The 53,016-nt window shown below is 72.5% G+C and carries 55 protein-coding genes (1 of these 55 cut by a window edge); 26 read left to right on the top strand and 29 right to left on the bottom strand.

Annotation, left to right across the window (positions count from 1 at the left end; genetic code table 11):
* Together ABZX11_RS26310 and ABZX11_RS26305 are read left to right on the top strand one after the other, a co-directional pair.
* A partial coding sequence (locus ABZX11_RS26310) for a fasciclin domain-containing protein (RefSeq protein WP_354917149.1) occupies positions 1 to 144 on the top strand: 144 nt, incomplete at its 5' end.
* 291 nt (positions 145 to 435) lie between these two features.
* Complete coding sequence (locus ABZX11_RS26305) at positions 436 to 1,227, top strand: IclR family transcriptional regulator (protein WP_176176968.1); 792 nt, start codon at positions 436 to 438, stop codon at positions 1,225 to 1,227.
* 27 nt (positions 1,228 to 1,254) lie between these two features.
* Here the strand turns inward: ABZX11_RS26305 and ABZX11_RS26300 are convergent, their stop codons facing one another.
* Positions 1,255 to 2,616, bottom strand: a complete 1,362-nt coding sequence (locus ABZX11_RS26300) for an MFS transporter (protein WP_354917508.1) — start codon at positions 2,614 to 2,616, stop codon at positions 1,255 to 1,257.
* Between the two features lie 149 nt (positions 2,617 to 2,765).
* On the opposite strand from ABZX11_RS26300, the gene ABZX11_RS26295 reads away from it, so the two are divergent.
* The 6 genes from ABZX11_RS26295 to ABZX11_RS26270 are packed head-to-tail and all read left to right on the top strand — an operon-like array spanning position 2,766 to position 7,815.
* A complete protein-coding gene (locus ABZX11_RS26295) occupies positions 2,766 to 3,656 on the top strand; it encodes a DUF6282 family protein (RefSeq protein WP_354917505.1) in 891 nt (296 codons plus the stop codon).
* Positions 3,657 to 3,667: 11 nt separating this feature from the next.
* Positions 3,668 to 4,546, top strand: a complete 879-nt coding sequence (locus ABZX11_RS26290) for a hypothetical protein (RefSeq protein ID WP_354917502.1) — start codon at positions 3,668 to 3,670, stop codon at positions 4,544 to 4,546.
* A 44-nt stretch (positions 4,547 to 4,590) separates the two neighbouring features.
* Positions 4,591 to 5,313 (top strand): aldolase/citrate lyase family protein, encoded by a 723-nt coding sequence (locus tag ABZX11_RS26285; protein ID WP_354917499.1) that lies wholly within the window; start codon positions 4,591 to 4,593, stop codon positions 5,311 to 5,313.
* Positions 5,310 to 6,152 carry an LLM class flavin-dependent oxidoreductase gene (locus ABZX11_RS26280; RefSeq protein ID WP_354917496.1) on the top strand — a complete coding sequence of 281 codons (843 nt, stop codon included), beginning with the start codon at positions 5,310 to 5,312 and terminating at the stop codon, positions 6,150 to 6,152. Before ABZX11_RS26285 ends, ABZX11_RS26280 begins: the two co-directional genes overlap by 4 nt.
* Positions 6,152 to 7,072 (top strand): 3-keto-5-aminohexanoate cleavage protein, encoded by a 921-nt coding sequence (locus ABZX11_RS26275; protein WP_354917493.1) that lies wholly within the window; start codon positions 6,152 to 6,154, stop codon positions 7,070 to 7,072. The genes ABZX11_RS26280 and ABZX11_RS26275 overlap by 1 nt, the downstream gene beginning before the upstream one ends.
* The gene (locus ABZX11_RS26270) at positions 7,069 to 7,815 is read left to right on the top strand and encodes a glucose 1-dehydrogenase (protein WP_354917490.1); all 747 of its coding nucleotides are present in this window, start codon (positions 7,069 to 7,071) and stop codon (positions 7,813 to 7,815) included. The genes ABZX11_RS26275 and ABZX11_RS26270 overlap by 4 nt, the downstream gene beginning before the upstream one ends.
* 61 nt (positions 7,816 to 7,876) lie before the next feature.
* Here ABZX11_RS26270 and ABZX11_RS26265 read toward each other — a convergent pair whose 3' ends face one another.
* From ABZX11_RS26265 to ABZX11_RS26250, 4 genes are read right to left on the bottom strand one after another with little or no spacing between them, the layout of a single operon-like run.
* On the bottom strand, positions 7,877 to 11,137 hold the full coding sequence (locus ABZX11_RS26265; RefSeq protein WP_354917487.1) for a S8 family peptidase: 3,261 nt from the start codon (positions 11,135 to 11,137) through the stop codon (positions 7,877 to 7,879).
* Positions 11,134 to 12,255: a CU044_5270 family protein gene (locus ABZX11_RS26260; protein ID WP_354917484.1), complete on the bottom strand. Its 1,122-nt coding sequence runs from the start codon at positions 12,253 to 12,255 to the stop codon at positions 11,134 to 11,136. The genes ABZX11_RS26265 and ABZX11_RS26260 overlap by 4 nt, the downstream gene beginning before the upstream one ends.
* The gene (locus ABZX11_RS26255; RefSeq protein ID WP_354917482.1) at positions 12,252 to 12,854 is read right to left on the bottom strand and encodes an RNA polymerase sigma factor; all 603 of its coding nucleotides are present in this window, start codon (positions 12,852 to 12,854) and stop codon (positions 12,252 to 12,254) included. The genes ABZX11_RS26260 and ABZX11_RS26255 overlap by 4 nt, the downstream gene beginning before the upstream one ends.
* Positions 12,855 to 12,900: 46 nt before the next feature.
* On the bottom strand, positions 12,901 to 13,899 hold the full coding sequence (locus tag ABZX11_RS26250; RefSeq protein ID WP_354917480.1) for a helix-turn-helix domain-containing protein: 999 nt from the start codon (positions 13,897 to 13,899) through the stop codon (positions 12,901 to 12,903).
* 155 nt (positions 13,900 to 14,054) lie between these two features.
* On the opposite strand from ABZX11_RS26250, the gene ABZX11_RS26245 reads away from it, so the two are divergent.
* Positions 14,055 to 14,333, top strand: a complete 279-nt coding sequence (locus ABZX11_RS26245) for a hypothetical protein (protein ID WP_354917478.1) — start codon at positions 14,055 to 14,057, stop codon at positions 14,331 to 14,333.
* A 24-nt stretch (positions 14,334 to 14,357) separates the two neighbouring features.
* Positions 14,358 to 14,705: a hypothetical protein gene (locus tag ABZX11_RS26240; RefSeq protein WP_354917475.1), complete on the top strand. Its 348-nt coding sequence runs from the start codon at positions 14,358 to 14,360 to the stop codon at positions 14,703 to 14,705.
* Between the two features lie 92 nt (positions 14,706 to 14,797).
* Here ABZX11_RS26240 and ABZX11_RS26235 read toward each other — a convergent pair whose 3' ends face one another.
* The 4 genes from ABZX11_RS26235 to ABZX11_RS26220 all read right to left on the bottom strand — a co-directional run bounded on the left by ABZX11_RS26235 (position 14,798) and on the right by ABZX11_RS26220 (position 17,796).
* On the bottom strand, positions 14,798 to 15,046 hold the full coding sequence (locus tag ABZX11_RS26235; RefSeq protein ID WP_354917472.1) for an Atu4866 domain-containing protein: 249 nt from the start codon (positions 15,044 to 15,046) through the stop codon (positions 14,798 to 14,800).
* 67 nt (positions 15,047 to 15,113) lie between these two features.
* Positions 15,114 to 15,452 (bottom strand): hypothetical protein, encoded by a 339-nt coding sequence (locus tag ABZX11_RS26230; RefSeq protein WP_176176953.1) that lies wholly within the window; start codon positions 15,450 to 15,452, stop codon positions 15,114 to 15,116.
* Positions 15,434 to 16,459, bottom strand: a complete 1,026-nt coding sequence (locus tag ABZX11_RS26225; protein ID WP_354917469.1) for a cytochrome d ubiquinol oxidase subunit II — start codon at positions 16,457 to 16,459, stop codon at positions 15,434 to 15,436. Before ABZX11_RS26225 ends, ABZX11_RS26230 begins: the two co-directional genes overlap by 19 nt.
* Positions 16,456 to 17,796, bottom strand: coding sequence for a cytochrome ubiquinol oxidase subunit I (locus tag ABZX11_RS26220; protein ID WP_354917466.1), 1,341 nt, complete (start codon positions 17,794 to 17,796; stop codon positions 16,456 to 16,458). Before ABZX11_RS26220 ends, ABZX11_RS26225 begins: the two co-directional genes overlap by 4 nt.
* 146 nt (positions 17,797 to 17,942) lie before the next feature.
* Between ABZX11_RS26220 and ABZX11_RS26215 the strand changes: the two genes are divergently transcribed.
* Positions 17,943 to 20,441, top strand: a complete 2,499-nt coding sequence (locus tag ABZX11_RS26215) for an ATP-dependent Clp protease ATP-binding subunit (protein ID WP_354917463.1) — start codon at positions 17,943 to 17,945, stop codon at positions 20,439 to 20,441.
* A 3-nt stretch (positions 20,442 to 20,444) separates the two neighbouring features.
* Positions 20,445 to 22,055, top strand: a complete 1,611-nt coding sequence (locus ABZX11_RS26210) for an MFS transporter (protein WP_354917460.1) — start codon at positions 20,445 to 20,447, stop codon at positions 22,053 to 22,055.
* Positions 22,056 to 23,130: 1,075 nt separating this feature from the next.
* Here the strand turns inward: ABZX11_RS26210 and ABZX11_RS26205 are convergent.
* The 5 genes from ABZX11_RS26205 to ABZX11_RS26185 form a co-directional block, all read right to left on the bottom strand.
* Positions 23,131 to 24,525: an FAD-dependent oxidoreductase gene (locus ABZX11_RS26205; protein ID WP_354917457.1), complete on the bottom strand. Its 1,395-nt coding sequence runs from the start codon at positions 24,523 to 24,525 to the stop codon at positions 23,131 to 23,133.
* 105 nt (positions 24,526 to 24,630) lie between these two features.
* On the bottom strand, positions 24,631 to 25,269 hold the full coding sequence (locus ABZX11_RS26200; protein WP_354917454.1) for a histone deacetylase: 639 nt from the start codon (positions 25,267 to 25,269) through the stop codon (positions 24,631 to 24,633).
* Positions 25,270 to 25,331: 62 nt separating this feature from the next.
* A complete protein-coding gene (locus tag ABZX11_RS26195) occupies positions 25,332 to 25,940 on the bottom strand; it encodes a helix-turn-helix domain-containing protein (RefSeq protein WP_354917451.1) in 609 nt (202 codons plus the stop codon).
* Entirely contained in the window at positions 25,933 to 26,796 is an 864-nt protein-coding gene (locus ABZX11_RS26190; protein WP_176176948.1) for an oxidoreductase, read from the bottom strand. Before ABZX11_RS26190 ends, ABZX11_RS26195 begins: the two co-directional genes overlap by 8 nt.
* A 45-nt stretch (positions 26,797 to 26,841) precedes the next feature.
* Complete coding sequence (locus ABZX11_RS26185; protein ID WP_354917447.1) at positions 26,842 to 27,855, bottom strand: alcohol dehydrogenase catalytic domain-containing protein; 1,014 nt, start codon at positions 27,853 to 27,855, stop codon at positions 26,842 to 26,844.
* Positions 27,856 to 27,920: 65 nt separating this feature from the next.
* Between ABZX11_RS26185 and ABZX11_RS26180 the strand changes: the two genes are divergently transcribed.
* A complete protein-coding gene (locus tag ABZX11_RS26180) occupies positions 27,921 to 28,520 on the top strand; it encodes a TetR/AcrR family transcriptional regulator (protein WP_354917444.1) in 600 nt (199 codons plus the stop codon).
* Here ABZX11_RS26180 and ABZX11_RS26175 read toward each other — a convergent pair.
* From ABZX11_RS26175 to ABZX11_RS26165, 3 genes are all read right to left on the bottom strand, one after another.
* Positions 28,508 to 29,914, bottom strand: a complete 1,407-nt coding sequence (locus ABZX11_RS26175) for an NAD(P)/FAD-dependent oxidoreductase (protein ID WP_354917441.1) — start codon at positions 29,912 to 29,914, stop codon at positions 28,508 to 28,510. The two genes, ABZX11_RS26180 and ABZX11_RS26175, sit on opposite strands and share 13 nt — an antisense overlap.
* A 1-nt stretch (position 29,915) precedes the next feature.
* Positions 29,916 to 30,479, bottom strand: a complete 564-nt coding sequence (locus ABZX11_RS26170; RefSeq protein WP_354917438.1) for a hypothetical protein — start codon at positions 30,477 to 30,479, stop codon at positions 29,916 to 29,918.
* A 186-nt stretch (positions 30,480 to 30,665) separates the two neighbouring features.
* Positions 30,666 to 31,259 carry a TetR/AcrR family transcriptional regulator gene (locus ABZX11_RS26165; protein ID WP_354917435.1) on the bottom strand — a complete coding sequence of 198 codons (594 nt, stop codon included), beginning with the start codon at positions 31,257 to 31,259 and terminating at the stop codon, positions 30,666 to 30,668.
* 106 nt (positions 31,260 to 31,365) lie between these two features.
* On the opposite strand from ABZX11_RS26165, the gene ABZX11_RS26160 reads away from it, so the two are divergent.
* Positions 31,366 to 32,064: a DJ-1/PfpI family protein gene (locus tag ABZX11_RS26160; protein ID WP_354917432.1), complete on the top strand. Its 699-nt coding sequence runs from the start codon at positions 31,366 to 31,368 to the stop codon at positions 32,062 to 32,064.
* A gap of 86 nt (positions 32,065 to 32,150) precedes the next feature.
* Here ABZX11_RS26160 and ABZX11_RS26155 read toward each other — a convergent pair whose 3' ends face one another.
* Both ABZX11_RS26155 and ABZX11_RS26150 read right to left on the bottom strand, forming a co-directional pair.
* The gene (locus ABZX11_RS26155; RefSeq protein WP_354917429.1) at positions 32,151 to 33,707 is read right to left on the bottom strand and encodes an alpha-L-arabinofuranosidase B; all 1,557 of its coding nucleotides are present in this window, start codon (positions 33,705 to 33,707) and stop codon (positions 32,151 to 32,153) included.
* Between the two features lie 51 nt (positions 33,708 to 33,758).
* Positions 33,759 to 34,145 carry a hypothetical protein gene (locus ABZX11_RS26150; RefSeq protein WP_354917426.1) on the bottom strand — a complete coding sequence of 129 codons (387 nt, stop codon included), beginning with the start codon at positions 34,143 to 34,145 and terminating at the stop codon, positions 33,759 to 33,761.
* A 372-nt stretch (positions 34,146 to 34,517) separates the two neighbouring features.
* Here ABZX11_RS26150 and ABZX11_RS26145 point away from each other — a divergent pair, with 372 nt between their 5' ends.
* Entirely contained in the window at positions 34,518 to 36,002 is a 1,485-nt protein-coding gene (locus tag ABZX11_RS26145; RefSeq protein ID WP_354917423.1) for a non-reducing end alpha-L-arabinofuranosidase family hydrolase, read from the top strand.
* A gap of 144 nt (positions 36,003 to 36,146) precedes the next feature.
* Positions 36,147 to 37,115, top strand: a complete 969-nt coding sequence (locus ABZX11_RS26140; protein ID WP_354917420.1) for a helix-turn-helix domain-containing protein — start codon at positions 36,147 to 36,149, stop codon at positions 37,113 to 37,115.
* 50 nt (positions 37,116 to 37,165) lie between these two features.
* Here the strand turns inward: ABZX11_RS26140 and ABZX11_RS26135 are convergent, their stop codons facing one another.
* The 5 genes from ABZX11_RS26135 to ABZX11_RS26115 form a co-directional block, all read right to left on the bottom strand.
* Positions 37,166 to 37,906, bottom strand: coding sequence for a D-Ala-D-Ala carboxypeptidase family metallohydrolase (locus ABZX11_RS26135; RefSeq protein ID WP_354917417.1), 741 nt, complete (start codon positions 37,904 to 37,906; stop codon positions 37,166 to 37,168).
* A 22-nt stretch (positions 37,907 to 37,928) separates the two neighbouring features.
* A complete protein-coding gene (locus tag ABZX11_RS26130; protein WP_354917414.1) occupies positions 37,929 to 39,248 on the bottom strand; it encodes a GH25 family lysozyme in 1,320 nt (439 codons plus the stop codon).
* 162 nt (positions 39,249 to 39,410) lie between these two features.
* Positions 39,411 to 39,968, bottom strand: a complete 558-nt coding sequence (locus tag ABZX11_RS26125; protein WP_176176938.1) for a hypothetical protein — start codon at positions 39,966 to 39,968, stop codon at positions 39,411 to 39,413.
* Between the two features lie 92 nt (positions 39,969 to 40,060).
* A complete protein-coding gene (locus ABZX11_RS26120; RefSeq protein WP_176176937.1) occupies positions 40,061 to 40,783 on the bottom strand; it encodes an anti-sigma factor in 723 nt (240 codons plus the stop codon).
* Positions 40,740 to 41,351 (bottom strand): sigma-70 family RNA polymerase sigma factor, encoded by a 612-nt coding sequence (locus ABZX11_RS26115; protein WP_217709701.1) that lies wholly within the window; start codon positions 41,349 to 41,351, stop codon positions 40,740 to 40,742. Before ABZX11_RS26115 ends, ABZX11_RS26120 begins: the two co-directional genes overlap by 44 nt.
* A gap of 225 nt (positions 41,352 to 41,576) precedes the next feature.
* On the opposite strand from ABZX11_RS26115, the gene ABZX11_RS26110 reads away from it, so the two are divergent.
* Both ABZX11_RS26110 and ABZX11_RS26105 read left to right on the top strand, forming a co-directional pair.
* Positions 41,577 to 42,401 carry a DUF4397 domain-containing protein gene (locus ABZX11_RS26110; RefSeq protein WP_354917410.1) on the top strand — a complete coding sequence of 275 codons (825 nt, stop codon included), beginning with the start codon at positions 41,577 to 41,579 and terminating at the stop codon, positions 42,399 to 42,401.
* The gene (locus ABZX11_RS26105; protein WP_354917407.1) at positions 42,398 to 43,069 is read left to right on the top strand and encodes a class F sortase; all 672 of its coding nucleotides are present in this window, start codon (positions 42,398 to 42,400) and stop codon (positions 43,067 to 43,069) included. Before ABZX11_RS26110 ends, ABZX11_RS26105 begins: the two co-directional genes overlap by 4 nt.
* Before the next feature lies 1 nt (position 43,070).
* Here the strand turns inward: ABZX11_RS26105 and ABZX11_RS26100 are convergent, their stop codons facing one another.
* Entirely contained in the window at positions 43,071 to 43,766 is a 696-nt protein-coding gene (locus ABZX11_RS26100) for a hypothetical protein (protein WP_354917404.1), read from the bottom strand.
* Positions 43,767 to 43,955: 189 nt separating this feature from the next.
* Positions 43,956 to 44,165, bottom strand: a complete 210-nt coding sequence (locus ABZX11_RS26095) for a CsbD family protein (RefSeq protein ID WP_176176932.1) — start codon at positions 44,163 to 44,165, stop codon at positions 43,956 to 43,958.
* Between the two features lie 180 nt (positions 44,166 to 44,345).
* Here ABZX11_RS26095 and ABZX11_RS26090 point away from each other — a divergent pair, with 180 nt between their 5' ends.
* From ABZX11_RS26090 to ABZX11_RS26060, 7 genes are read left to right on the top strand one after another with little or no spacing between them, the layout of a single operon-like run.
* Complete coding sequence (locus tag ABZX11_RS26090; RefSeq protein WP_354917401.1) at positions 44,346 to 44,786, top strand: Asp23/Gls24 family envelope stress response protein; 441 nt, start codon at positions 44,346 to 44,348, stop codon at positions 44,784 to 44,786.
* 46 nt (positions 44,787 to 44,832) lie between these two features.
* Positions 44,833 to 45,009: a hypothetical protein gene (locus ABZX11_RS26085; RefSeq protein ID WP_354917398.1), complete on the top strand. Its 177-nt coding sequence runs from the start codon at positions 44,833 to 44,835 to the stop codon at positions 45,007 to 45,009.
* A 3-nt stretch (positions 45,010 to 45,012) separates the two neighbouring features.
* Positions 45,013 to 45,387, top strand: a complete 375-nt coding sequence (locus ABZX11_RS26080; protein WP_354917395.1) for an Asp23/Gls24 family envelope stress response protein — start codon at positions 45,013 to 45,015, stop codon at positions 45,385 to 45,387.
* Entirely contained in the window at positions 45,384 to 45,911 is a 528-nt protein-coding gene (locus tag ABZX11_RS26075; protein ID WP_354917392.1) for a DUF6286 domain-containing protein, read from the top strand. The genes ABZX11_RS26080 and ABZX11_RS26075 overlap by 4 nt, the downstream gene beginning before the upstream one ends.
* The gene (locus ABZX11_RS26070) at positions 45,908 to 46,471 is read left to right on the top strand and encodes an alkaline shock response membrane anchor protein AmaP (RefSeq protein WP_354917389.1); all 564 of its coding nucleotides are present in this window, start codon (positions 45,908 to 45,910) and stop codon (positions 46,469 to 46,471) included. The genes ABZX11_RS26075 and ABZX11_RS26070 overlap by 4 nt, the downstream gene beginning before the upstream one ends.
* A 43-nt stretch (positions 46,472 to 46,514) precedes the next feature.
* Positions 46,515 to 46,799: a hypothetical protein gene (locus tag ABZX11_RS26065; RefSeq protein ID WP_354917386.1), complete on the top strand. Its 285-nt coding sequence runs from the start codon at positions 46,515 to 46,517 to the stop codon at positions 46,797 to 46,799.
* 35 nt (positions 46,800 to 46,834) lie between these two features.
* Positions 46,835 to 48,448 (top strand): alpha-amylase family protein, encoded by a 1,614-nt coding sequence (locus ABZX11_RS26060; protein WP_354917383.1) that lies wholly within the window; start codon positions 46,835 to 46,837, stop codon positions 48,446 to 48,448.
* On the opposite strand, the gene ABZX11_RS26055 is transcribed toward ABZX11_RS26060, so the two are convergent.
* The 3 genes from ABZX11_RS26055 to ABZX11_RS26045 all read right to left on the bottom strand — a co-directional run bounded on the left by ABZX11_RS26055 (position 48,438) and on the right by ABZX11_RS26045 (position 52,583).
* A complete protein-coding gene (locus ABZX11_RS26055; protein ID WP_354917380.1) occupies positions 48,438 to 50,063 on the bottom strand; it encodes a glycoside hydrolase family 13 protein in 1,626 nt (541 codons plus the stop codon). The genes ABZX11_RS26060 and ABZX11_RS26055 overlap by 11 nt on opposite strands.
* 29 nt (positions 50,064 to 50,092) lie before the next feature.
* The gene (locus ABZX11_RS26050) at positions 50,093 to 50,812 is read right to left on the bottom strand and encodes a DUF2267 domain-containing protein (protein WP_354917377.1); all 720 of its coding nucleotides are present in this window, start codon (positions 50,810 to 50,812) and stop codon (positions 50,093 to 50,095) included.
* Positions 50,813 to 50,891: 79 nt separating this feature from the next.
* A complete protein-coding gene (locus ABZX11_RS26045) occupies positions 50,892 to 52,583 on the bottom strand; it encodes a helix-turn-helix domain-containing protein (protein WP_354917375.1) in 1,692 nt (563 codons plus the stop codon).
* A 299-nt stretch (positions 52,584 to 52,882) separates the two neighbouring features.
* Between ABZX11_RS26045 and ABZX11_RS26040 the strand changes: the two genes are divergently transcribed.
* Positions 52,883 to 53,016: the 5' portion of a general stress protein gene (locus ABZX11_RS26040; protein WP_354917372.1), read on the top strand. It continues 376 nt past the right edge of the window; only the first 134 of its 510 coding nucleotides appear in the window; the start codon lies at positions 52,883 to 52,885; its stop codon lies off the right edge, out of view.

Raw genomic sequence — 53,016 nt, 5'->3', positions numbered from 1 at the left:
ACCGCCGGCGGCCCGGTGAAGATCGAGGGCTCGGGCGAGAACATGACGATCAACGGCGCGAAGATCCTGTGCGGCAACATCCCCACCAAGAACGCCACCGTCTTCGTGATCGACAAGGTGCTGACCCCGGGCACCAACAAGTAACACCAGCGCGCCACCGACGGGTGGCCGGCACCGGACGGTCGCCTCGGACTCCCGCACCTCCTGGAGTCCGGGGTGACCGTCCTTCGCTGTCCGCGCAGCGAACGCAGTCTGGCGGCGGGTCCACCGGATCCGCCGCCGGGGACGCCGAAAGCGGCGGCGTCCGCCGGTCGTCGCCACCGCCGGATCACTCCATGGTCGTGGCGGCGACCGGCAAACCGGCGCGGTCCGTGTAGCCTGAGATCCGTGTTCACGAAGTGAACAGTGATTCCAGACTTCCGGCGGAGGCACCCCGTGACCAAACCGACGCGGTCCCCGGAGGCCCGCGCGGACCAGGCGGACATCCAGGCGGTGAGCCGGGTCAGCCAGATCCTCTCGCTGTTCGACCCGGCGACCCCCGAGCTGACCGCCGGGGAGGTCGCCGAGCGGCTCGGCCTCAACCGCACCACGGCGTACCGGTACTGCACCTCGCTCGTCGCGGCCGGGCTGCTGGAGCGCAGCGCCGACGGCGGTTACGTGCCCGGCGGGCTGCTGCTGCAGCTGGGCGCGTTCGCGATCGGGCACCGCCGGGTCGTCAACCTCGCGCCGCGGCACATGCAGGCGCTCTCGCGCGCCACGCAGACCAGCGTCGTGCTCAGCCTCTGGGGGCTCACCGGCCCGGTGGTCTCGCGGGTCGAGGAGAACGCCTCGACCATCGTCATCGTGTCCGTGCGGGTCGGCAGCCACCTGCCGCTGGACACCGCGCAGAGCAAGGTGTTCCTCGCCTACCACGCCGACCAGCTGTCGATGGAGCGGCTGATCGGCACCCTGTCCGGCCCGGCGCGCGACGAGCTGCGCGCCGACGTCGAACGCGTGCGCGCGGCCGGTCACTGCTCCGCGATGAGCACGCCCGGCATCGTCGCGGTGGCCGCGCCGGTCTTCGACGAGTACGGCATCTGCGCCACGATCGCGATCGTGGGCCCGGACAACACCCTGTCGATGGGCGACGACTCGCCGGAGCTGCGGGTCGTGGTCGACACCGCCCGCGAGCTCACCCACGAGCTGGGCGGCCACTACCGGCCCGACGACATCGAGCGGGCCGGGTAGGGACGCTCCATTCAGGACAGTGCTCGTTCAGGACAGTGCCGGGATCGTGCTGTCGTCGGACATGTCGACGTCCTTGGTCTCCGGGCCGAGGAAACCGCCGAGGCTGATCAGCAGACCGGCGAGCACGATCAGCACTCCCGGGGCCAGGTGCGCCGGCACGAGCCCGTCGAACCGCTGCAGATAGAACTGGTAGAACGCCGGGGCGATCAGCGCGAGGCTGTAACCGACGCCGTAGCCGGTCGAGCGGATGCTCGCCGGGAACCGCTCGGTCAGGTACGCCGCGATCGGGCCGAACGTGCCGACCGTGAACACCCCGATGAGCACGCCGAAACCGAGCGCCGCGCCGAAACCGCCGTCCGAGGCCATCAGCAGCGTGTACGAACCCGCGCCGAGCACGACCATCGCCAGGCCGTAGCCGATGTAGAACCGGCGGCGGCCGATGCGCTGGGACAGCACCCCGAACACCGGGTAGGACAGCGCGGCGGCCGCGTTGATCACGAGCATGGTCGCGGTGACCTCCTTGCTCGACAGGTCCAGGTGGGCCTTCAGCTGCGCGGGCGTCACGGCGGCCTCCATGTTGGTCGCCAGCCACGTACCCGTCATCAGGACGAACACCTGGCCCAGCGCCCGCGGGTACTTCTTCACCAGCCGGAGGAACGGCAGCTTGTGCTTCTCGCCGGTCAGCCGGGCCGGCGGCTCGTGGACCTGCTTGCGGTAGTAGCGGAACAGCACCGCCGCCAGCGCCGCCCCGACGAAGAACGGGATCCGCCAGCCCCACTGGACGTACGCGCTGTGCAGGCCGGCCGACGGCAGCAGCTGCAGCATCAGCAGCGTGATCGCGGCGATCACCGCGTACGCCGCAGGTGAGGTCGAGGTGATGATCGAGGCGTAGAGGCCGCGCTTGTGCTTCGGGCTCCACTCCATCGCCAGTGGCACCGCCGTCGTGTACTCGCCGCCGAGGAAGATGCCGTCGACGAACCGCAGGGCGATGAGGATGCCGACCGACCACATCCCGATCGTCTCGTGCCCGGGCAGGCACGCGGTCAGCAGCGTGATGAGGCCGAACCCGCCGACGGCGACCAGCGTCGTCCGCTTGCGCCCGACCGTGTCGGCGAAGTGGCCGAAGACGATCGCGCCGAGCGGACGGCCGATCAGCGTCGAGGCGAACACCAGGGACGCCAGCAGCGCGGTCGTGCTCGCGCTGAGGTTGGCCGCCTGGAAGTACGCCGCGGCCGGGGCCAGCACGACGATCGGCAGGTAGATGTCGAACTGGTCGACGAAGTAGGCGAGCGTCCCGCCGCGGATCGCGGCACGCACCTTGGCCGCGTCCGGGCCGTGCGGGGTACCGGGACGGGCGGCCGTCCCTGCGGCGCTGGGCGGTGTGGACATCGTCGTCCTCCGTTGCTCCGAACTGGATGTTCACAAAGTGAACGTCAGCCACTCTAAATACGCACCCGTCGCGACACAAGAGCGGTCACAGGGTTGACAGGCGGTCTTATAGTGAACTTCGACTTCATAATGCGAACGGAAGGCCGCTCATGAGCCCGCGCCCCGCCATCGCCTCCGTCCTGGACGGCCTGGCCGACATGCACGTCCACTCCGGCCCCAGCCCGTTCCCCCGGCGGTTCGACCACGTCGAGGCCGCGCGGGACGGCGTCCGGATCGGGATGCGCGCCATGGTCGCCAAGTCCCACCACCACAACACCCAGATGGACGTCCTCGCGATGGCGGGCAGGCTCGCCGAGGTCGAGGCGCAGGTCTTCGGCGGCATCGCGCTCAACAGCACCGTCGGCGGGCTCAACGTCCACGCCGTGCGCATGACCCTGCGCATGGGCGGCAAGGTCGTCTGGTTCCCGACCATCTCCTCCGGCAGGCACATCGACTGCCACCCGGAGGACGGTGCCTTCCCGACCACCACCGTCCCGCTGACGCTCGAGCGCATCGACATCGTCGACGGCGAAGGCGCGCTCAAGCCCGAAGTGATCGAGATCCTCGACGAGATCAAGGAACAGCAGGCCGTCCTCAACGGCGGGCACATGTACCCCGAGTACATCAAGAAGCTGTTCGAGGAGGCGCACGAACGCGGCCTGAAGCGGATGGTCGTCAGCCACCCGGACTTCGTCATCGGCGCCGACCCGGCCCTGTGCCGCGAGCTGATCGAGCTCGGCGCGTTCGTCGAGCACGAGGTCGGCATGTACGACCCCGAAGGCACCCAGAAGTGGGACCCGAAGAACCTGCTGACCTGGATCGAGACGCTCGGCCCGGAGCACACCGTGCTGGCCTCGGACTTCGGCCAGAAGGCCAACCCGAAGCCGGTCGACGCCTGGCTGCGCGTCGGCGAAGCGCTGCTCGACCTCGGGCTGCCGGAGAAGGACCTGCGGCGGATGGTCCGGGACAACCCGGCGTACCTGCTGAACCTCGACGCCTGAAAGGACTGACCGTGTACGAAAAGGACGATCCCCGCTCCGGCCTGGCCACCGCGGCCCGGCCCGACAGTGCTCGATCCGACACTGGCGACGCGATCGCGCCCGCGCAGTACCTCGACCTGTGGGAGACCCCGGTCGTGCGGGCGCAGAACGTCATCCTCATCCACACCGACGCCCGCGACGGCGACGACCTCGACAACGGCACCCTGGACGGCGAGCTGGCGGTCGTCGTCACCGACGCCTCCCCCGCCTTCACCGTGCTGACCGGCGACGGCGCCACCCGGATCACCGAACCCGGGCTCGTCGTCGTCCCGCCGGGCGCGTCGCGGATCGGCGTCCACGGCGACGGCCCGCTCGTCCGGCTGGTCGAGGCGACCGAACCGGCGTGGCGGGACAAGCCCGCCAACGCCGACGCCTACGCCCAGGACCACCCGCGCGTCACGCTCTTGGAGCGCTGGCCGGCGCCCGCCGAAGAGCGGGTCCGCTTCTACCCGCTGTCGGCGGTGCCGGACGATCCGAAGCGGTTCGGGCGGATCTTCCGGACCCGCTCGTTCATGGTGAACTTCCTGCCCCGGCAGGACGGGCCGCGCGACCCGCACAGGCTCTCCCCGCACCACCACGACGACTTCGAGCAGCTTTCCCTGGCGGTGCAAGGGGAGTACGTGCACCACATCCGCACGCCGTGGCTGCCCGACCGCACCACCTGGCGCGAGGACGAGCACGTGCGGATCGGGAGCCCGTCGGTGACGATCATCCCGCCGCCGACCGTGCACACGTCCGAAGCGAACAGCCCGGGCGTGAACCAGCTGATCGACATCTTCAGCCCGCCGCGCGCGGACTTCTCGGGGAAACCGGGCTGGGTGCTGAACGCCGACGACTACCCGATGCCGTGACCGGGCGGACCGGGGGCGGCTTGTTCACCCGCCCGCACACTCCCGTGGGCACCTGGCTGAAGATCGCTTCGACCGAGCCGGCCGAGATCATGGCGTTCGCCGGGTTCGACTTCGTGGTCGTCGACCTCGAACACGCGCCGCTGGACCTGGTGATGGCGTACCGGCTGCTCAACACCGCCGCCGCGCTCGGCATGACGCCGCTGGTGCGGGTGCCGGACAAGACGCCGTCGACGATCCAGAAGATCCTCGACGCCGGAGCAATGGGCATCCTGGTGCCCCACGTGGACACCGTCGAAGAGGCGGCGGCCGTCGGGCGGGCGTGCCGGTTCCCGCCCCACGGCGGCCGCGGCGCCGGCGGCACCAGCCGGGCCGGGGCGTGGGGGCTGCGGCCGAACGCCGAGTACCTGGCCACCGGCAACGACGACGTGCTGTGCATCCCGCAGCTGGAAAGCGTCGAGGCGATCAAGGCCGCGCCGGAGATGCTCGCGCTGGACACCGTGGACGCGGTGTTCGTCGGGGCCGCCGACCTGTCGATGTCGATGGGGTCGACGCCCGCGTCCCCCGACGTGCTCGACCTGATCGCCTCGGCGATCTCGGCCGCGCACGACGCCGGGAAGAAGTGCGGGCTCGCGTTCGGCGGGGTGCCGGAGAAGGCCGCGCGGGCGGTGCGGGACGGCTGCGACTTCGTCCTGCTCGGCAACGACACGACGATGCTGGCCGAAGCCGCCCGAGGCCTGGTCACGGCGTTCCGGGACGCGACCGCATGACGCTCTCGCTGCCGCGCACGGCGTTGTCGATCGCCGAGCTGGACGGCCTCGACCACGACGGGGTCATCCGGTTCGTGCGGGCGCTCGAGGACTTCGGCCACCGGATGGTGTGGATTCCCGAGGTCACCGGCCGCGAGGCGTTCACGACCGCGGCGCTGGTCCTTTCCGCCACCGAGCGGTTGATCGTCGGCAACGGCGTCGCCCGGGCCCTCGAGCGCGTGCCGAAGTCGGCGGGCTCGGCGGCCCGGGACCTCGCCGCCGGGTACCCCGGGCGGTACGTGCTGGGGCTCGGGGTCAGCGGAGCGGTCCGGGAACGCGGGGTCGGACCGCTGCCGTTCCTGCGGGAGTACCTCGACGGCGTCGACAAGGTGGCACACGGCGTGCCGCGGGTCCTCGGCGCGTACTCGGCCGGGATCACCCGGCTCGCGGCCGAGCGCGCCGACGGGCTGATCACCTTCCTCGTCACGCCGGAGCACACCCGGTGGGCGCGGGAGACGGTCGGCCCGGACCTGTTCCTGTCGGTGGTCCAGTGGGCCGTGGTGGGCCGTACGCGCGCCGCCGCCCGCGAGGTCGCGCGCGACCGGCTCGCCTACTACCTGACGCTCCCCCACCAGCTCGCGAAGCTGACCCGGCTGGGCTTCACCGATGAGGACCTCGCGCCGCCGGGGTCCGACCGGCTGCTCGACGCGCTCGTCGCGCACGGCCCGCCCGACCAGGTGCGCGCGGCGGTGCAGGCGCAGTACGACGCGGGCGCGACGCAAGTGGCCTTGAGCCTGGCCGGCCCGCTCGACGACGCGAAGCTCGACGCCTACCGGGCGCTCGCGCCCCAGGAGGATTGATGCGCACGGCCGAAAAAGTCATCATCACCACCGCGATCACCGGCTCGGTGAACATCCCGTCGCAGAGCCCGTACCTGCCCTTGTCCGCCGACGAAGTCGCCGACGCCGCGCTGGAGGCCGTCGAGGCGGGGTCGGCCGTCGTGCACCTGCACGCCCGGGAGCCGGACGGGCGGCCGACGCCCGATCCCGGTGTGTTCGAGAAGATCGTCGGGCGGATCACCGCGGAGTCCGACGCCGTCATCAACATCACCACCGGCGGCGCGTCCTCGATGACGATGGACGAGCGGCTCGCCGCCGCCTACCGGCTGCGGCCGGAGCTGGCGTCGCTGAACATGGGGTCGATGAACTTCGTCTACTCCGGCATCGCCGGCAAGGTGACCGAGTGGAAGCACGGCTGGGAAAAGCCGTACGTGCTCAACACCTACTCGAAGCCGTTCGTGAACACCTTCGACAAGATCGAGCACACGCTGCGGACGCTCGGCGAGTCCGGGACCCGGTTCGAGTACGAGTGCTACGACATCGGGCACCTGTACTCGCTGGCGTACTTCGCCGAGCTCGGCCTGGCGAAACCGCCGTTGCTGATCCAGGGCGTGTTCGGCGTCCTCGGCGGGATCGGCGCCGACCACGCGAACCTCGAGCACATGGTGCGGATCGCGGACAAGCTCTTCGGCGACGACTACGTGTTCTCGGCGTTCGCCGCCGGCCGCGACCAGATGAGCTTCGGCACGCACAGCGCGTGGCTCGGCGGGCACGTGCGGGTCGGCCTGGAGGACAGCCTGTGGATCGGCAAGGGGAAGCTCGCGGAGAGCAACGCCCAGCAGGTCCGCAAGATCCGGGCGGTGGTGGAAGATCTCGGGAAACCCGTCGCCACCCCCGCCGACGCCCGCGCGATGCTGGCACTTCGTGGAGGAAACGCATGAGCTTGCTGACCGGAAAGGTGGTCCTGGTCGTCGGGGCCGGTTCGGGCATCGGCGCGGACGCGGCGCGCGTGTTCGCTGCGGACGGTGCTTCGGTGATGCTGGTGGCCCGGCACGAAGAGCCGTTGGCCAAACTGGCCGCCGAGCTTTCCGACCACGACGTCGCGTACACGACGGGCGACGTCTCGTCGGCGTCCGATGTGGACGGTTTCGTGGCGGCGACGGTCTCGCGCTTCGGCCGCCTGGACGGCGCGTTCAACAACGCGGCGATGGGCGGCGGCGGACGGCTCGACCGGGTGTCCGAAGCGGACTTCGACCGGATCATGGCGGTGAACGTGAAGGGCACCTGGCTGTGCCTGCGCGCGGAGGTCGCGGCGATGGAGGGCCAGGGCGCCGGCTCGATCGTGAACGTGAGCAGCATCGGCGGCCTGCGGGGAAGCCCGGGCATGGGCGCCTACCAGGCGACGAAGCACGCGGTGATCGGCCTGACCCGCACGGCCGCCCACGACTTCGGGCCACTGGGCATCCGGGTCAACGCGCTCGCCCCCGGCCCGACGGAGACCCCGATGCTGGACGAGCTGCGCCGCACCATCCCGGGTGGGGTGGAAGCCCGCATCGCGGCGACGCCGTTGCGCAAAGCGGGCACGGGCACGGAAGTCGGCTCGACGGCGGCGTTCCTGCTGAGCGACCGGGCGAGCCACCTCAGCGGAGTCATCCTCCCGGTGGACGGCGGCTTCACGGCCTGACCGGTTCGGGGCGGGCAGCCGTTCGCCCGTGGGCGAACGGCTGCCGCGCGCGTCGGGGGTGCTACTTCAGCCGGTACCCCCGGATGATCGTCTGGTCGACGGTGTCGCCCGCACCGTCGGTCGCGGTGGCCCGCAGCGACACGAAGGCGGCCCCGGCGGGGTGCCGCAGGCCGGCGAGCCACTCCCCGCCGCTGCGCAGCACCGGCACGGCCTGCCAGGTGCCGCCGTCGTCGTAGGACACCCGGACCGTCAACGACGTGATGCGGGCGTGCTCGTCGGTGTGCTCCACCCGCACCGGAACGAGGAACGGGACACCGCTTGGCGCGCGGTTGCGGTCGTCCAGCCGCGGCGTGAAGCGCACGGCCATCATCGGGACGGGCTGCACCCGGGTGCCCGGCACGGTGCCCGAGCGGAACGTCCAGTCCGCGACGACCTTCGTGGACAGCTCGGCCGAGCCGCTCCGCTCCGCCTCGCTGTGCAGCCGGTACGGGCTCTCCGCCGGTGGCACGTCGAACTCGTGGTAGCCCACCCACGGCCGGCTGCCGATCCGCTCGTCTCCCCGGTACAGCACGGTTTCGGCGGAGTCCGTCACCGACTGTCCATAGTGGCCGGACGACGGGTCGCTGAACGGCGACAGGTCGAAGTGCACCGTGTCACCGGTCCGGCCCGCCCATTCCGCCGACGAACCGGGATACGGCGGGAAGGCCGGCCCGATCACCCCGGCGTTCCAGTGCTCGGCCACGGACTCGTCCCGCCGGAACGTCCTCGGCACGGTCTGCGTGGACCACTCGTACTGCGGCTTTTCCGCGGGCTTGCCCAAGAAGCGCTCCCAGGGCGTGCCGGGGCTGTAGAACTCCTGGAGCGTGAACGGAAGGGGCGCCCGCACCGTGTAATCGCGTTCGCCGGTTTCCCCGCTGCCGCTCGCGGCGTGCGTCGACCGGACGGTGGCGAGGTCGCGGTCGGCGAAGTGCCGCACGAGCTCGGCCGGCACGCGGCCCCGCTCGGCCCACCGGAGGTGGTACAGGTACGGACTGCCGGTGAAGCCGCCCTGCCCGTCGCGCCGGGCGAACAGCCCCTCCGCGGTGAACGTGAACCCGGGTGCGCTGGTGGCCGAGGGACGCACCCACACCTTGTCGAACGAACCGAAGGTGCGGAAGCCCGTCTCGCCGGAGGAAGTCGTGCGCAGGAACGACTGGATCGTCTCGGAGTCGCCGGCGTCCGGCCGGTCGACCCGCATGCCGACGGGTTGGGCGTCCCGGGCGTCGACGGCCATCCTCGTGTCCCCGGTGACGGTGATCTCCGGTTCGGCGAACAGCGCCCGGATCAGCTCGTTGCCGGCGTTGCGGCCGAGGACGGTGGCGTGGAAGAAGTACCGGCCGGGTGGCAGCCGGACGACGGCGGACCCGGTCGTCACGGTGGCCAGGTACGCCGAGGGCTGGTCGAGGCCGACGAAGCGGTAGTCGGCGAGCTGCGCGGGGTTTCCCTGCCAGTCGCGGAAGCCGAGCTCGACGTCGTGGCGCTCGGCCTCCCGCTGGAGGCCGAGCGGGGTGCGGACCACGTTCCCGCCGCCGGTGGCGACGACCGTGCCGCCGTAGGTGCCGTCCGGGCCGTCGACCGCGGTGTCCGCGGTCAGTGTCGCGGTGGCCTGACCACCCGCGGGGACCTCGATGGTGCGCGGCGCCACGGTGAACATCCCGGCGGGCGCCGGGTTCCCGGCCGCGTCCCGCACGGCCACGGCCAGGTCCAGGGTGACCGGGGTGGTGCCGGTGTTCCGGTAGGTCAGGACCGTCGGGATCGGTGCGTCGTCCTCGTGCGGCCACCGGGCCTCGCCGAGGGACACGCTCGCCGGGGTGGCCAGCACGGGCTGGCCGACCGCCCTGGCGACGTCGACCCGGCCGGCGCCCTGTTCGTACACCGTCAGCCCGTCGCGGGGCGCGGCGCTGCCCATCAGCGCGGCCTTCAGCCGCGCCGCGTCCCAGTCCGGGTGCATCCCGGCGAGGATCGCCGCCGCGCCGGCCACGTGCGGTGCCGACATCGACGTGCCGGACATGGCCGTGTACCCGGCGTCGACCGGCGTCCCGAGGGACCCGTTCTTCGCGCGGGCGGCGACGATGCCCACCCCCGGCGCGGTGAGGTCCGGCTTGATCGCGCCGTCGCTGGCGCGCGGGCCGCGGCCGGAGAACTCGGCCGGCGCGTCGTCGCCGTCGACCGCCCCGACCGTCAGCGCGGCGTCCGCGACGCCGGGGCTGCCGACCGACCCGGCGCGCGGGCCGCGGTTCCCGGCGGAGACCACGAACAGGGCGCCCGACTGCGCGGTGAGCCGGTTCACCGCCTCCGACAGGAGGTCCACGCCCGGGTCCTTGCCGCCGGCCACCGCCCCGCTCAGGCTCATCGCGATGACGTCGGCCCCCTGCGCCACCGCCCACTCCATACCCTCGACGACCGACGATTCGGTGCCGTCGCCGTGGTCGTCGAGCACCTTCCCCACCAGGAGCCGGGTGTCGGGTGCGACGCCCCGGAACCGGCCGTCCGACGCCGCTCCGCTGCCCGTGATGATCGACGCGACGTGCGTACCGTGCCCGGTCCGGTCGTCGCTGCCGCCGGGGCTCCCGGTGAAGTCCCTGGTCCCGGCCACCGCGTCGGCGAGGTCCGGGTGCGTGGCGTCGATGCCGGTGTCGAGGACGGCGACGGTCGTCCCGCGGCCGGTGTACCCGGCCTGCCAGGCCTGCGGCGCCCCGATCTGCGGCACGCTGTGGTCCAGGTCGACGTGCACCGGGCCGTCGAGCGCCACCCGCCGGACCCCGGGCGACAGCGTCGTCCCGCCCCCGGCGTCGAGCGCGGCCCACACCGACGACAGCGCGTCCTTGGCCGGGCGGATGGCGGTGGCTCCGGCGCCGGGCAGCTCGCGGCCGCCGGCGACGGCCGCGAGCCGTCCGGCGCCGGTGCGGGTGACCACCAGCGGCAGGTCCCGCCGGGCTTCGTCGTGGTAGCCGGCCTCGACCAGTGCCGAGACGTCGAACAGCCGCGGGTCGAGCTGTCCGCCCGCGACGAGCGCCGCGACGTCGTGCGGCACCACGACGCTGTGGCCGTTCTCGTCGATCCGCTGCTCGAAACCGACGTGCTCCCGGCCCGGCGCGGGCCGCACCCGGACGTCGTCCCGGCCGGTGAGCGTCACCCGGTCGCCGGTCACGAGGGTGACGGTCTTCCCGGCCGCCCGCGCCGGTGCGGCGACGGCGACGGCGTTCGCGGCCGGTGGCGAGACCACGGCGGCGAGCGCGACGACGGCCAGCACCGCGGAGCGTCGCCTGCCCGGACGCCTCACGAGGTCGCCCCCACCGCGTCGACGACCACCTGGTCGGTGCTGGACCAGGCGATCACCGTCCCCGCCGGCCAGCCGGCCCCGCCCGTCGCGACCATCCTGGTGCCGATCACCCGGGACGTCACCGGGTCGAGGATGAGCTCGGAGCGGAAGCCTTCCCCGTTCCGCCCGATGGCCACGCCGGCGCGGCCGGTCAGGTCGACCTGGCCCGGGACCCGCTCGATGCCCGGCAGCAAGGCGATGGCCCGGTACAACGCCGTGCGGACCGCCGGCGTGAGCAGCGCGTCGGCACGGGCGGCGAAGCCGGCGGCGGTCTTGAAGGTCAGGTAGTCGGCGTCGTGCTTGGTGCTCGTGCCCGCGGCGGCCCGGAACACCGCAAGCAGCCGCTCCGGGTCGGTGGGCAGGCTCGCCACCCAGGACAGCGTGGGGTGGTCGACGCCCGGTTCCTTCGGCTGGGCGACCGGCAGTTGTTCCTTCGGATCGCCGTTCGGGTTCGGGTACACCTGCGTGTGCGGCTTGGGCAGGGACTTGCCGTGGTCGGCGAGTTTGCGCGCGTCCGCGTCCGTCGACGGGTGGGCGTCGAGGCCGGTCGTCAGCTCCATGCGCACCGTCTGCAGCCCGTCCGCGGCGAACCACGCCTTGGTCTCGTTCTCCGAGACCACCTGGGCCTCGCCGTCCGCGCCCACCGGGATCCCGGTCACCACCTGGCCACGCAGGTGCGAGTAGACGAACTGGCCGGGCCGGACCGCCAGCGGGCGGAGGTCGCCGGTGTGCGCGGCGAGCGTGATCAGCGCCTCGCGAGCCGGGGTGTCCGCGCCGACGAGCGGGGCGGGACGGGCCGGATCCCCGCCGGCCGGAAGCGCGGTCGGGCCACCGCCGGTCGGCTGTGCGGTCGGGCCGCCGCCGGTCGGCTGCACGGCGAGGGTGACGCCCAGGCCCGCGACCAGCGTGACCGCCGCGGCGGCGAGCACCAGGCGCCCGCGGTGGCGGGGCGCCGGCTTCGGCCGGAAGGCTTTGGCGCGCATCCTGGCGAGGCTGGCGCTGTCCGGGGCGGGGGTGTCGAGGACGGACCGGAGCAGGGTGATTTCGTGCTGGTCGTCCGGTGCCTGCCGGGTGGTCATGAGGTCATCTCCTGGGAGGTGTCGGCGTGGGCGGGAAGGACGTCACGCAGCCGTTTCCTGGCCCGGTGCAGCGCGGAGCGCACGGTCCCGACCGGGATCGCGAGCGCGGTGGCGATCTCGCCGTAGTCGAGGTCCGCCAACGCGAAGAGCAGGAGCACGTCCCGCTGCCGGCGCGGCATCTGCCCGAGAGCCGAGGTGATCAGCCGGACGTATTCGGCGGCATGGGTCCGCTCGACAGCCCGCAGGGCGGGTTCATCACCCCCGGCGAGGGGCGGCACGGCCTTCGCCATGGCGCGGTACCGGGCCGCCTCCTGCCGCCACCGCCGCCGCAGCAGGTTGGTGGCGATCCCGTACAGCCAGGGCAGGGCGTTCGCCCGGTCGGCGTCATACCGGTCCCGCTGCTTGAAGGCCACGCAGAACACGTCGGCGACAACGTCCTCCGCCACCTCGGCCCCGACCCGGCCGGCGCAGTACCGGTGCAGCGCCCCGGCGTAGCGATCGAACAACAGCCCGAACTGCTCGGCATCCCCGGTCACCAGCTCGGCGTCCGAGCCCACGACGGGCGGATCGCTGTCTCCCACAGAACGCAACGACGTCATGCCCCCTCTTTGCCACGACGCCGCTTCCGGGTTCCCCGACCCGGGGTCAGTCCGTGGCCGGACCGCCCACGGACTGCGCCTCCTCCAGTCTGCCGTTGCGATAGTCGCGGGGCGGGATGCCGGTGTGGCGGTGGAAGGCGCGGCTGAAGTCGGCTGGGCGGGAGAAACCCCAGCGGCGGGCGATGGCCGCGATGGTGACGTGGTCGAGGCACGGGTCGGCCAAATCGCGGCAGGCCCGGTCCAGGCGACGGGTCCGGATGTGGGCGGCGACGCTGACCGGGTGGTGCTGCTGGAAGATGCGGTGCAGGTAGCGCGGGGAGATCCGGTGGGCGGCGGCGATCGTGGCGGGACGCAGCTCCGGGTGGTGCAGGTGCTCTTCGACGAAGGCGATGATGCGCAGGTAGAGGACGTGCGTGTGGGAGCGCAGCGGCGGGTTGTCCCGGTCCAGGTGGTGGGCGAGCACAGCGGTCGTGAGGTCCACCGCGATGGTCTCCAGGCGCTGTGCGTCGCGTGCGGTGCAGCAGGCGTGGCCGTCGGCCACAGCGGTGAGGAAGGCAGCGAGTACGCGGCCGACACCTTCGGTTCCGGGCAGCGGAACGGCGCAGAGATCGGCGACTTGACGGGCGGGCAGGGGAACCAGTTTCCTGGGGAACTGCAGTTGCACCATGTCCACCGCCGAGGTCCCGCTGTCGACCACCGCCTCGAACGGCATGGAGCTGTCGTAGACGACGAGGCCACCGGGACCCAGCAGTGCACTGGCGTTGTTCTGCTCGATGCCCTGGCGGCCGGCCCGGGTCAGCGCGATTTGGACGTACTCGGGGTCGGACCGGCGGATTTCCCTCGGCGATCGCCGCGAAAACAGTGATGTGTAGGTCATGGAAGAGATCTGTGCTTTGCCGAGCGGCATGGCACGGAGGCGGGCGGTGAACACTTCCGGGTCCGGGATGTCGAGCACCGTGGAAATCAGTGAGGCAGCGGTGACATTCCGCCAAGCCTCCAGGCGGTCTCGTGCGGCAATCGTGGCACTGTCGAACACAGTGAGCATGGCTCCCGCTTCCCCCGATGCGCTTCCAGGGTAGCGAGACCTGTCAATGTGCGCTGGGTGCGTACGACTGTGCGCCCGGTGCTGACGACAGGGTGAACCGCGCGGCAGAAACTGGGAAAGGCCCAGCAAGCGCATTCACGAGGGGAGATCTGCAGATGCGCGCCATAGCGAGATCGATTGCGGTTCTGGCGGCGCCCGTCGCCTTGTCCATTGCCGTGGGAGTCGCGCCGGCGTCGGCCGTGCCCGCTGCCGGGACATCACCGGCAGCGGCGAAGACGGCGGCCAAGCAGTGGGTTTTCTGGCAGTCCTACGCGAGCTCGCGAACGTGCAACAACACTGGCGCGCTGGGGGTCCTCGGCGGTGCCTGGTCCGACTACACGTGCTCGTACGTTCCCGTCGACGACCAACCCTACTGGCTGTTCGTCAACCTCTGATCCGCACAGAAAGGGGCCACCGGAATGGGACGCACCATCAGACGAGCCGGGGTCGCAGCAGTCCTGCTTCCCCTGGCCGCCGCCGGATTGGCGGTGAACTCCGCGACGCCGGCCTCCGCCGCGCCGACAGCGTGCACGAACGCCGCCGCGAACATCGACTACGTGCTGCGGAGCTCCTGGACCAGGTGCTGGGGAGGCACCGGTCATTTCAAGGTCCTCATCGGCTGCAAGAGCTCCCCCGGTTCACCGTGGACGGCACTCGTCCAAGGCCCGGTCTGGGTCAGCGTTCAGGAAGGCGCGGCAGGGGTCATCTCGGCTGCGGTCTGCCCGCCGGCGCAGCCGTTGATCGTCGAAGCCACCACGTTGACCTGAAGCCCTTGCGAAGACCAGCAGCGCTTCACCTCGGAGCGGCGCGGCGACACGCTCGTCGCGCCGCTCCCGGTGGTGACCTCACCTCCGGCGGCTCAGCTCTCCTCGCGGTAGAGGACGAGGTGCTCGTGGTACAGCACGCCGTCGCGGAGGTCGCCGGTGGCGGTGAAACCGGTGTCGTCGACGTAGTCGATGTGGTTGCCCGTGACCGTGTAGCTGCCCGTGTACGCGCTCTTCGTGCGTCCTCGAGCCTCGTCGTAACGGCCGTCGGGTCGCAGTTCCTGGCGGATGTGACCGTCGGCGGTCACCCACATCCCGATGACGGGAGTCCGTTCGTCGTCCATGCCTCCAGCGTCCCCGGAGCCGGCCGGGGGCGACCAGGGTGCGCTGCTCCCACCCTCACACGGGCCGTCAGCTGACGTTGAAGTTCTGGTCCACCTCGGCCGCCAGGGCGCGAAGGGCCCCGTCGAGGGTCTCACGGACCTCGGCGGGGTCGGCCGACTCGTCGACCTCCACCTCCAGCTCCGCCTCGCTGGCCCCGGTCCCGCTGCCGATCACCCGCAGCCGGCCGGCGAGGCCGTCGCGACCGGCCGCACGCCACTCCACCCGGCCCTCGGCGGCACGCAACGCGATGTCGCCGACGTGGCCCGGCAGCCACGCCTTCGCGCGGGTGGCGTCGGATGCGGTGTTGAGGACGATGTCGGCGTCGGCCGTCATCGGGCGGCTGGTGGTCACGATGCGCGTCGCCATTCCGGCACGCTCCTTTCGGCGGGACGTTGGAACAGGCTGAACAACCACCACAGGGACGGCACGAGCACGAGCGCCCCGATGCCCAGGACGGTGAGCGTCGCCGACAGCACCGCCGGGGTGGCCGCGCCTTCGGCGATCGTGACGTCCGGTTCCAGCAGGTACGGGTACTGCCCGGCGGCCCAGCCCCAGAGCAGGGTCCCCACCGCGAGCGCCGCCGTGATCCGCACCGCCAGGTACCGGCGGCGCAGCAGCAACACCAGTGACACCGCGCCCGACAGCGCCGAGACGACGATGACCGGGAGGCCGCGGTGGGTCAGGCCGTCGAACAGCCGCGGGGCGTCGGTGGCCAGCACCGGGATCCCGGCCGCCGCGATCACCCCCAGCGCGAGCCCGGTCACCAGGGCCCGGCGGCGGAACGCCTCGGCGAGGCGGGGATTCCCGGCGCGCCGGGCGTCGGCGCAGAGGTAGGTCGCGGCCAGGTACGCCGCCGCGCCGACCGCGAGGACGCCGCCCAGCACGGACGTCGGGTTCAGCCAGCTCGTCAGCAAATCGCCGCCGGCGATCACGATCGGGACCCGGCCCGAGGCGATGCCGCCGGCCACCGTGCCGAGGAAGAACGGGGTCAGCACGGAGGAAACGGCGAACGCGGCCCCGAAGAGCCGCTGCAGGGCCAGGGTGTCGCTGGCCTTGCGGAAGGCGAACGCCGCGCCGCGGATGATGATCCCGAGCGCCACGAGCGTCAGCGGAATGTACAAAGTGGACATCACGGCGGCGAACGCCGGCGGGAACGCGCTCCACAGCGTGACGAGCACGAAGATCAGCCACACGTGGTTCGCTTCCCACACCGGCCCGATCGCGTGCTCCAGCAGCTCCCGCTGGTCCCTCCCCCGCTCCGGGCCACCCGCGAACAGGTCCCAGAACCCGGCGCCGAAGTCCGCCCCGGCGAGGAGCACGTACAGCGTCAGCCCGACCCAGAGGACGGCGACGGACCAGTCGGCCAGGGTCATGACGGCGTCCCCGCTTCCTGCGGTGCCGTGCGCCGGTCGGTGCGGGCCATCCGGCGCAGCACGTACACCGTCCCGATCGTCAGCACGACGTACACCGCGAGCACGACGATCAGCCCGATCAGCAGGCCCGGCGCGGGGTTCACGGCATCGGCCGTCCGCAGGTGGCCCCAGACGATCCAGGGCTGGCGCCCGACCTCGGTGGTCACCCACCCGGCCTCCAGCGCGCAGCAGGCGGCGACGCCGCTGACCGCGACCGCGCGCAGGAACCACCGCGGACGCGGCACGTCCCGGCGACGCCACCACACCAGCGCCAGCCAGGCACCGAGCGCGAGGAGCGCGAACCCGATGCCGACCATCACGTCGAAGGACAGGTGCACGATCGCCACCGGGGGCCGGTCGGCCACCGGCGTCCGGTCGAGCCCGGTGATCACCGTGCCCGGGCTGTCCCCCACCAGCAGCGACAACCCGTTCGGGACTTCCAGGCCGTAGCGCAGTTCGTCGCCCACCGGTACGCCGCCGACGGTCAGCGGGACGTGCGAGCCGGTCCGGTAGACCCCTTCGAGCGCGGCGAGCTTGGCGGGCTGGTTGCCGGCCAGGAACCGCGCGGCGTAGTCGCCCGCGGCGATCTGCAGCGGGGTGAGCACCGCGGCGAACGTCAAGGGGATCAGCAGGCCGAGCCGGTGGTGGCGGTCGCGCCGCCCGCGCAGCATGCCCACCGCGTAGACGCTGCTGATCAGGTAGCCGCTGACCATGAACGCGGCGAGGATCATGTGGATCGTCTCCGGCGGGGTCGCCGGGTTGAACATCGCCGCCCACGGGTCGACGCCGGTGACCCGGCCGGCGTCGAGGTCGAACCCGCGCGGCTGGTTCATCCAGGCGTTCGCGCTCACCACGAAGAACGCCGACGCGACCCCGGCGACGACGATGGGGACGCCGGCGAGCAGGTGCCGCCGCGGCGGGAGGCGGTCCCAGGCGTAAAGGTAAATCCCCAGGAAGATCGCTTCGACGAAGAACGCGATGCCCTCCATGGTGAACGGCAGGCCGATCACCTGGCCGTAGGTGCCCATCAGGCCGGGCCACAGGATGCCCATCTCGAAGCTGAGGATCGTGCCCGACACCGCCCCGACGGCGAACAGCACGCCCATCGCCTTGGCCCACCGCCGGGCCAGGACGAGGTAGGCCTCGTCCCCGGTGCGCAGCCCGCGCCACTCCGCGAACAGCGTCAGCGCGGGCATCCCGACGCCCAGGCAGGCGAGGATGATGTGCCAGCCCAGCGAAATGGCCATCTGGTCCCGCGCCGCCAGCAGGTCCAGCGGCGCGGCGGATGAGGTCAGCACGTCGAGCACCCTCGGCGGCTACCCGCCGAAGGGGCCGGGAAACTCCCCCGGGGAGGGTGCCGTTTGTGCCCCGGCTGCGGGGGTAGCCGCAGCCGATGGGCTCCGGCGCGGGGCCCGTCCCCGATCGCTCAGGACGGTGCATCCGCATGACCGGCTTCCTCCCCCGAGGCCAGGGCGACAGCCCGCTCGACCAGTTCCTCGCCCAGTTCTTCGGCCAGGCTTCGCCGGGACGGCGGGCGTACTCCGTCGACATCACCCGCCTGCTCAGCGAACAGGCCAGGTCGCTGGTCGCCGAGGCGGCCAACCGCGCCGCCGCGTGGGGACAGCCGCACGTCGACACCCAGCACCTGCTGTGGGCGGCCGCCAAGACCCCGGCGACCGCCCAGCTGCTCGAACGGGCCGGCGTCGACCCGCGGCAGCTGGCCGGGCAGCTCGAACGCGACTGCGGCGGCCACGAGGAAGCGGCGCCCCCCACCGGGCTGGCCCCGGCGGCCAAGCGGGCCCTCCTCGACGCGCACCAGCTGGCCCGCGGGCTCGGCTCCTCCTACATCGGGCCGGACCACCTGCTGTTCGCGCTGGCGATGAACCCCGACTCCGAAGCGGGCCGCCGGCTGCGCGAGGCCGGCGCGACCCGCGACCGCCTGCACGAAGGCACCGCCGACGGGCCGCCCCAGCCCGCCCGGCCCAGTACCCCCACCCTCGACCAGTACGGCGAGGACCTGACCGAGCGGGCCCGCGCCGGCCGGATCGACCCGGTCATCGGCCGCGACGACGAGATCGAGCAGACCATCGAGGTGCTCTCCCGCCGCACCAAGAACAACCCGGTGCTGATCGGCGAGGCCGGGGTCGGCAAGACCGCGATCGTCGAAGGGCTGGCCCAGCGGCTGGCCGACGACGACGTGCCCGACATCCTCAGCGGCCGCCACGTGATCCAGCTCGACGTCACGGCCATGGTCGCCGGCACCCGCTACCGCGGCGACTTCGAGGAGCGGATGTCCGCGCTGCTCAAGGAGATCCGCGACAACCGCGACCGGCTGATCGTGTTCATCGACGAGCTGCACACGATCGTCGGCGCGGGCAGCGGCGGCGAAGGCGGGGGCCAGGGCGCCGGGAACATGCTCAAGCCGGCCCTGGCCCGCGGCGAGCTGCACGTCGTCGGCGCGACCACCCTCGACGAATACCGCACCGGCATCGAACGCGACCCGGCGCTGGAACGCCGGTTCCAGCCCATCCTGGTGCCCGAGCCCAGCGTCGAAGACGCGGTCGAGATCCTGCGCGGCCTGCGTGACCGCTACGAAGCCCACCACCAGGTCCGGTACTCCGACGAGGCCCTGCAGGCCGCGGTGGACCTGTCCGACCGCTACCTGACCGACCGGTTCCTCCCGGACAAGGCCATCGACCTGATCGACCAGGCCGGTGCCCGGGTCCGGCTGCGCTCCCGCACCCGTCCCGAGCGCGTCCGCGACCTCGAGACGCGGCTGGAGCAGCTGCAGCGCGACAAGGACCAGGCCATCGCCGAGGAGAACTTCGAACGCGCTTCCGCGCTGCGCGACGAGATCACCGAGCTGCGGGCCCGGATCGAACCGGCGGACGGGCGCACCCCGGACCGCGTCCAGGAGGTCACCGACGCCGACATCGCCGAAGTCGTCTCCCGCCTGACCGGGGTCCCGGCGGCGCGGCTCACCGAGTCCGAACGCGACCGGCTGCTCAAGCTGGAAGAGCACCTGCACGGCCGGGTCGTCGGGCAGGAGGAGGCCGTGGACGCGGTCGCCGAAGCCGTCCGCCGGTCCCGGGCGGGGCTGGCCGAGCCGGGGCGGCCGTTCGGCAGCTTCCTGTTCCTCGGCCCGACCGGCGTCGGCAAGACCGAATTGGCCCGGGCGCTGGCCGAAGCCCTCTTCGGCGACGAGGACCACATGATCCGCGTCGACATGAGCGAGTACTCCGAGCGGCACACGATCAGCAGGCTGATCGGCGCCCCGCCCGGCTACGTCGGCTACGACGACGCCGGCCAGCTCACCGAAGCCGTCCGCCGCCGGCCTTACTCCGTCGTCCTGCTCGACGAAATCGAGAAGGCGCACGCGGATGTCTTCAACATCCTGCTGCAGGTGCTCGACGACGGACGGCTCACCGACGGCCGCGGCCGCACCGTCAACTTCGCCAACACCGTGCTGATCATGACCAGCAACCTCGGCTCCGACCTGGTCACCAGCTCCACGCAGGGCGCGCTCGGCTTCGGCCCGGTCCGCGACGACCCGGGCGGCCACCTGCGCGAGCGGCTGATGCGGCGGTTGCGCGAGAGCTTCCGGCCGGAGTTCCTCAACCGCATCGACGAGATCATCGTCTTCCGCCGCCTCGAGCCCGAGCAGCTCGACCGGATCACCGAACTGCTGCTGGAGCGCACGAAGCGGCGCGCGCACGCCCAGGGCGTCACGGTCGAGTTCACCCCCGCGGCGATCCGGTGGCTCAGCGAAACCGGGTACGAGCCGGAGTTCGGGGCCCGGCCGCTGCGCCGGGCGATCCAGCGCCACGTCGACAACCGGCTTTCCACCCTGCTGCTCGAAGGCCGTCTCGAAGCGGGCACCACGGTCCGGGTCGACGCCGGTGACGACGGCCTGGCCTTCGAAACCGCCGTGACGGCGAGCTGACGCATGCCGGCCGCCACGGCGTGGGCACCGCTGCGGCGGCGGATGTACCGGGCGCTGTGGATCGCCCAGTTCGCCGGGAACGTCGGCACGTGGGCGCAGACCGTCGGGGCCCAGTGGCTGATGGGCGACCTCGGCGGGTCCGCGCTGGAGGTTTCGCTCGTCCAGACGGCCATGACGCTGCCGGTGTTCCTCCTGGTCGTCCCGGCCGGGGCGCTCGGGGACATCTTCGACCGGCGCCGGCTGCTGCTGGCCGGCCAGACCGTCATGCTCGCCGGGGCCGCGGCCTTGGCCGCGGTCACCGCCGCGCACCACGTCTCGCCGGGTTCGTTGCTGGCGTTCACCGCGACCATGGCCGTCGGCCAGGCCCTGTCGGTCCCGAGCTTCCAGGCCATCCAGCCCGAGCTCGTCCCGCGCGCGGAGATCGCCCAGGCGGCGCTGCTCAACAGCGCCAACGCCAACATCGCCCGCGCGCTCGGGCCGGCGCTCGGTGGCGTGCTGATCGCCGCCGTCGGCGCGGAGGCGACGTTCGCCCTGAACGCCGTCTCCTTCCTCGGGGTGCTCGCGGTCATCTTCGCCTGGCGGCGGCCTCGCGCCGACCGCCCGCTCGGCGCGGAACGCCTCGTCGCGGCGACGCGCGCGGGCGCCCGGTACGTGCGCAGCGCGCCGGCGTTCGCGACGGTGCTGGCCCGCTCGGCGTCGTTCATGCTGTTCGCAGGCGGGTTGTGGTCGCTGCTGCCGTCGCTCGCCCGCGGCCCGCTGCGCCTGGACGCGGGCGGCTACGGCCTGCTGCTGGCCTGCCTCGGCGCCGGCGCGGTGACCGCGGCCGTCGTCCTGCCGTCGCTGCGGACGGTGCTCGGCACCAACACCGTGATCGCGGCGGGCACGGTGCTCTACGGCCTGGCCGACCTCGTCGCCGGGCTGACCGGGTCACTGCCCGCGGTGGTGGTGGCGTTGTTCCTCGCCGGCGTCGCGTGGATCGCCGTGCTGTCCACTTTGAACTCCGCGGCCCAGCTGCTGCTGCCCGCGTGGACACGAGCCCGCGCGCTCGCCTACTACCAGCTGGTGTTCATGGGCGGCCAGGCACTGGGCGCGCTGGTGTGGGGGTTCGTCGCCGACGTCGCCGGGCTCGCGACGGCGTTCGCCGTGCCCGGTGCCGGCCTGGTCGTCGCGGCGCTGGCCGGCGGCCGCGCGTTGCGGCTGCCCGACAGCACGTTCGAGCTGGGCCGCACCCGCTACTGGCCGGAACCCCCGGCGGCGGCGACCGTGTCCGGCCCGGTGCAGGTCCAGGTCGAATGGCGGGTCCCGGCGCCGCGAGCCGCGGAGTTCGAGCGGGCGATGCAGCCGGTCGGCTGGGCCCGGCGACGCAGCGGCGCGACGCGGTGGCGCCTGCACCGCGACCTGGACGAGCCGGAGCGGTTCGTGGAGCAGTTCGTCGTGGCGAGCTGGGACGAGCACCTGCGCCAGCACTACGAGCGGTCGACGGAGCTGGACCGCCAGCTCGACCAGCGCGTGCGGGACCTGACCGTCTCCGGTGAGCCGCCGGTCGTGCGGCACCTGGCGCAGACGGTCCTGCCCCGGCGGGACCGCCGGCTCCTCGGCCGTTCCCCGCGCTGAGCGGCGCCGCTCGACGATCCCGGCTACGGCCGCCACGAACTGACGCCGCCTGCGGCGTCAGTAATCCGGTCACGGGCCGGGGCGGCCCGAGCTAGCCTGGACGATCTGCGGTCCGAGCGAGGGGAATGCCGGTGGACGTTTCCTCAGCGGTGCCCGAGGCGCTGCGCCCGGTGGTGACGACGTCGGCCGGGACGGTTCGGCTCGTGTTCGTGCCGAGCGTCAGGCGGCTGCTGACGAAGACGTGGGCCGGCAGCCTGGCCATCCCGTTCGCGGTCGCGGGCCCGCTGCTCGTCGTCATCGTGCTGCCCCTGGTCGTCATCTTCTTCGGCTGGGCGGCCATGGGGCACACCGCGCTCGTGCTCGGCTGCATTCTCGCCGCCCTCGGCCTGGTGCTGTCGGTCGTGCTGCCGTGGAGCCTGCGCTCCGACGCACGGTGGGCCGAGCTGAAACCCGGGCCGCACCCGGCGCAGGTGCTGGTCAAGCTCGTCTCCGGGGCGACGCGGGCCGGGGCGCTGCGGTCGATCGCCGTCGTCGACCACGTGAAGCTCGCCGAACCCGCCGGTGTCGAGGTGGAACTGCGGACGGCGGACGAAACCGTCCGCGGCGCGGAGCGGATCGACGTGGCCGCCGACGCGCTGGCGGAGTGGCTGCGCGGCCTGCCCGGCGTCGAGGTCGAGTACCGGAAGGTCATCGACCGGGTGAATCCGACCCGGGACCAGTGGTGGCGGCGCCCGCAGGTCGCGGCGGTGTGGAACGTCCCCGCCGACGACGTGCCGGTGATCGCGAACGAACTCGGCGTCCGCTGCGACGCCTTCGTGCCCCGGGCCGCCGCCAGGAACGGGAACACCCGCGCCATCGACGTCTACGACCCGGACGACGTCCAGGAGATCACCGGCCAGCTCACCGACGGAACCGTCGCGGCCTTCATGCTGCGCCGGCTGACGAGCTTCACGCGCGAAGCGAGGCTGCCCGCCGGCGACGACCCGCTGCTCCACCTCGTGCCGGACACCGGGCTCGCCGAGCGGTACCGCGCCGCGCTGCAGCGCCTCCGGGATCCGGGCCCGGACACCGACCGCTACGTCGCCTTCGCGCAGTACTCGCTGGGCCGGGTGGTGCGCGGCGAGCCCGTTCCGGCCGCCGTCCCTCCACAATGGACACCGCCGCCGGACTTCGAAGCGGTGCTCGCCGCGGCCATGGCCGCGCCCTTCCCCCGGCCGACCCGGTACGCCTGAACGCGGCCGCGCCGGGCGAATGCCGGGGCCCGCTCCGGACGGAACCCCACGCCGACCAGGTACACCGCCGCCGTCTGCAAGGCGGGCCACCACCGTGCCGCGGTCAGGAGCGGGCCCGCCGGGCCGGCCTGGCCGCCGGACACGAGGGGGCCGGCCAGGTCGGCGTGCATGATCCGCTGCAGGGCCTGCACCAGCAGCAGCGACGGCAACCGGCGCCGCCGGACCCGGGCGAGGTCGGCCCCGCGCACCGCACCCCGCCGCAGCCGCTCCGCCAGCAGCGCCGCGGTCGCGACGGCGTCCTGGACGGCGAGGTTGATGCCCACGCCGCCGACCGGCGACATGGCTTGCGCGGCGTCCCCGAGGCACAACAGGCCTTCGACGTGCCACCGGCGCAGCCGGTTGAGCCGGACGTCGAGGAGTTTGACGTCGTCCATCGAGACCAGCTCGCCGACCCGGTCGGCGTACTCCGGGAGCAGTTCGGCCACGTCGCGCCGGAACGCGTCGATGCCGCGAGCACGCAGCCGGCCGTCGGTGCCCTTGCGCGCGACGTACCCGATCTGGAAGTAGCCCTCCCGCGGGATGACGATCGCGAACCGGCCCCGGCCCGGCCGCCGGGTCAGCCGGCCGACGTGTTCGCCGTCGCGACGCGAGAGCCGGAACCACCAGGTGTCGAACGGGACGTCGATCTCGGTGACGCGCAACCCCGCCGCCGCGGCCAGGACGGAATTCCGGCCGTTGCACACCACCGTGAGATCCGCGCGGAGCTCGCGTTCGGCCTCCGCCCCGCCCCTGCGGTAGCGGACCCCGGCGACCCGGCCGCCCTCGTGGACGAGCGAGGTCACCGCGGTCCCCATTTCGAGCCGGAACGCCGGCTCGGCCCGCGCGGCGTCGGCGAGCAGGTCCAGCAGGTCCCACTGCGGGACGATCGCCACGTACGGGTGCCGCACGCCCCACTTGCGCAAGGCACCGAAATCCCCGATCCGCCGGACCCCACCGGCTTCGTCCGGCAGGACGACTTCGGTGATCCGGGTCTGGGGCAGCCGCGCGAACCGCTCCCCCAGACCCAGGTCGTCGAGCAGCTGCAGGGTCGCCGGGTGCACGGTGTCACCCCGGAAGTCGTGCAGGAAGTCCTCGTGCTTCTCCAGGACCGTGACCTCGACCCCGGCCCTGGCGAGCAGCAGTCCCAGCACCATGCCCGCCGGGCCGCCGCCCACCACGCAACACGTCGTCCGCTTCACGCTGTCCCCCCGTTCCCCTGCACCACCTTCTACACCCGGCGGGACGGCGGCCTGGGGAACGTCGTGCGAACGGGAGTAATCAGGGCAGTTTCGCCGCCCGAACGGCTACGGATCGACCGGTGACGCCAACCCGGCGATTTCCCGGGCGGTCCAGTGGTCCCGCACCCCGGGCAGCGGCGCGAGGTATCCGGCGATCTCCCACGCGGACCACCCGTGCGCTTCGCGCAGTCCTCCCACGAGCATGGCCAGGTAGGCGGCCGAGGGCGGGTTCTTCTCGACCTCCGCCGCCGACCACGGTGCGGTGAACGTCAGGACGGGATGGCCGTCGAGGTCACCGAGGTGCAGCAGGGTTTCGTAGCGCCCGGGCCCGAGCTGGTCGCGGCCCGTCCGCAGCACGGTGGTCAGCTCCAGGTCCGGGCCCGGCTCGCGGTACATCTCCTGCTCCGCGATGTCGGAGAACTGCCCGGTGGTCACGAGGTAGGACCGCATCGCCGCCCGGCCCGGCAGCGCCGGGTCGAAGAACGCCCGGCCACCGAGCCAGACCGGCGACTCCGTCGCGAAGTAGATCCCGCCGGGGAACTCGCTGGCGACGATCCGCCGCACGGGACTGCGATCGCGGCACCCGAGGTAGCTGCGCCGGGCACCGGGCGGCGTTCCTCCTTCGAGGTAGCACCGCAACCGCGCGGCGTACATGTTGGACCCGTAGCTCGCGTACCAGACCAGCAGCGGCGGCGCCGAATCCATGACGCCACGATAGCGACGCGGGCCGGACGACGTCAGCGGAGCATCGGGTGACAGCCGGCCGGTCAGGACGGGAGGCCCGCCGTGCGCAGCCACACCACCCGGCAGGTCTCGGCCGCCTCGTCGAGCGCCGCCGCCGACACCGCCGACGCGTGGTAGAACGTCCGCTCGATCATCCAGCACAGCGCGCCCGCGATGGCCCGTGCACCGGCGGGTCCTTCCTGGTCCGCGACTCCGGCGCGGACCAGGATCGTCGTGATGGCGTCGATGAAGATGTCCGCGGTCCGCTGCCACAGCGCGCCCAGTTCGGGGATGGCCGAGGACTGGTCGATCGCGACACGCATGATCAGGCCGTGCTCGTGCCACCGGTCGCGGGTGCGCCGCAGGGCCGTCGCGATCGCGTCGCGGGGTGCGGCCGGGTCGGCGGCCGCCGCGCGGGACTTCTCGTGCAACGCCTCGACGGTCTTGGCGAAGAGCGCGACGAGCGCCTCCTGCTTCGAGCTGAAGTAGAAGTACACCGACGCGCGGGAGAGCCCGGCGCGCTCGGCGATGTCGTTGGTCGTCAGCGCGTCGAAGCTCTTGCCCGCCAACAGTTCCTCGAGGACTTCGAGGATCTTCGCCTCGCGGAGGTCCCCTTTGGACGGTGCGGCGCGCCGGCGCCCCGGCTCAGGCACCGGCCGTCGCGATCTGGTGGCCGTCCGGGAAGTCCGTGGACCGCGAGAGCTCCGCCCACGCCTCGATGTCGGCGGTCACCGCCGCCCGGCCGCTCGCCACGAGCCGCAACGCGTCCGAACCGAGCACCAGGTGCACCGGCGGCTTCTCGGCCTCGACCACCTCGAGCACCGCCGCGGCGGCCTTGGCGGGATCGCCCAGCTGGTGGCCGCTCGCGGCCTGGCGGGCGGCGCGGATCGGCTCGAACAGCTCGTCGTAGTCCGCGATCGTCCGCTCGCTGCGGACCATCGAGCGGCCCGCCCAGTCCGTCCGGAACGAACCGGGCTCGATGACGGTCACGCGCACCCCGAGCCCGGCGACCTCCTTCGCCAGGGTTTCGAGCATGCCCTCCACCGCGTACTTGCTGCCGCAGTAGTACGCCAGCCCGGGCACGGTCATCAGCCCGCCCATCGAGCTCACCGCGAAGATGTGGCCGGAGCGGCGCTTCCGCATCCCCGGCAGCACGGCGTGCACGGTGGCCGCCACCCCGAACACGTTGACGTCGAACTGCGCACGCAGCTCGGCCATCGGGGACTCCTCGAACACGCCCTCGTGCCCGTAGCCGGCGTTCGCGATGAGCACGTCGATCGGGCCGACGGTGCGCTCGACCTCGGCGACCACGGCGGAGACCGCCTCGTCGTCGGTCACGTCGAGCTGCCGCGCGTGGGCACGCCCGGGCGCCAGCTCGGCGAAGGCCGCCAGGTCGGCGGCTTTGCGCACGGTGCCGACGACGGTGTGGCCTGCGGCCAGCGCGCCTTCGGCGAAGGCGCGCCCGAGGCCGCTGCTCGCACCGGTGATGAGGAACGTCCGCTTCGTCATAGCATCGACTCTACACCTCGTCGACAATAATCGACACAGTGTCGATCAACGGATGAAGACCGGCTTCCCCGGCGGCGGGTCCAGCAGCACCTCGACCGCGTCCTCGTAGCCGAACGGCCCGGCCAGGATCGGCGACGGGTCCAAGCGGCCGCCTTCGACGAGCTCGAGGACGGCGGGGACGTGCGGGCTTGCGTGCGGCGGTCCGACGACGAGGGTGATTCCCGTGCCGTACAGGGAGAAGTACGGCAGCCGCGGTTCTCCGAAGTAGACGGACCGGAGCACGCACGTGCCGCCCGGCCGGGTGGAGAGCAGGGCGCACCGGAAGCCGGCGCTCGCCGCCGAGGCGTCCACGACCAGGTCGAAGGAGCCGTCGAGCCGATCGGGGTACGCGTCGGCCGCGATGGCGGCCGCGCCCGCGGCCGCGGCCTTGGCGCACCGGGCTTCGTCGACGTCGAAGTAGGTGACCTTCCCCGCACCCAGCGCGACGGCGCTCAGGACGGTCAGCAGCCCGAGGCTGGCCGTTCCCCCGACCACGAGCACTTCGGCGCCGGGCCGGGCGTCGAGGGCCGGCCGGACGGCCTGGAAGGCGTCGGTGAGGTTGTCGGAGGCCGAGGCGGCCACCACCGGATCGACGGCAGGCGGCAGCGGCGTGAGGTTGTACCGCGCCCACGGGACGCGCACCAGCTCGTCGAACAGCCCGCCCCACAGCCCGCCGGCGCTCGTGCCGTAGGAGGCCAGGCGCGGCACCGAAGCGCAGGCACCCGGCAGCTCGCGCCGGCAGTTCTCGCACGTGCCGCAGCTGATGTGCCACGGGATGACCACCCGCTGCCCGATCCGGAACGGGGAGTCGCCGTCGAGGTCGACGATCTCGCCGACCGCTTCGTGGCCGAGGGCGAACGGCGCCTCGAACGGCGACGGCGACACCACCAGCCGCCGGTCGAGATCGCAGGCGGACGAGGCGATCGGGCGCACCAGCGCGTCGCCCGGCGCGGTGAGGCCGGGCGCCGGCCGGTCCTGCCACTCGAGGCCGCGCGGACCGGTGACGACGAGGCTCTGCATGACGCTCCTTAGACGATGCTCTCTAGAGGGAGCACTCTAGAAGGCGCGTTCGCTATCGTCAACGCATGCCACGCCTCGTCCACGACACGTCGGCGATCCTCGACGCGGCCACCCGGCTGCTCTCCGCGGGAAGCGCCGACGCGATCACCATCGCCGGCGTGATCCGGGAAGCCGCGGTGTCCAGCGGCTCCGTCTACCACCGGTTCCCCAACCGGGCGGCCCTGCTGGCCGCCGTCTGGAACCGGGCGGTGCAGAGCTTCCACGACGAGCTGTACCCGCTCTTCGACGGCGAGCCGGTGGCCGCGGCGGTCGCACTCGGCCGACGGACCGTGAGCTGGTGCCGCGACCACCCGGCCGACGCCCGCGTGCTGCTGGCCGGCCTCGCCTCCTTCGAACCCGCCGCCTGGCCCGCGGAGAGCCGGAACGCGCGCCAGGCCGACCAGGAGCGCTGGGACCGGCAGATCCGCGGCCTGGTGACCGGCCTCCGGACGGCGACCGGGCGGGCGACGGCGGAGATCCTGCTGATCGTCGTCGACCTGCCGTACGCCGCCGTCCGCCGCTACCTCGGCGCCGACCGGCCGATCCCGGCGGCCCTCGAGGACATCGTCGAGCGCGCCATCCGGTCGGCGCTCACGGACACCGGCCGGGTGGGTCAGCGGCCGTAGGCTTCGAGCAGCCGCAGCCACACTTCGCTGACGGTGGGGAAAGCCGGCACCGCGTGCCAGAGCCGGTCGATCGGCACCTCGCCGGCGATCGCGACGGTGGCCGCGTGGATCATCTCCGCGACGTCCGGGCCGACCAGGGTGCAGCCGACGATCACCTTGCGGTCCTCGTCGACGACCATCCGGGCCTGCCCGCGGTAGCCCTCGGCGTGCAGGGCGGATCCCGCGGTGGCGGCCAGGTCGTAGTCGACGATGCGGATGTTCAGCCCGGCCGCCACGGCCTTGGCCGCGGTGAGGCCGACGGACGCGACTTCCGGCTCGGTGAAGACGACCTGGGGCACCGCGCGTTCATCGGCGGTGGCCGCGTGCCTGCCCCAAGGAGCGTCGTCGACCGGCTCTCCCTTGGCGCGGGCCACGATGACGTCCCCGACCGCGCGGGCCTGGTACTTGCCCTGGTGCGTGAGCAGCACGCGGCGGTTCACATCGCCGGCCGCGTACAGCCAGTCGTTGACCCGCAACGTGTCGTCGACCGTGAGCCAGGCACCCGGCTCCAGGCCGATCGTGTCCAGGCCGAGGTCCTGGGTGTTCGGCGTGCGGCCGATCGCGACGAGCAGTTCGTCGGCTTCGATCTGCTCGCCGTCGGTGAGCGTGATGAACACCGTGCCGTCGTCGTGGCGCTTGACGGACCCGGCTTCGGCGCCGACGCGCACCGAAACGCCCTTGTCCCGCAACGACGCTGTCACGTGCTCGCCGACGAACGGCTCGTTGAGGTGCAGCACGCCGTCACGGGCCAGCATCGTCACCGACGAGCCCAGCTCGCTGAACGCCGTCGCCATCTCCGAGGCCACCACCCCGCCGCCGATGACGGCGAGCCGGGCCGGAACCTCCTTCGCGGCCACGGTTTCGCGGCTCGTCCACGGCTTGGCGTCGCGGAGGCCTTCGATGTCCGGGACGAGCGCGCCGCTACCGGTGGCGACGACGACCGCGTGCCGCGCGGTCAGCCTCGTGACGGTGCCGTCGGCCGCGGTCACCTCGACGACCCGGTCACCGGCGATCCGGCCGTGCCCGCGCAGCAGCGGGACCCCGACCGAGTCCAGCCAGGAGACCTGGCCCTCGTCGTTCCAGTGCGACGCGAACTCGTCGCGACGGTGGAGGACGGCGGCCACGTCCAGCTCGCCGGTCACCGCTTCCCGCGCGCCAGGCACCTGCCGAGCCGCGCGGAGGGCCGCGCCGCTGCGCAGCAGCGCCTTGGTCGGCATGCACGCCCAGTAGGAGCACTCACCGCCGACCAGTTCCCGCTCGACGATCGCGGCGGTCAGCCCGCCCTGCACCACCCGGTCGGCCACGTTCTCCCCGACCGGGCCGGCCCCGATGACGACGACGTCGTAGGTCGACATGTCAATTCCCCTTCGCGGCGCGGCCGAGCCGGATCGCCGAGACGAGGAAGAAGATGCCGCCGAGGACGGCGTAACCGGCCACCCCGGACAGTGCCGGGTTCGCCGCGGAGGCGCTGATGACGAAGTTGGCGCCGGCCAGCACGGAGATGCCGCCGCTGAGGATCATCGGCCACTGGCCGCCCATCTTGCGGCGGGAGATGCCGACGACCAGCTGGACCAGACCGGCCACGATCGCCCAGGCACCCCACACCCGCAGCACCGCCGGGATGCCCGACGCGGCGGCGACGCCGATGCCGATGGTGGCGAGCAGGCTGATCGCCATGTTGACGTACAGCCCGGTGACCGAGCCGTTCCCCTTCGCCGAGCGAGCGTCCACGATGGCCGAACCGACGTCGAAGAGCGGGTAGACGACGACCAGTGCCACGCCGATCGCCCCCAGGCCCGACTTGGTCGTCAGGAACACCAGGACCGCCCACACGATGGCGAACGCGAACCGCACGAAGTACAACCGGCGCAGCGCCGGGGCGAACCCACCAACGGCGGGCGAGTCGACAGTAGTCACCATGATCCCTTTCGCAAGACCGAACGTTCTATCTCATGTCAGCCTGGCGGTGGCGCCGTCCGAAGTCAAGACCGAACGTTCTATCTGAATTCTTACGCGCGGCTTCCGCGCGCGGAGACGGGCAGCAGGCGACGCACGGGCACCCCGCGAGGGTGGACCGCGTTCAGGCAGCCGGGGCGGATGGGCGCGTCAGTTCCCCGCGGCGTCGAGGCGGTGCTGCAGGATCCCGTCGACACCCTGGAGGAACGTGGCGCAGACTTCGGCGGGATCGCCCAGGCAACCGGCCGCCATCGCGCCGTCGCGCAACATCACGAAGTGCCGCCCGGCGGGCTCGGGCGGGGTCTCCCCCACCTGCGCGAGCAGGTCCGTGACCGTGTTGCGGAACCAATCGCGATGAGCGAGGACGGCTTGATGCACCGGGTGGGCCGGATCCGGGTACTCCGCCACCGCGTTGAGGAAGGCGCAGCCGCGGAAGTGCGGCGACCCGATCCCGTCGGCAATCACCCCGGCGATTCCCCGCACCGCGTCGACCGCCGGCAGGCCACCGGCGATGACCTTGTCGATCCCGTCACGCTCCATCTCGTGGACACCCTGGAGGTACGCGACGACGAGGTCGTCCTTGCTGGGGAAGTGCCGGTACAGCGTGGCGCGGGTGACCTTGGCCTCCGCGACGACCCGGTCGATCCCGACGGAGTGCAGGCCCTCGGCGTAGAAGATGCGCGTGGCCGTCGCGAGCAGCCGCGACCGCGCTTCGGAGACCTGACCTCGAGCGTTCGGCGCCATCTCGCCAGTTTAGCGGATAGAACGATCGGTATCGCCGGTCCCGGGAACTCCGCCGAGGGTGCGCACGACTGCTGGAGCGACCCTCCCCGGCAGAAAGGCGTCACCGATGGAACGCAGGGACTTCCTCCGGCTCTCCGCCGCCTCGACGGGCACCGCCGCCCTCGCCTCGCTCGCCACCGCAGGCACCGCTTCGGCCGCGCGCGGGACCCTCCGCGTGCAGATCCTGCTCTTCGACGGCGTCGAGGAACAGGACGTCGTCGGTCCGCTCGCCGTGCTGGGCCACGCCGGGCACCAGGGCGGCAAAGCGCAGGTGACGCTGGTCAAGCGCGGTGCGCCGGGCGTGGTGACCGGCACCTTCGGCACGCAGTTCGCGGTGCCCGCGACCTGGAACCCGAACGCCGGCGGCGACGTCCTCCTCGTCCCCGGCGGCGGGTACGCGGCGAAGGACGGCCCCGGGGTCAACGCCCTGATCGAGGACGAGGCGTTCCTGCGCGACCTCGCCCGTACCCGGCACGCCGTCATCGCCGGGGTGTGCACCGGCGTCCTGGTGCTCGCCGCGGCCGGCCTGACCGAGGGCCGCCCGTGCACCACGCACCACCTCGCCAAGGCCGACCTCGCCGCCCGGAAGGCACGGGTGATCGACGCCCGCGTCGTCGACGACGGCGACCTCGTCACCGCGGGCGGGGTCACCTCGGGGTTGGACCTTGCCCTTTGGCTGGTGACCCGGGAACTCGGCGCCGAAGTGGCCGTGGGCGTGGAATCGGTGCTGGAGTACGAGCAACGCGGAGCGGTGTGGCGCCGGTGACGACGGTGGCCGGTCCCTCGACGTGGGAACGAGCACGGCTCCCCCGCGACGCTGCGGGAAAGCCGTGCTCGCGGCCGGTGTGGGGATCAGCTCCAGGGCGAGGCGACGAGCCAGCTCGTGTCCTGGGCCCACGAAGTCGTGGCGTCCCAGGCGTTGCTGCCGCCGTTGCTCGCCACGTAGCCGGTGAAGTTGTAGTGGCGCACGTACTTCGCCGGGTAGTTGACCGACTGGAACGAACGTCCGACGCCGCTGTTGCCCGGGGTCGAACAGAACGTCGCGTCCTGCGCGAACGCCGTCCCGCCGTCGTCGGCGTTCAGGTGGAGCTGGAACGCGTAATGGCGCAGGAACCGGCCGGGCTGGTCGAGGGACTCGAACGACAGGCACGACGAATTGGCCAGACCGGCCCGCACGACCCAGGTCGCGTCGGCCTTGAGCCCCGCCGCGCTCGAGGAGTCCACGGCGGAGATGACCACCTTGTCATCCGAGTCGTTGTGGCGCAGGTAATCGGACGTGCAGCACGCCGTCGTCGCCTGGAGGGAGACCTTCGCTCCCGGGGTGAGGGTTCCGGCTCCGGACGGGGCGCTGCTGTAGCCGGCCGCCGTGATGTTGGCCTGGACTGCGTTCTCGGTCGCGTCCGAGGGGTAGCCCGACGTCATCACGCCTTCGTAGAACGTCCCGCGGCCGCCGACGCTGTTGTCGCCGCCGATGCCGAGGATGATCGCGCCCTGCTTCTTCATCGGGTTGTACCCGGCCACATTCGGCCGGACGCCGCTGTAGTAGGTGGACAGGCCGCCCGACTGGGCGTTGGCGCCGCGGATGGCCCACTGGTTCGGACCACCCTTGACGATGGCCGTCTGGAACCGGTTGGTGACCGTCGGGTCGCCGGCGTTGAAGTGCTGGTTCACCCCGGAGAACAGGCCGTTCTCCAGGTCGGCCATGATCCAGGGACCGGCGCCGCTGCCGTAGCCCCAGCCCTTGTTGTTGCCGAAGTAGATGGCCTCCATCGTGCCGTTTCCGTCGTCGTTGCCGGACGTTTCGGCGTTGCCGTAGTCGAAGCAGCAGCCGCCGTTGTAGTTCGTGCCGTCGAAGATCGCGTACATCCCCTCCGGCTGGTCACCGGTCGCGATGCCGTGGGTGTTGTTGTTGCGGTAGCCGGTGCCGGGCGCCACCGACACGCCGTACGCCTTGTGCCCGGCGACCGTCACCGGCGCCTCGAAGGCGTTCGCGAGGTTGTCGTTCCCGCCCGCGGCCGGCCCGGGCCAGTACCCCCGGAGTGCCTGGGTGAGGTGGTTGCCCTTGCCGGACTCGTCGTAGATCACCGAGATCACGCAGCTGGTGCCGGCGCAGAAGGAATCCTGCGCGGCGGCGTCGGCGTACCCGCCGGCGCTGAGCACGCCGATGTCCCTGGTCGTGTTGTCGGAGGCCCGCCGCACCTGGTACAGCGGCCCGTTGTAGGCCGCGTACAGGGCACGCGTGGTGCTGTGCGCGGCGACGCACGGGGTGCCGCCGGCGGCGTAGATGTCGCACGGCCCTTGCGCCGCGGCCTGCGACGTCGTGGCCGTGGCCGCGAGCAGGCCGGCGGCGAGACTGGTGGTGGCGCCGGCCGCGAGGAGGGCGCGGCGGATCCACGGTGGACGGGTCATCGGATCTCCTTCACACAGGGGGAAATGCGTCACTGAACTTCCGGTGCGTGGTCAGGACCAAGGGGAAGCGGCGAGCCGGGAGGTGTCCTCACGCCACAGTGAGGTGGTGTCCCAGGCGTTGGCGCCGCCGTTGCTCGCGAGGTAGCCCGCGGAGGCGTGGTGGCGGATGAACTTGGCCGCCGTGTCGTGCCGCAGGAATTCGCTGGTGCAGCAGGAAGTGGTGGCCTGCAACGAGACCTTCGCCCCCGGCGTGAAGGGGGTGGTGCTGTGCGCCGCGACGCACGGCCTGCCGCCGGCGGCGTGGATGTCGCCGGGGCCTTGCCCGGCGGCCCGCGAAATCCCGGCGAAGGTGACCAGAGCGGGCAAAACGAGCGTCACCACGACCGCGGAGACCGTCGCTCGGCGGCGCGATCGGCGAAACACGGACAGCGCGGGCACCATGAACTCCTTTGTTCACCGATGACGGATGTTAGCGCTAACAGTTCAGCGGCTGAGGTCTTTCGCTCGAATTCGGAGGGGGAGCCATCACTATCGACGAACACCGGGAGCACGTCAAGACGCCGAAAGCATCTCTCCCCCTGGTGTCCCTTATGGACGGATTGCCGGGAGTGCCTCGCGTTCCGGAAACCTGCCCGTTACGTCTTGACGCCACCGCGGTTATCGTTCACAGTCCTCTGGTGCGTTCAGGCGCACCGCCGGTCGACCAACCGTCCCACCCACCCCCAACCGAATTCCCACCGACCGCGACCGGCAAAATGTTAACGCTAACATTCGGCCGTCACCGGTCCTGCTCGTGAAGGGAACGATGCAATGTCGCTTGGGTTCTCACGCACCGCGAGGTGGCGGCGCCGCCGGCGGGTGGCAGTGGCCGGTGCGGCGGTCGCGCTGGTCGCCAGCGGACTGCTGACGGTCGCCGCGGCCCCGGCGTCGGCCGCCACCGTGGACACGGCCGCCTGGTACGTCCTGGTGAACCGCAACAGCGGCAAGGCCCTCGACGTCAACGGCGCGTCCACCGCCGACGGCGCCGCGCTCATCCAGTGGACCCGCACCAACACGACCAACCAGCAGTTCCAGTTCGTCGACGCCGGCCGCGGGAACTACAAGCTGCGCGCCCGGCATTCCGGCAAGCTCGCCGACGTCCAGGGCGCCTCCACCGCGGACGGCGCCCCGGTCGTCCAGTGGACCGACAACGGCGGCGCCAACCAGCAGTTCAGCCTGGCCGACGCCGGCAGCGGGTACGTCCGGCTGGTCAACCGCAACAGCGGCAAAGCCCTCGACGTGCAAGGCGCCTCGACCGCCGACGCCGCCGGGATCGTGCAGCAGACCGGGTCCACCGGCACCGACCAGCAGTGGCAGCTCGTCCAGGTCGACGGGGGCGCCGCGGCCTGCCCGCTGCCCTCGGCCTACCGCTGGAGCTCGACCGGCCCGCTGGCGAACCCGAAGTCCGGGTGGGTCTCGCTCAAGGACTTCACCAACGTCGTCCTCAACGGCAAGCACGTCGTCTACGCCACCACGCACGACACCGGGACGAACTGGAAGTCCACGAGCTTCAGCCCGTTCACGAACTGGTCCGACATGGCCACCGCGAGCCAGAGCACGATGTCCTTCGGCGCGGTCGCGCCGACGCTGTTCTACTTCGCGCCGAAGAACATCTGGGTCCTCGCCTATCAGTGGGGCTGGCCCGACACGTTCTCCTACCGCACTTCGAGTGATCCCACCGACCCCGGCAGCTGGTCGGCGCAGCAGACGCTGTTCACCGGCACGCTCCCCAGCGGGGCCCCGATCGACCAGACCCTCATCGGCGACGGCACGAACATGTACCTCTTCTTCGCCGACGACAACGGCAGCATCTACCGCGCCACCATGCCCATCGGCACCTTCCCGGGCAGCTTCGGCGCGAGCTACACGAAGATCATGAGCGACACCCCGGCCAACCTCTTCGAAGCGCCGGAGGTCTACAAGGTCAAGGACCAGAACCAGTACCTGATGATCGTGGAGGCGCGGGGCACGAACGAACACCGCTTCTTCCGCTCGTTCACCGCCACCGGCCTGGGCGGCACGTGGACCCCGCAGGCCGCCACCGAGAGCAACCCCTTCGCCGGCAAGGCCAACAGCGGCGCCACCTGGACCAACGACATCAGCCACGGCGACCTGGTCCGCACCAACCCCGACCAGACCAAGACCATCGACCCCTGCAACCTGCAGTTCCTGTACCAGGGCCGCGATCCGGGCTCGGACGGCGTCGACTACGGCCTCCTGCCCTACAAGCCGGGAGTGCTCACGCTGCAACGCTGAAGCCACCCCGGGACGGCGGTCCCGCCTTCCGGCCGAGCGAGGCTCGGCCGGAAGGCGCAATCCGTCAGTTTCTGCCCGGAGAGCGGGAGGACGGTGTTAACTTCCGTCCGTCATCCGCTGCCCGAGCGAGGTGTTCGAGTCACAGTGACACTGCACACGGACAAGTTCGCCGCCTACCTGCGCATGCTGAAGGACCGGAGCGGGCAGGGCTATGAACGGCTCGGCAAGCAGGCCGGGGCCAGTGGCTCCAGCCTGCACCGGTACTGCTCCGGCAAGAGCGTCCCCGCCGACTACCGCGTCGTCCACTCGTTCGCCAAGGTCTGCGGCGCGTCCCCGGCGGAACTGCGCGAACTGCACCAGCTGTGGGCGGTGGCCGACGCCGGCCGCGCCGACGAACCCGACCAGGCCGAAACCGGGACCGAGGCCGGTGACGACGTCCCGCCGCCCCGCCGCCGGCGTGCCTACGCCGCGGCGGCCGTCGCGGTCGTGGTGGCGCTGGCGGGCGGGCTGGTCTGGTTCACCACCGGCGCGTCCGCACCCGCCACCGGCCGGTACGCCGACCGGATGCTGTTCTCCCCCGGGTGCGAGCCACCGGTGAGCATGGGACAGCACGACGAGTGCGTCACCGAGGTGCAGAACCTGCTGGTCGCGGCGCACGGGCGGCTCGCGGTCGACGGCTCGTTCGGGCCGGAGACGCTGCGCCGGGTCACCGCGTTCCAGGTGCTGGCCGGCCTGCCCGCCCGCGGGGTGGTCGACGAGCCCACCAAGACCGCGCTGTACGACCGGCGGACCAGCATGGCCACCTGGCCGGCGGCCGCGGTGGAGCAGCGGGTCCGGGCCGTGTTCACCGAAGCGCCGGACACCGCGGTCGCGATCGCCCGCTGCGCCTCGTTCCTCGACCCGCTCTGGGTGCTGCCGAACACGAACGGCAGCCGCAACTGGGGCGTCTTCCAGATCTCCGACGCCCGCCTGCTGGAGCTGGGCGGCTCGCCGCGGCAGGCGTTCGACCCCGTCTGGAACATCGACGCGGCGCACCGCCTGTGGAGCGTGCGCCACGACTTCCACGACTGGCCGGCCTGCTCGGCGGCGCTGGCGGCCGCGCCGGCGCGCTGAGTGCGGCCGGCGCCGGCTGGGGGACCCGCGCCGGTCCCCCAGCCGGACGATCAGACCGTGCCGTTCTCCCACCACCAGGACCGGCCGAGGTCGGCGCGGCTGTCCACGTGCTGGTGGTCGGTGTTGTAGGTCTCCAGCCCGGAGAACCCGCACGTCTCGGCCTTCTGGTAGACGGTCTTGTTGGCCACGCCCGGCACGTTCAGGTCGGCCGCGGTGCCGTAGAGGTGCATGCTGTCGCTCGCCCCGCCGATCTCGGCGTTGTGCGCGATGCTGCGGAACCCGGAGTTCACCGTGATCGGCTTGTTCCCGAGCTTCTTGCGCAGCGCCTCCAGCTTGTACATGCAGCGCCGGGCGTTCTCCTTGGCGGTGGCCGCGCTGACCTTGCCGCCGTTGAAGGTGCCGCTGTCGCGGTCGGTGAACTCGCTGAAGTTGAAGTGGACGGTGGACCCGTCGCTCTGCTCCAGCGCGTTGAGCGCGGCCTGGGTGGCCGGGCCGACCTGGGCGTCGGCGCCGAGGCCGTAGGCGGTCTGGAACCGGCGGACGGCCGCCGCCGTGCCGGGGCCGAACTCGCCGTCGATCGAAACCCGGCTCTGGCTGGCGTGGTCGGCCGCCCAGCCCGCGACGCGGATCTGGAGTTCGGTGACGTCGGCGCCCGTGTTGCCCTGCACGAGGGTGCGGGACCACGAGTAGGCCTGGGCGGTGCCCGACAGCAGCAGCGGGCTGACCGCCGCGGTGGCGCCGAGCACGACAGCGCCGCGCAGCACCGTGCGGCGGCTCATGGAGGGGGTCATTCTCGTCCTTTCCTAGCGGGGTTCACCGGTTGGCGAGCTGGTCGAGGTCGGCCTGGGTGCCGTTGAAGACGTCGCCGGTGGCGGGCGCGGGGATGCCGTCGGGGATGGCCGCGTCGGTGTACTGCCACATCAGCCAGGTCCGCGACCCGGCGGGCAGCGCCGGCTGCGTGACGGACTGCCGGTAGTCGGCGAGCTGCATCGGGTAGGCCGACAGCGCCGTGGTGCCGTCCAGGCACGCGTCCAGGAACGACTTCTGGGTGTAGATGATCGGGGTCCGGCCGAACGCCGCCTGGACCTTGTCCAGCCACGCCTTGGCGTCGGCGACGGTGACGTACGGCGGGCAGCCGCCGGAACCGTCGTCCTTCCACTCCAGGTCGAACACGGGCGGCAGGTCACCGGCGCGCTTGCCGGTGTACCCGGTGGCCTTCACCGCGGCGATGAACCGGTCCGCCTGCGCGCCGCCGGTGTTCGCCGCCGTGCCCGTGTAGAAGTGGTACGGGCCGACGGCCAGGCCGGCGTTGCGCGCGGCGGGCAGGTCGGTGGCCAGGTAGTCGTCGGTGACGTTCAGGCCGCGGGTCGCCTTGACGGTCGCGAACTCCACCCCGGACGCCTTCACCGCGCCCCAGTTGATGGCCGCGCCGCCGGGGTGCTGGTACTTGGCCGTGTCGACGCCGTCGATCGGGTGCCCGGCGGGCTTCGGTGGCGTGCAGTAGGTGTTGCGGCTCGACCAGTCGGTCACCTTCGCCCAGGTGGTGGGCCCGGCGACGCCGTCGGCACTGGCGTTGACGCAGTGCTGGAACTGGATCACGCGGGTGCGGGTGCCGTCGCCGAACTGGCCGTCGACCGTCAGCGGCGGGTAGTGGCCCGGCTCCATGGCGAGGTTCAGCCGGCACTGCAGTTCCTCGACGTCCGCGCCGGTGGACCCGCTCTGCAGGGTCGGGCGGGCGGTGGAGTGGCCGCACACGACGCTCTGCGCGGTGCCTGCCGTGCCCTGGGTGGCGCACTTGCGCGGCCGCGCGGCCCAGGAGTTGAGGGCGGCCCAGGTGTTCGGCCCGATCTGCCCGTCCACGCTCAGCGCGGCGCACTGCTGGAACACGCGCACGCGCGCGTCGGTCGCCGGGCCGAAGGAGCCGTCGGCGGCGATGGGCGAGTACCGGCTGGCCTTGGTCGCCAGGTTCAGTTCGCACTGCGCCTCGGTGACCGGGGCACCGGACGCGCCTTCTTTCAGGGTGGGCTGGGTACTGGTGTGCCCGCACACCGCAACGGGTTCGGCCGCGACCGCGGGAGCTGCGGCGGCGGGGACCGCCAGCAGCACCGCGACGGCCAGAGCGAGTCTCTGCATGCCGAGAAGGCTGGCAGCGGCCGGGCCGCCGATCGCGCTTCGGCGGCCCGGCCGGGACGCCGGGACGGTCCCGGGCCATCGGACCTGCGGGAACGCCGTCTCCGTGGGACACAGCCGGGACGTGCCTTCGGCTCCGCCCCTCGCGGCGGCGAGGGGACGGGGCTACTTGCGGACCATCGGGTTGCCGTACCCGATGACCAGCCCGGCGGTGAACGCGCTGACGCCGAACGTCTTGTTCAGCAGGGCCGCGGCCGGGGCCGTCAGCGCCAGGGTGACACCGTCCGGCGTCGCCGCGCCGATGGTGAACAGGTCGGCGCGGCTCCCGAAGTCGATCCGGCCGCTGAGCACCCCGCGGTTGAGGTCGATGGTGTAGCTGGTCAGGTACAGGCACTTGCCGCCTGCCCGCAGCAGCAGCCCGCCGACGTGCTCGATGGTGCCGTCCTTGGGGTTGCCGACGATCGTGAACCCGAAGACCGTCTTGCCGCCCGGGTGGCTCACCCGGGCCAGCACCGGCGAGACCTTGACGCCGAGCGAGGTGAGCGCCGCCGCGGCCGCCGGGTCGAGGGTGAGGTCGGTCCGGCCCTTGCCGAAGTAGTGGGGGTGGTGGTGCGACGCGGTGGGGGACGCGGCAGCCGGCTGGGCCGCCTGCGCGGGCGCCGCCACCACCCCGGCCATGGCGGCCGCGGCCACGATGGACATCCCGAGCATCCGAACGCGCATGGGTCACTCCGTTCCCGTTGGTTGCTGGACACCGGGGATACGCGCTGGGGAGCGCGTTCGGATGCAGCGGTCTTCGCGGAGTTTTGCGGCGGTCAGGCGCGCACGGTGCCCTGCAGCATGCTCGTCCCGTGTTCCTGCTGCCCCAGCTGCTGGGCCGAGACGTCGACCACGGGGAACGCCTGCAGGGTGACGGTGGGCGGGATCGCGACGTCGGCTTCGGTGCCGGCGGTGACGCCCAGCGGGATCATCGTGGTCTTGCCGTCGTAGAGCCACACCTGGTAGAGCCCGGCGGGATCGGGCATCCCGGCGAGCTCGAGGTGCAACCGCAGTGCCCCGGAGCCGGTCCGGAGGACCTGCACCTCCCCGGAGGCACCCGCCGGGGCGGCGGCCTGCCGCTGCAGCTGCACCTGGGCGACCACGCGGTCCGGCTCACCGCCCGTGGCCGGCAGGGTCAAGGTGGCGACGGCGGTGATCCCCGCGGCGGCCGCGGCCACGACGCCGTACCGCACCGCGCCGGCGAGCCGGCGTTTGCGCGGCGGGTTCGGCGTGGCACGGTCGTCGCCGACCGCCGTCAGCCGTGGCGGCTCGCTCGCGGACTGCCCGGTGTCGGCGGCGATCCGCGCCCACACCGCTTCGCTCACCGGAGGCAGCGACGCCTCCGCCTCCGCTTCGCGGCCGAGCCCCGCCACGGTGCGCAGGGCCTCGTACTCGTCGCGGCACGCGGCACAGCCGTTCAGGTGAGCTGCGTCGGCCTCGCCGGGTTCCTGCTGGTCAAGGGCGAGCAGGACGAGCCGATCGGAGTCGGGGTGCGTCATCATCCACCTCCTCGGGCGGGTGATCCAGGTGGGACCGGAGGTTCTGCATGCCGCGGCGCAGGTGGCTCTTCACCGTTCCCAGCGGCAGTCCGGTGCGCTCGGCGATCTGGGTGTGGGTCAGGTCGGCGTAGAAGGCCAGCTCCAGGACCTCGCGCTGGGCGGCGGGGAGGCGGGTCAGCCCGTCGGCGACGACGAGCCGGTCCACGATCCGCTCCGGCGACTCCCCCGTCACCGGCTCGGGCGGGGTCGCCGCCGCCACGGCGTCGCTGTCGCGCTGGGCCCGGCCGCGGGCGCGCAGGAGGTCCACGATCCGGCGCCGGGTGATGCCCAGCAGCCAGGTCAGCAGGCCGGCCTTGGCCGGGTCGTAGGTGTGCCGTCCGTTCCACGCGGAGACGAACGTGGCCTGCACGATGTCGTCGACGTCGGCCTGGTCGCGCAGGCTGGCCCTGGCCAGCCGCTGCACCGCGGGGCCGTGCCGGTCGAACGCCGCGCGCAACGCGTCCGGCTCGCCGCCGGCGAACCGCCGGGCGAGCTCGTCGACGGTGCCGCTCGCGGCGTCGTGGAGCACGACCGACACCCTAGCCGTACCTGCCGGCGACGCGACGTCGTCAGTCAGCAACATCCGGCGCACACCTCCGTTCCGCCCGGCGAGCCATCCAGGGGGTACGTCGGCGCGGCCGCCGTCGGATGCAGCGTCCGCCGTCTTGTGAGCAGCCACACCACGGTGCATCCGGGAGCCGGTCCCCCGGCGAATGACCGGGTACTTCCGTTCCCCGACAGCAAGGAGCAGTCGATGCGCCGATTCGGGCAATCCCTCGCGGTGGTGGTGTCCGCCGGGGCGCTGGCCACCCTGACGATCCAGGGCCCCGCCGCGGCGGCCGCCGCGGAGTCCATGGTGTCGGTCGTGCACGGCATTCCCGGCCAGCCGGTCGACGTCTACGTCAACGGCAAGAAGACGCTGGACAACTTCCAGCCTGCCACCGTGGCCGGCCCGCTCAGCCTGGCCGCGGGCACCTACGACGTCGCGCTGACCAAGCCGGGCGAACCGGCCTCGAACCCGCTGCTGGAGAACAAGGCACTGGCCGTGCCCGGCGGCAAGAACCTCAGCCTGGTCGCCCACCTCGACACCGCGGCGAAACCGGCACTGACCGCGTTCGTCAACGACGTTTCCCGCACGGCGCCGGGCAAGGCCCGGCTGGTGGTCCGCCACACGGCCGCCGCCCCGGCGGTCGACGTCCGCGCCGGCGGGAAGCCGGTCTTCCCCGGCCTGACCAACCCGAAGGAGGCCATGGCCGACCTGCCTGCCGGAACGGTGTCCGCCGACGTCACCCTGGCCGGCACCGGCACGGTCGTGCTGGGCCCGAAGGACCTCGCTCTCGCGCCGGGGACCGAGACGATCGTCTACGCGATCGGCTCGGCGGACGCCAAGACGCTCACCCTGGCCGCCCAGACGATCAAGAACCTGGGTGCCGCACCGTCGTCGATGCCGACCGGCAACGGCGGTCTGGCCGCCGACACCGGCACCGGCTCCTGGGCCCGGCCGGCCGCCGGTGGCCTGCTGGTCGCGCTGGTGGGGGCGTTCCTGCTGCGCCGCCGGGTGCAGCGCGCCTCCCGATGAGCGGACGACGTCCCAGCGGTGTGTCCCGGACGGCCGGGGCACACCGCTACGTCCTCGCCGCCGCCGCCGTCGCCGTTGTCGCCGGCGCCGTTGTCTTCGGCGCCGCCGCTACTCCGCGCGCGACCGGCGACCGGCCCTCCGCCGCGTCCGTCACCGGCGCACAGCCGCTCGTGGGTGCCGCACCGACCACGCAAGCGGCCGCGCTTCCCGGCCCGGAGGCGGTGATCGCGCCGACCAGGCTGGTCATCCCGGCCATCGGCGTCGACGCTCCCGTGGTTCCCGTCGGCGTCGACGAGACGGGGGCGTTCGCCGCTCCTGACCGGGTCGGCACCGTCGGCTGGTACCGCTACGGACCCGGCCTCGGCGCACCCGCGGGTTCACTGGTCATCGGCGGACACGTCGACAGCGCCCGGGAGGGCCCCGGCGCGTTCTTCCGCCTCCGCCGCCTCGAACCCGGCGCCCGGCTGCAGTTCACCGGCACCGACGGCAGGACACGGGACTACACCGTCACGGACCGCCGTCAGGTCCCCAAGTCGGCCATCGACCTGCAGGCTTATTTCGACACGACCGGCAGCCCCCGCATCACGCTCTTCACCTGCGGTGGTGCGTTCGACCGGGCCACCAGGAACTACGAAGACAACATCGTGGTCACCGCCGAACCGCGGTAGGTCATCGGCTCCCCCAGACCACGTAGTCCACCGTGACTTCGCCCGATGAGCGGGAGTCGGAGAACGTGAACACCGCGAGGTTCCTCTCCGTCGTCAGGGCGCAGACCGCTCGCCCGGACGCGGTACCGCTGCGCGGCACCCGGGTGAGCCGCAGTTCGGCGGGACACCCGTCGGGCCGGGTGTCCGTTCGGGCGGAGAGCGCCAGCGCGGTACCGGAAACCGCACTGATACCGGTGCTGTCGACGACGATGTCGGCGCCCTCGCTCGGGAAAGCGGTCTTGCCCGCGTCGAAGTCGTAGCCGGTCGAGGTACCCAGGGAGACGCGATCGGCGCCCAGTTCCCGCAGTTCCGGAGCCGGCGGCGAGTCCGTCGTCCGGTCCACGGTGGGCCGGGTCGACGGGGCCGGCTCCGTAGTCGCCGTCGAAGCCGGTGGGGTGACCGGCGGAGCGGAACTCGGAGGCTGCGGGGCGGCTGTCGGCTGCGGCGGCGAATCGTGGCCGCCCCACAGCGCGACTCCGCCGGCCACGAGCAGGCACAGCACACCGAGAGCCGCGGTCACCCTGATCCCGGCGGGCGTCAGCGGGCCGTGCCGGTTGAGCGGCGGCAGCCTGAGGGCCCCGCTCGTGCCGGCGGCGAGGAGCAGCGCGACGGCGATCACGAACACCGCCAGCGCCGACGGATCGGCCCACCCCCTCATGCAGCGGGCTCCCCGCTCTCCGCGGCCCTGACAGTGACCCGGACTTCACGCTGTGGCATGGGCTTCTCCTCGGTCAGGAGCTAGGTCGCTCCCCACCGCGGTGGGGTTACAGCCTGAGGACGCATCCCGCGAAGACCGGTGGCCGGCACGCTCCCTCTCGCCGCGCCGGCCACCGGTCCCCGCGTGGGCTCAGTCCTTCTTCAGAACGTTCTTGACCTTGTCCACGGCGTCCCCGACCGCGTCCTTGACGTTCTCGACCGCGTCCTTCAGGCCGGCCTTCGCCTGGTCCGCCTGGCCTTCCGCACGCAGTTCGTCGTCGCCGGTGGCACGGCCCGCCGCCTCCTTGGCCCGGCCGCCGAGGTCTTCGGCCTTGTTCCCGATCTTGTCGCCCAGCGACATGAGCCGCTCCTTTCGTCGGTCACCGTCCTTCGTGGACGGTCCTGCCCATCAAGACACTCGAGCGCGCCATTCGTCATTGCCCCGGTCGCGTGACCCTGTTCATACGAACGGGGCCGTGACGATTCCCGCGCACCCCGGGTCTTCCCGGCACAACGGTTCACCCGACGAAGGAGGAACACCATGGCCGAGCAGACCACGACCGCCGCGGGCACGACCGGCGCGCTGGTGACCAGCCAGGGCACCACGACGATCGCGGACACCGTCGTGCAGAAGATCTCCGGCCTCGCCACCCGCGAAGTTCCCGGTATTCACTCCCTCGGCGGCGGCGCTGTCCGCGCCTTCTCCGCCATCCGCGAGCGCATCCCGGGCGCGACCGCCTCGGCCGGGCAGGGCGTCTCCGTCGAGGTCGGTGAGAAGCAGGCCGCGGTCGACCTGCAGGTCGTCGTCGAATACGGCGTGTCCATCGCCGATGTCAGCCGGTCGGTGCGCCGGAACGTGATCACCGCGGTCGAGCGGATGACCGGCCTGGAGGTCGTGGAGGTCAACATCGCGGTCGGCGACCTCAACCTGCCCGGTGACGACACCGGCGACACCGGCTCCGACACCGGCCGGGTGCAGTGATCGTCGGCGACGTGGCCACCCCCACCACGGATTGACGGAGGTTCTCATGAACGCCACCCGGACAGGTCTCCTGACCGGTCTCGTCCTCGGTCTCGCCCTCGCCTTCGGCGGCTTCGGCGCGTTCCTGGCCGTCCTCGCGCTCGGCGCGATCGGCTTCCTGGCCGGCCGCCACCTCGACGGCGCCATCGACCTCGGCCGGCTGCTCGGCCGGGACCGGGGCTGACCCGTGACCACCCCAGCGCCCGCCGAAGACCGAGGCCGGCTGGTCATCTCCGGCCACGCCGTCGCCCGGATCACCGCCCACGCCGCCCGCGAGATCGACGCCGTCGGCGGTGCGGCCGGGCGCGTCCTGGGCCTCGCGCTCGGCAGCGAAGACGCCGACCGCCCGGTGCAAGCCGACGCCGAGGTCGACGGCGGCCGGGTGCGGCTGGCCGCCCGGCTGTCCGTCACCTACCCGGCTTCGGTCGCCCGCACCACCGAACGGGCCCGGGCCCACCTGCGCGACCGGGTCGGCGAGCTGACCGGTCTCGATGTGACACGGGTGGACATCACCGTCACCGCACTCCACCCGCCGGCCCCGTCCTCGAGGAGGGTTTCGTGAAACGCCGCCCCCGCCGCACCACCCCGGCTGCGCTGACGGCGCTGGTCGTGACCGCCGCCGGCGTCCTCACCGCCACCGTGGCCGTCCAGCTGATCCTCGGCGAGCGCCCGTGGCTCGACTACGGCGCCACGGCCCGGCGGCTGCACGAGCTGCGCTGGGCCGACCTGCCGGTCGTCGTCACCGGCGGGTTCGTCGCCCTCCTCGGCCTGGTCCTGGTGCTCGCGGCCGTGCTGCCGGGCAGGCTCACCGTGCTCCCGCTGCGCGGCGACCCGGACTCGGGCGCCGCCCGCCACAGCCTGGGCTCGACCCTCCGGGCGGCCGCGGCGCGGGTCGACGGCGTCGAGAAGGTGCGGCTGAAACTGCGGCGGCGCACCGTCCGCGTCCGGGTGCGGACGCGCCGCACCCGCCCCGACGGGATCGCCGACGCGGTCCGCGTCGCGGTCGCCGCGCGGCTGGACCGGATCGATCCGGTCCGCCGTCCCGAGGTCAAGGTCCGTCTTCGCGCACTGAGGAGCACGTCGTGAACCGTCCCGCCGGTCTCAACCGGACGCTGCTGGTCATCGCCGGCCTGCTGCTGATCGCCGCCGGGGCGATCCCGGCCGCGATCCGCTTCCACTGGCTGCCGGCACTCGGCGGGAACCGGCCGATCGTGCCGGGCACCGCGCTGCCGCCCACCTGGGTGCTCTCCGCGACCGCAGCCGCCGGCATCGTCGTGGCGCTGGCCGGACTGCGCTGGCTGGCCGCCCAGCTGATCCGCAAGCCGGCCGGCCGCACCTGGCACTTCGAGGCCGATCCCGGCGCCGGCCGCACCGAACTGGCCACCACCGTGGCGATCGGGCCGTTCACCGAGGAGCTGCGCGGCTACCCGGGCGTGCGCACCGCGACCGCGTCCCTCACCGGCTCCCGCGAGCACCCGGAGCTGTTCGCGGTGGTCTCGGTCGAGCAGGACGGCGATCCCGCCGCGATCCGCGACCGCATCCGCGAAACCGGGGTGCCCCGGCTGTGCCAGGCCCTCGACCTCGACGACCTGCCCACCCACGTCGAGCTGCGCTTCACCACCGCGGCCGGCACCCGCGTCGCCTGACCCCGGGCGTTTGCCGCCGCAGTCACCGGGTATCGCCCGTGACATGGCCGAAAAGGACGAACTGACGACCGAAGACCTGCGTGCCGAAGAATTCGACCGGGCCGCGGTGGGCACCGTGCTCGCCGCCGGTGACTGGGCGGGCTGGGACGACCTGCTCGACTGGCTGCGCACCGAAGGCCCGGGTGTCCCCGAGCTGTCACCCGGTGCGCTGCGCGGCATCCGCCAGGACGCCGAACGGGCCTGCGCCACGGGATTCCCGTTTCCCCACGACCCGGACCACCTCTACGCCCTCCTCCGCGGACAGCACCTCGCGCGAGCGCAAGACTGAGTTTGTCCCGGGGGCCGCCGGGTAGCCGCCGCACCGTGGATCGCTGGTACCGCAACGGGGTGATCTATTCCCTCGACATCGAGACCTTTCAGGATTCCGACGACGACGGTGTCGGTGACCTGCGCGGTCTCGCCGACCGGCTGGACTACCTCGGGCGGCTCGGGGTGGACACGATCTGGCTCAACCCGTGTCACCCGTCGCCGCGCCGCGACGGCGGCTACGACATCACCGACTACTACGGCATCGACCCGCGCTTCGGCACGCTCGGGGACTTCGCCGAACTCGTGAGCCAGGCCGACGAGGCCGGCATCCGGATCGTACTCGACCTGGTCGTCAACCACACCAGCGACGAGCACCCGTGGTTCCGGTCGGCCCTGTCCGGCCGGGAGGCACCACACCACGACTGGTACGTGTGGGCCGACCACGAACCGGCCGACCGGTGGGAAGGCGCCGTGTTCCCGGGCTCCGAAGAGGAGACCTGGACCTACGCCGAAGCCGTCGGCCGCTGGTACCGGCACCGGTTCTACCGCTTCCAGCCCGAACTCGACGTCGAGCACCCCGCGGTGCGGGCCGAGCTGGCCAAGATCGTCACCTTCTGGCTGCGGCTCGGCGTCGCGGGGTTCCGGATCGACGCGGCCCCGTTCCTCATCGAGTCACGCGGGCGACAGGACTTCGGTCTCCTGCGTCAGCTGCGGGAAACCGCCTCCTGGCAACGCGGGGACGCCGTGCTGCTCGCCGAGGCCAACGTGTCCGAGGACGAATTGCTGGAGTACTTCGGCACCGCCGACGACCAGGCCAGCCGCGCGACGATGCTCTTCGACTTCCGGCTCAACCAAGCCCTGATGCTCGCGCTGGCCCGCGGCGACGCCGAGCCGGTCCGGGAGCGGTTGCGGTGCTCGCCGCCGCTGCCCGGCCAGGCCCAGTGGGCCACCTTCCTGCGCAACCACGACGAAGTCGACCTCGGCGGCCTGTCCCCGGCCGAACGCGGCGACGTGATCGGCCGGTTCGGCCCCGAGCCCCACATGCAGCTCTATGACCGCGGCATCCGGCGCAGGCTGGCCTGCATGCTGGACGGCGACCGGCGGCGCCTGGAACTGGCCTACAGCCTGCTGCTGACCATGCCGGGCAGCCCCGTGCTGCGCTACGGCGACGAGATCGGCATGGGCGAGGACCTGGCGCTGCCCGAGCGCACCGCGATCCGCACGCCGATGCAGTGGTCCGACGGGCCCAACGGCGGGTTCTCCCGCGCCGCGGCCGAGCAGCTGGTCGCCCCGCTCGTCGAAGGCGGGCCGTTCGGCTTCGAACGGGTCAACGTCCTCGGCCAGCGCCGGGACCCCAACAGCCTGCTGACCTGGTTCGAGCGGGTGCTGCACACCCGCAAGGAGTGCCCGGAGATCGCCGTCGGCAGGCACGAGCCCGTCGACGGCGGCCGGGCGGAGGTCCTGGTGCACCGGGCCGAAACCGCGAAGGGCCGCATGGTGTTCGTGCACAACCTGGGCCCCTCCGCCTGCCGCGTCCGCATCCCGGCCGAGCCCGACGACCTGGCGCTGCCGGTGTTCGAGGACAGCGGCTACGACGACCGGATCGACCCCGCGGACGTGGCCGTCGCCGGCCACGGCTACCGCTGGTTCCGGCTCGTCACCGCCTGACCAGCCACGCCGCGGCGTCCGCCGGGAGGCGGCCGCCTTCCGGCGGCACGCTGGCCAGCAGCACCCGCGCACTGTCCGGCAGCTCGACGGGCTCGGCGGAGAGGTTGACCACGCACTCGAACCCCGGCTCACGGGCGAAGGACAGCACGCCCTCCGGGGCGGGCAGCCACGTCATGGTGCCGTCCCCCAGCGCGGGGTGTTCTCGCCGCGCGGCGAGAGCGGTGCGGTACAGGCAGAGCATCGACTCGGGGTCGTCGCGCTGCGCCTGCGCGGTCAGGTCCCGCCACCGGGCCGGCTGCGGCAGCCACGTCGGCACGCCGTCGCCGGTGAAGCCGAACGGCGGCGCCGTTCCCGACCACGGCAGCGGCACCCGGCAGCCGTCCCGGCCCCGCTGGGTGTGACCGGAGCGCTCCCACGTCGGGTCGGTGAGCACGTCGTCGGGCAGGTCCTCGACCTCTTCCAGCCCGAGTTCCTCGCCCTGGTAGAGGTACGCGCCGCCGGGCAAGGCCAGCATCAGCAGCAGCGCCGCCCGGGCCCGCCGCCTGCCCAGCGGCAGATCGGCCGGTTCGGACGGGCAGGGGTGGTCCTCGATCCGGGTGTTCACGCGGCCGAACCGCGTCACGTGCCGGACGACGTCGTGGTTGGAGAGCACCCAGGTGGCGGGCGCCCCCACCGCGTGCACGGCGTGCACCGTGCAGTCGATCACCGAGCGCAGCGCTCCGGCGTCCCAAGAACAGCGCAGGAAGTCGAAGTTGAACGCGGTGTGCAGCTCGTCCGGGCGGACGTAGCACGCCAGCCGCTCCGGCTTCGCGACCCAGGCTTCGGCGACGAACACCCGGTCCGGGCCGAACTCGTCCGCGACCTTGCGCCACGACCGGTAGATCTCGTGCACGCCCTCGAGGTCCCAGTGCGGGTGCCGGATGCGGTCCGGCGGCGCCATCAGATCTTCGTGGCCGGTGCCCAGATCGGGGAACGCCGAGTCTTTCACCAGGCCGTGGGCGACGTCGATGCGGACGCCGTCGACGCCACGGGAGAACCAGTACCGCAGCAGGTCCTCGAAGTCGGCCCGCACGTCCGGGTGGTCCCAGTTCAGGTCCGGTTGCTCGGGTGCGAACAGGTGCAGGTACCACTCGCCGTCCGGCACGCGCTGCCACGCGGAGCCGCCGAAGACGCTGCGCCAGTCGGTGGGCGGCAGCTCGCCGCCGTCGCCCCGCCCCGGCCGGAAGTGGTACCGCGCCCGTTCGGGCGAACCGGGCCCGGCGGCCAGCGCGGCCCGGAACCACCGGTGGCGGTCGGAGGTGTGGTTCGGCACGACGTCGATCACCAGCCGCAGCCCGGCCCGGTGCACCTCGGCGATCAGCTCGAGGGCGTCCGCGTCGGTCCCGAACAGCGGGTCGACGGCCCGGTGGTCCTCGATGTCGTAGCCACCGTCGACCATCGGCGAGCGGTAGAAGGGCGTCGTCCACACGGCGTCCACGCCCAGCTCGGCCAGGTAGCCGAGCCGCGCGCGCAGGCCGGCGAGATCGCCGGTACCGTCCCCGTTCGCGTCGGCGAAGCTGCGGGGGTAGACCTCGTAGACGACGGCGTCGCGCCACCAGTTCTCGGAGTTGTCCATGAGAACCGGGTAGCCAGCTCCGGCGGGGCTCAACCGGGTCGTCCCCCGGACCCGACGGCGGCGACGACCTCGTCGATCCGCTCGGCCAGCCACAGGTCCGGCTCGGTGACGACTCCTTCACGGGTGGTCAACAACCGGAAGGTCACACCTCCGTCCACCGGCTCGACGTGGGCGTGGTCGTTCATCGCCCGCGCCTCGCGCTGGACGCGCTCGACCAGCGGCGTGATCCGGTCGGCGGGCAGCTCCACCGTGCGCTCGATCCCGTGCCGGTCCCCCGACCACCCGGTCAGGTGGCGCAGGCCGCGGGCCACCTCTTCGTCCGTCAGCCGCGTCGGGACCTCCGGCCGGTGACTCGCCGCATCGCGGGGCGACTCGCCCGCGGGCCTGAGTGTCTCGACGACAGCACGCGGGAGCCGTCCGCGAAGCTCCTCGGCGAGCGCGGGATCGGTCCGGGTCAGCGCGGTCAGGACGGCCTGGGTCAGGTAGCGGCCCCGCTCGGGCGTGGTCCGCAGCCGCCGGGCCACCGCCGCTTCGACGTCGGTGCCCGACTCCAGGTTCGCCGGCCCGGCGTCCCGCACCGGCCCGGCCTCGGGACTCGGCAGCCGGCCGGCCAGCCACTCGCGCCCGGTGTCCGGCAGGCACCGGGCGAGCGCGGCGACGACGGCGGCGAGTACGGCCCTGGCTTCGTCCGGATCATCCAGCTCGGCCACGTCTTCGACGGCGGTCAGCCACTTCTCGTGCTGTACCACGGTAACTCCCTTCGCGCGGGTGCTTTCGCGGTCGCGTACCCGCCGAGGAGCCGATCACACGTCCGTGCGGCGGGGGTGGTCACGGCGTTCCGCCCAGCACCCGCCACACCCGGGTGGCCAGGTGCAGGTTCAGCCTGCTGTCCACGTCGTTGAGGTCCAGCTCGGTGATCTCCCGGATCCGGCCGAGCCGGTAGCGCAGCGTGCTCCGGTGGATCATCAGCGCGGCGGCGGTGTCGTCGTAGCTGCCGCCGCACTCGAGGTACTGCGTGAGCGTCGGGACCAGCTCGGCGTTGCGCTGGGTGTCGTAGTCGAGCAGTTTCCCGAGCCACTCGCGGACGAACTCGACGACGTCGCCGTGGTTCTGCCCGGTGTCGAGGATGCGGTAGATCCCCAGCTGCTCGAACGTGGTGAAGCCGTTCGGGGTGTGCGAGTTGCGCCGGATCTGCACCGCCCGCACCGCTTCGGCGTAGGACTTGGGCAGCTGGCCCGGGGTGTCACAGCTGCTGCCGATGCCGATCGCCCCGTCGGCACCGAGGCTTTCCGACAGCGAGGCGTACAGCGCCGCACCGTCCGGCCTCCCGGCGACCAGCAGCACCACCGAGCCCGAATGGCGCGACACGAGCGTGGCGAGCCCGAGTGCCGTCACGGCGCGGCCCGTGGCGTCGGCGACCATGTCGTCGGCGAGGTCGCCGGACCACCGCAGCACGACCACGTGGTGCGGGCGGCGCAGGTCGTGCCCGATCGCCTCGGCCCGTGCGTAAGCGCTTCCGTCGTCGGTACCGGCGACGAGGTCGTCCACCAGGTCGCGGTGCAGGCGCAGCTCGGCCTCGGCCAGGCTGCGCTGGTGTGACAGTTCCAGCGCCAGCACGGTCGTGCCGTATTCGAGGGCGAAGACCTGGTCCGCGCCTGCGGTCCGCCCGGGGTCGACGAGGGCGAGCACGCCGAGCACCTCGTGCCGCGGCCGCACCAGCGAGACGAGCCGGTCCTTGACGCGGATCGGCTCGGACCGGGTCGCGGCGCGCCGCAGCAGCTCCTCGCGCCGGTGCACCGCGACCTTCGGGTACGGGTCCGGCCGGCCGGGGCCGCCCCACGCGCGCAGGTTGCCGAATCGATCCTCAATCGCTACGGGCAACGCGGTCAGCTGGTGCAGCGCGTGCGCGATGCCCGGCTCGCCGGCTCCGGAGGCGGAGATGGTGGACAGCACGTCGTGCACCAGCTTCTGCTGCTTGAGCCGCTCCACCGACGCGGACAGCTGCCCGTTGAGCTCCCTCAGTGCCACCGACTGCCGACGCTCCCGCTTGAGCAGCGCCGAGTTGGCCAGCGCCGCGGCCGCCTGCTGGCAGAGCGAGCTGAGCAGGAAGGACTCGTCAGGGGATGGGGCCTGCTCGGCCCGGACCACGAGGATGCCAGTCAGGCCGCCCATCGCGCGCAGCGCGTAGCACCAGCGCCACTGGCCGTCGGACAGCTCGATCCCCCCGCTCTGCCCGTCGAGCTTGCCGACCGCCGCGCCGAGGTCGGGATGGGCCTTTTCCGCACCATTCTGCGGGGTGACCGTTCCGTCGTCGTCGACGAGGTAAGCCGCATCGGTTGTGCAACCAATCAATGACGAAACCGATGCCGCGGCGATGCGCAGGATGTCCGCCGCGTCGCGGCCGTCGAACATCATCATCGAAATCGCGAACAGGCCGTGGAGATTCGACAACTGGGCCAGCCACCAGCTGTCCGTCTTGGCTTCGTTGCCGGGCGTGACCACATCTTCCTCGGGCGTCATAACCGCCTCCCCGGCGCCGAGCTGCTGTTTCGCACCCTACGCCGCCGGGACCTGTTCCGCCGGGCCGACAAGGCTCCCGGAAATTCAGCCTGCGGGGCGCACGCGGGCCGGGCGTGCCTTTGCCACGGTGGAACACATCGGACAGGTTCCCCGTCGCCGAACGCCGGAAGCGGAGAGCGAAAAGCCTGTCCGCAGGGCAATTCCCGCGGAATCGGTTCCGACCGGACACTCCCGTTGGGACGATCCGGTCGCCCGCCCGAGCCCGGAACGAACACCACGCGAACAACCGGAGGCGAGCCATGACCGCACAGCCGGGCGCGACCGCGCCTACCCCACGCCACGCTCCCGAACGCGTCCCGATCGCTTCCTACGACGACTACCGCGACGCCGAGCGCGCCGTGGACTACCTCTCGGACCAAGGGTTTCCGGTCCA

The organism is Amycolatopsis sp. NPDC004169, from assembly GCF_040610315.1.
Classification (GTDB): domain Bacteria; phylum Actinomycetota; class Actinomycetes; order Mycobacteriales; family Pseudonocardiaceae; genus Amycolatopsis.
Note: the sequence above shows the minus strand (reverse complement) of the source record. Positions and strands in the feature narration are given on the sequence as shown.

Excerpts from the sequence above, each read along its gene's own strand:
- ABZX11_RS26235 (WP_354917472.1), bottom strand. The coding sequence starts at position 15,046 with ATGGACGACGAACGGACTCCCGTCATCGGGATGTGGGTGACCGCCGAC.
- ABZX11_RS26260 (WP_354917484.1), bottom strand. The coding sequence starts at position 12,255 with ATGACCACCCGGCAGGCACCGGACGACCAGCACGAAATCACCCTGCTC.
- ABZX11_RS26160 (WP_354917432.1), top strand. The coding sequence starts at position 31,366 with ATGGAACGCAGGGACTTCCTCCGGCTCTCCGCCGCCTCGACGGGCACC.
- ABZX11_RS26100 (WP_354917404.1), bottom strand. The coding sequence starts at position 43,766 with ATGAGGGGGTGGGCCGATCCGTCGGCGCTGGCGGTGTTCGTGATCGCC.
- ABZX11_RS26240 (WP_354917475.1), top strand. The coding sequence starts at position 14,358 with ATGGGACGCACCATCAGACGAGCCGGGGTCGCAGCAGTCCTGCTTCCC.
- ABZX11_RS26270 (WP_354917490.1), top strand. The coding sequence starts at position 7,069 with ATGAGCTTGCTGACCGGAAAGGTGGTCCTGGTCGTCGGGGCCGGTTCG.
- ABZX11_RS26130 (WP_354917414.1), bottom strand. The coding sequence starts at position 39,248 with ATGCAGAGACTCGCTCTGGCCGTCGCGGTGCTGCTGGCGGTCCCCGCC.
- ABZX11_RS26280 (WP_354917496.1), top strand. The coding sequence starts at position 5,310 with ATGACGCTCTCGCTGCCGCGCACGGCGTTGTCGATCGCCGAGCTGGAC.
- ABZX11_RS26045 (WP_354917375.1), bottom strand. The coding sequence starts at position 52,583 with ATGACGCCCGAGGAAGATGTGGTCACGCCCGGCAACGAAGCCAAGACG.
- ABZX11_RS26300 (WP_354917508.1), bottom strand. The coding sequence starts at position 2,616 with ATGTCCACACCGCCCAGCGCCGCAGGGACGGCCGCCCGTCCCGGTACC.
- ABZX11_RS26230 (WP_176176953.1), bottom strand. The coding sequence starts at position 15,452 with ATGGCGACGCGCATCGTGACCACCAGCCGCCCGATGACGGCCGACGCC.
- ABZX11_RS26275 (WP_354917493.1), top strand. The coding sequence starts at position 6,152 with ATGCGCACGGCCGAAAAAGTCATCATCACCACCGCGATCACCGGCTCG.
- ABZX11_RS26135 (WP_354917417.1), bottom strand. The coding sequence starts at position 37,906 with ATGACCCCCTCCATGAGCCGCCGCACGGTGCTGCGCGGCGCTGTCGTG.
- ABZX11_RS26145 (WP_354917423.1), top strand. The coding sequence starts at position 34,518 with ATGTCGCTTGGGTTCTCACGCACCGCGAGGTGGCGGCGCCGCCGGCGG.
- ABZX11_RS26095 (WP_176176932.1), bottom strand. The coding sequence starts at position 44,165 with ATGTCGCTGGGCGACAAGATCGGGAACAAGGCCGAAGACCTCGGCGGC.
- ABZX11_RS26175 (WP_354917441.1), bottom strand. The coding sequence starts at position 29,914 with ATGTCGACCTACGACGTCGTCGTCATCGGGGCCGGCCCGGTCGGGGAG.
- ABZX11_RS26245 (WP_354917478.1), top strand. The coding sequence starts at position 14,055 with ATGCGCGCCATAGCGAGATCGATTGCGGTTCTGGCGGCGCCCGTCGCC.
- ABZX11_RS26180 (WP_354917444.1), top strand. The coding sequence starts at position 27,921 with ATGCCACGCCTCGTCCACGACACGTCGGCGATCCTCGACGCGGCCACC.
- ABZX11_RS26295 (WP_354917505.1), top strand. The coding sequence starts at position 2,766 with ATGAGCCCGCGCCCCGCCATCGCCTCCGTCCTGGACGGCCTGGCCGAC.
- ABZX11_RS26215 (WP_354917463.1), top strand. The coding sequence starts at position 17,943 with ATGACCGGCTTCCTCCCCCGAGGCCAGGGCGACAGCCCGCTCGACCAG.
- ABZX11_RS26165 (WP_354917435.1), bottom strand. The coding sequence starts at position 31,259 with ATGGCGCCGAACGCTCGAGGTCAGGTCTCCGAAGCGCGGTCGCGGCTG.
- ABZX11_RS26185 (WP_354917447.1), bottom strand. The coding sequence starts at position 27,855 with ATGCAGAGCCTCGTCGTCACCGGTCCGCGCGGCCTCGAGTGGCAGGAC.
- ABZX11_RS26120 (WP_176176937.1), bottom strand. The coding sequence starts at position 40,783 with ATGACGCACCCCGACTCCGATCGGCTCGTCCTGCTCGCCCTTGACCAG.
- ABZX11_RS26085 (WP_354917398.1), top strand. The coding sequence starts at position 44,833 with ATGAACGCCACCCGGACAGGTCTCCTGACCGGTCTCGTCCTCGGTCTC.
- ABZX11_RS26255 (WP_354917482.1), bottom strand. The coding sequence starts at position 12,854 with ATGACGTCGTTGCGTTCTGTGGGAGACAGCGATCCGCCCGTCGTGGGC.
- ABZX11_RS26110 (WP_354917410.1), top strand. The coding sequence starts at position 41,577 with ATGCGCCGATTCGGGCAATCCCTCGCGGTGGTGGTGTCCGCCGGGGCG.
- ABZX11_RS26200 (WP_354917454.1), bottom strand. The coding sequence starts at position 25,269 with ATGGATTCGGCGCCGCCGCTGCTGGTCTGGTACGCGAGCTACGGGTCC.
- ABZX11_RS26210 (WP_354917460.1), top strand. The coding sequence starts at position 20,445 with ATGCCGGCCGCCACGGCGTGGGCACCGCTGCGGCGGCGGATGTACCGG.
- ABZX11_RS26105 (WP_354917407.1), top strand. The coding sequence starts at position 42,398 with ATGAGCGGACGACGTCCCAGCGGTGTGTCCCGGACGGCCGGGGCACAC.
- ABZX11_RS26065 (WP_354917386.1), top strand. The coding sequence starts at position 46,515 with ATGGCCGAAAAGGACGAACTGACGACCGAAGACCTGCGTGCCGAAGAA.
- ABZX11_RS26170 (WP_354917438.1), bottom strand. The coding sequence starts at position 30,479 with ATGGTGACTACTGTCGACTCGCCCGCCGTTGGTGGGTTCGCCCCGGCG.
- ABZX11_RS26250 (WP_354917480.1), bottom strand. The coding sequence starts at position 13,899 with ATGCTCACTGTGTTCGACAGTGCCACGATTGCCGCACGAGACCGCCTG.
- ABZX11_RS26090 (WP_354917401.1), top strand. The coding sequence starts at position 44,346 with ATGGCCGAGCAGACCACGACCGCCGCGGGCACGACCGGCGCGCTGGTG.
- ABZX11_RS26225 (WP_354917469.1), bottom strand. The coding sequence starts at position 16,459 with ATGACCCTGGCCGACTGGTCCGTCGCCGTCCTCTGGGTCGGGCTGACG.
- ABZX11_RS26190 (WP_176176948.1), bottom strand. The coding sequence starts at position 26,796 with ATGACGAAGCGGACGTTCCTCATCACCGGTGCGAGCAGCGGCCTCGGG.
- ABZX11_RS26055 (WP_354917380.1), bottom strand. The coding sequence starts at position 50,063 with ATGGACAACTCCGAGAACTGGTGGCGCGACGCCGTCGTCTACGAGGTC.
- ABZX11_RS26125 (WP_176176938.1), bottom strand. The coding sequence starts at position 39,968 with ATGCGCGTTCGGATGCTCGGGATGTCCATCGTGGCCGCGGCCGCCATG.
- ABZX11_RS26155 (WP_354917429.1), bottom strand. The coding sequence starts at position 33,707 with ATGACCCGTCCACCGTGGATCCGCCGCGCCCTCCTCGCGGCCGGCGCC.